Source organism: Acinetobacter sp. FY731, assembly GCF_059515905.1.
In genome coordinates this window covers 1-57,671 of sequence record NZ_JCAKNB010000010.1, presented here as the reverse complement: position 1 = coordinate 57,671, position 57,671 = coordinate 1, and the positions used below count along the sequence as shown (strand labels likewise).

General features: G+C 37.3%; 53 protein-coding genes (1 of these 53 running past the window's edge). 24 read left to right on the top strand and 29 right to left on the bottom strand.

All coding sequences use genetic code 11. The annotated features are described in order from the left end of the window. The 5 genes from thiC to gluQRS all read left to right on the top strand — a co-directional run. Nucleotides 1-564, top strand: partial view of a phosphomethylpyrimidine synthase ThiC gene (gene thiC, locus AC5YC8_RS11945; RefSeq protein ID WP_496164683.1) — the 3' portion only. 1,332 nt of this gene lie to the left of the window's left edge; the window shows 564 of its 1,896 coding nt (coding positions 1,333-1,896); its start codon lies beyond the left edge, outside the window; it ends in the stop codon at nucleotides 562-564. A gap of 78 nt (nucleotides 565-642) precedes the next feature. Continuing rightward, nucleotides 643-1,263: an NUDIX domain-containing protein gene (locus AC5YC8_RS11940; RefSeq protein WP_496118083.1), complete on the top strand. Its 621-nt coding sequence runs from the start codon at nucleotides 643-645 to the stop codon at nucleotides 1,261-1,263. A 5-nt stretch (nucleotides 1,264-1,268) separates the two neighbouring features. After that, nucleotides 1,269-2,081: a 3',5'-cyclic-AMP phosphodiesterase gene (cpdA, locus tag AC5YC8_RS11935; protein ID WP_496164682.1), complete on the top strand. Its 813-nt coding sequence runs from the start codon at nucleotides 1,269-1,271 to the stop codon at nucleotides 2,079-2,081. A 216-nt stretch (nucleotides 2,082-2,297) separates the two neighbouring features. Further along, entirely contained in the window at nucleotides 2,298-2,825 is a 528-nt protein-coding gene (gene dksA, locus AC5YC8_RS11930; RefSeq protein WP_496118087.1) for an RNA polymerase-binding protein DksA, read from the top strand. A 2-nt stretch (nucleotides 2,826-2,827) separates the two neighbouring features. Then, a complete protein-coding gene (gene gluQRS, locus AC5YC8_RS11925) occupies nucleotides 2,828-3,775 on the top strand; it encodes a tRNA glutamyl-Q(34) synthetase GluQRS (protein ID WP_496164681.1) in 948 nt (315 codons plus the stop codon). A 53-nt stretch (nucleotides 3,776-3,828) separates the two neighbouring features. Here gluQRS and ftsW read toward each other — a convergent pair whose 3' ends face one another. The 5 genes from ftsW to AC5YC8_RS11900 all read right to left on the bottom strand — a co-directional run bounded on the left by ftsW (nucleotide 3,829) and on the right by AC5YC8_RS11900 (nucleotide 8,950). Then, the gene (gene ftsW, locus AC5YC8_RS11920) at nucleotides 3,829-5,025 is read right to left on the bottom strand and encodes a putative lipid II flippase FtsW (protein ID WP_496164680.1); all 1,197 of its coding nucleotides are present in this window, start codon (nucleotides 5,023-5,025) and stop codon (nucleotides 3,829-3,831) included. 19 nt (nucleotides 5,026-5,044) lie between these two features. Then, nucleotides 5,045-6,391 carry a UDP-N-acetylmuramoyl-L-alanine--D-glutamate ligase gene (murD, locus tag AC5YC8_RS11915; protein WP_496118092.1) on the bottom strand — a complete coding sequence of 449 codons (1,347 nt, stop codon included), beginning with the start codon at nucleotides 6,389-6,391 and terminating at the stop codon, nucleotides 5,045-5,047. Nucleotides 6,392-6,557: 166 nt separating this feature from the next. Then, nucleotides 6,558-6,809 carry a DUF6587 family protein gene (locus tag AC5YC8_RS11910; RefSeq protein ID WP_496164679.1) on the bottom strand — a complete coding sequence of 84 codons (252 nt, stop codon included), beginning with the start codon at nucleotides 6,807-6,809 and terminating at the stop codon, nucleotides 6,558-6,560. Between the two features lie 36 nt (nucleotides 6,810-6,845). Then, a complete protein-coding gene (feoB, locus tag AC5YC8_RS11905; RefSeq protein WP_496118094.1) occupies nucleotides 6,846-8,699 on the bottom strand; it encodes a ferrous iron transporter B in 1,854 nt (617 codons plus the stop codon). Next, nucleotides 8,696-8,950, bottom strand: coding sequence for a FeoA family protein (locus AC5YC8_RS11900; RefSeq protein WP_496118096.1), 255 nt, complete (start codon nucleotides 8,948-8,950; stop codon nucleotides 8,696-8,698). Before AC5YC8_RS11900 ends, feoB begins: the two co-directional genes overlap by 4 nt. 173 nt (nucleotides 8,951-9,123) lie before the next feature. Between AC5YC8_RS11900 and xerD the strand changes: the two genes are divergently transcribed. The 4 genes from xerD (at nucleotide 9,124) to thrC (ending at nucleotide 13,586) form a co-directional block, all read left to right on the top strand. Further along, complete coding sequence (xerD, locus tag AC5YC8_RS11895; RefSeq protein ID WP_496118097.1) at nucleotides 9,124-10,041, top strand: site-specific tyrosine recombinase XerD; 918 nt, start codon at nucleotides 9,124-9,126, stop codon at nucleotides 10,039-10,041. Between the two features lie 104 nt (nucleotides 10,042-10,145). After that, entirely contained in the window at nucleotides 10,146-10,961 is an 816-nt protein-coding gene (locus AC5YC8_RS11890) for a DsbC family protein (protein WP_496118099.1), read from the top strand. Between the two features lie 123 nt (nucleotides 10,962-11,084). Further along, nucleotides 11,085-12,389 (top strand): homoserine dehydrogenase, encoded by a 1,305-nt coding sequence (locus AC5YC8_RS11885; protein ID WP_496164677.1) that lies wholly within the window; start codon nucleotides 11,085-11,087, stop codon nucleotides 12,387-12,389. A gap of 57 nt (nucleotides 12,390-12,446) precedes the next feature. Further along, nucleotides 12,447-13,586 (top strand): threonine synthase, encoded by a 1,140-nt coding sequence (thrC, locus tag AC5YC8_RS11880; protein WP_496118103.1) that lies wholly within the window; start codon nucleotides 12,447-12,449, stop codon nucleotides 13,584-13,586. 95 nt (nucleotides 13,587-13,681) lie between these two features. Here the strand turns inward: thrC and AC5YC8_RS11875 are convergent, their stop codons facing one another. After that, a complete protein-coding gene (locus AC5YC8_RS11875; protein WP_496164676.1) occupies nucleotides 13,682-14,737 on the bottom strand; it encodes a serine hydrolase in 1,056 nt (351 codons plus the stop codon). Between the two features lie 218 nt (nucleotides 14,738-14,955). On the opposite strand from AC5YC8_RS11875, the gene gacA reads away from it, so the two are divergent. The 3 genes from gacA (at nucleotide 14,956) to AC5YC8_RS11860 (ending at nucleotide 18,611) form a co-directional block, all read left to right on the top strand. Next, nucleotides 14,956-15,591, top strand: coding sequence for a response regulator transcription factor GacA (gene gacA / locus AC5YC8_RS11870; protein WP_171501186.1), 636 nt, complete (start codon nucleotides 14,956-14,958; stop codon nucleotides 15,589-15,591). A gap of 23 nt (nucleotides 15,592-15,614) precedes the next feature. Next, nucleotides 15,615-17,183 carry a two-component system sensor histidine kinase NtrB gene (locus AC5YC8_RS11865; RefSeq protein ID WP_496164675.1) on the top strand — a complete coding sequence of 523 codons (1,569 nt, stop codon included), beginning with the start codon at nucleotides 15,615-15,617 and terminating at the stop codon, nucleotides 17,181-17,183. Nucleotides 17,184-17,255: 72 nt separating this feature from the next. After that, nucleotides 17,256-18,611: a sigma-54-dependent transcriptional regulator gene (locus AC5YC8_RS11860; RefSeq protein ID WP_496164695.1), complete on the top strand. Its 1,356-nt coding sequence runs from the start codon at nucleotides 17,256-17,258 to the stop codon at nucleotides 18,609-18,611. On the opposite strand, the gene AC5YC8_RS11855 is transcribed toward AC5YC8_RS11860, so the two are convergent. The 4 genes from AC5YC8_RS11855 to lptF all read right to left on the bottom strand — a co-directional run bounded on the left by AC5YC8_RS11855 (nucleotide 18,612) and on the right by lptF (nucleotide 23,651). Further along, nucleotides 18,612-19,784: a S41 family peptidase gene (locus AC5YC8_RS11855; RefSeq protein ID WP_496164674.1), complete on the bottom strand. Its 1,173-nt coding sequence runs from the start codon at nucleotides 19,782-19,784 to the stop codon at nucleotides 18,612-18,614. 21 nt (nucleotides 19,785-19,805) lie between these two features. After that, nucleotides 19,806-21,353 (bottom strand): 2,3-bisphosphoglycerate-independent phosphoglycerate mutase, encoded by a 1,548-nt coding sequence (gene gpmI, locus AC5YC8_RS11850; RefSeq protein ID WP_496164673.1) that lies wholly within the window; start codon nucleotides 21,351-21,353, stop codon nucleotides 19,806-19,808. Nucleotides 21,354-21,477: 124 nt separating this feature from the next. Next, entirely contained in the window at nucleotides 21,478-22,548 is a 1,071-nt protein-coding gene (gene lptG, locus AC5YC8_RS11845) for an LPS export ABC transporter permease LptG (protein ID WP_496118108.1), read from the bottom strand. A gap of 2 nt (nucleotides 22,549-22,550) precedes the next feature. Further along, nucleotides 22,551-23,651, bottom strand: a complete 1,101-nt coding sequence (gene lptF, locus AC5YC8_RS11840) for an LPS export ABC transporter permease LptF (RefSeq protein ID WP_496164672.1) — start codon at nucleotides 23,649-23,651, stop codon at nucleotides 22,551-22,553. 149 nt (nucleotides 23,652-23,800) lie between these two features. Here lptF and AC5YC8_RS11835 point away from each other — a divergent pair, with 149 nt between their 5' ends. The 3 genes from AC5YC8_RS11835 to blhA are packed head-to-tail and all read left to right on the top strand — an operon-like array spanning nucleotide 23,801 to nucleotide 26,276. Further along, nucleotides 23,801-25,249 carry a leucyl aminopeptidase gene (locus AC5YC8_RS11835; RefSeq protein ID WP_496118111.1) on the top strand — a complete coding sequence of 483 codons (1,449 nt, stop codon included), beginning with the start codon at nucleotides 23,801-23,803 and terminating at the stop codon, nucleotides 25,247-25,249. Continuing rightward, complete coding sequence (locus AC5YC8_RS11830) at nucleotides 25,242-25,649, top strand: DNA polymerase III subunit chi (RefSeq protein ID WP_496164670.1); 408 nt, start codon at nucleotides 25,242-25,244, stop codon at nucleotides 25,647-25,649. Before AC5YC8_RS11835 ends, AC5YC8_RS11830 begins: the two co-directional genes overlap by 8 nt. Nucleotides 25,650-25,670: 21 nt before the next feature. Next, complete coding sequence (gene blhA / locus AC5YC8_RS11825; RefSeq protein WP_496118113.1) at nucleotides 25,671-26,276, top strand: cell division protein BlhA; 606 nt, start codon at nucleotides 25,671-25,673, stop codon at nucleotides 26,274-26,276. Nucleotides 26,277-26,362: 86 nt separating this feature from the next. Here blhA and AC5YC8_RS11820 read toward each other — a convergent pair whose 3' ends face one another. From AC5YC8_RS11820 to glnK, 7 genes are all read right to left on the bottom strand, one after another. After that, entirely contained in the window at nucleotides 26,363-26,908 is a 546-nt protein-coding gene (locus AC5YC8_RS11820; protein WP_496118115.1) for a VTT domain-containing protein, read from the bottom strand. 109 nt (nucleotides 26,909-27,017) lie between these two features. Further along, entirely contained in the window at nucleotides 27,018-27,677 is a 660-nt protein-coding gene (locus AC5YC8_RS11815; RefSeq protein WP_496164668.1) for a riboflavin synthase, read from the bottom strand. 25 nt (nucleotides 27,678-27,702) lie between these two features. Next, complete coding sequence (locus AC5YC8_RS11810) at nucleotides 27,703-28,995, bottom strand: DNA adenine methylase (RefSeq protein WP_496118119.1); 1,293 nt, start codon at nucleotides 28,993-28,995, stop codon at nucleotides 27,703-27,705. Then, the gene (ribD, locus tag AC5YC8_RS11805) at nucleotides 28,992-30,095 is read right to left on the bottom strand and encodes a bifunctional diaminohydroxyphosphoribosylaminopyrimidine deaminase/5-amino-6-(5-phosphoribosylamino)uracil reductase RibD (protein WP_496164666.1); all 1,104 of its coding nucleotides are present in this window, start codon (nucleotides 30,093-30,095) and stop codon (nucleotides 28,992-28,994) included. Before ribD ends, AC5YC8_RS11810 begins: the two co-directional genes overlap by 4 nt. A 20-nt stretch (nucleotides 30,096-30,115) precedes the next feature. Then, complete coding sequence (nrdR, locus tag AC5YC8_RS11800; RefSeq protein WP_496118123.1) at nucleotides 30,116-30,580, bottom strand: transcriptional regulator NrdR; 465 nt, start codon at nucleotides 30,578-30,580, stop codon at nucleotides 30,116-30,118. Between the two features lie 136 nt (nucleotides 30,581-30,716). Further along, nucleotides 30,717-32,138 (bottom strand): ammonium transporter, encoded by a 1,422-nt coding sequence (locus AC5YC8_RS11795; RefSeq protein WP_496164664.1) that lies wholly within the window; start codon nucleotides 32,136-32,138, stop codon nucleotides 30,717-30,719. A gap of 64 nt (nucleotides 32,139-32,202) precedes the next feature. Next, nucleotides 32,203-32,541, bottom strand: a complete 339-nt coding sequence (gene glnK, locus AC5YC8_RS11790; RefSeq protein WP_086174160.1) for a P-II family nitrogen regulator — start codon at nucleotides 32,539-32,541, stop codon at nucleotides 32,203-32,205. A 275-nt stretch (nucleotides 32,542-32,816) separates the two neighbouring features. Between glnK and AC5YC8_RS11785 the strand changes: the two genes are divergently transcribed. Together AC5YC8_RS11785 and AC5YC8_RS11780 are read left to right on the top strand one after the other, a co-directional pair. Further along, nucleotides 32,817-33,041 carry an accessory factor UbiK family protein gene (locus AC5YC8_RS11785; RefSeq protein WP_496118127.1) on the top strand — a complete coding sequence of 75 codons (225 nt, stop codon included), beginning with the start codon at nucleotides 32,817-32,819 and terminating at the stop codon, nucleotides 33,039-33,041. 70 nt (nucleotides 33,042-33,111) lie between these two features. After that, nucleotides 33,112-34,599, top strand: a complete 1,488-nt coding sequence (locus AC5YC8_RS11780) for a YifB family Mg chelatase-like AAA ATPase (protein ID WP_496164663.1) — start codon at nucleotides 33,112-33,114, stop codon at nucleotides 34,597-34,599. Between the two features lie 47 nt (nucleotides 34,600-34,646). Here AC5YC8_RS11780 and AC5YC8_RS11775 read toward each other — a convergent pair whose 3' ends face one another. Next, nucleotides 34,647-35,465 (bottom strand): TorF family putative porin, encoded by an 819-nt coding sequence (locus AC5YC8_RS11775; protein WP_496164662.1) that lies wholly within the window; start codon nucleotides 35,463-35,465, stop codon nucleotides 34,647-34,649. Nucleotides 35,466-36,045: 580 nt separating this feature from the next. Here AC5YC8_RS11775 and AC5YC8_RS11770 point away from each other — a divergent pair. Beyond that, the gene (locus AC5YC8_RS11770) at nucleotides 36,046-37,377 is read left to right on the top strand and encodes an OprD family outer membrane porin (RefSeq protein WP_496164661.1); all 1,332 of its coding nucleotides are present in this window, start codon (nucleotides 36,046-36,048) and stop codon (nucleotides 37,375-37,377) included. A 94-nt stretch (nucleotides 37,378-37,471) separates the two neighbouring features. Here AC5YC8_RS11770 and ppa read toward each other — a convergent pair whose 3' ends face one another. Together ppa and AC5YC8_RS11760 are read right to left on the bottom strand one after the other, a co-directional pair. Continuing rightward, nucleotides 37,472-38,008, bottom strand: a complete 537-nt coding sequence (gene ppa / locus AC5YC8_RS11765; RefSeq protein ID WP_496118153.1) for an inorganic diphosphatase — start codon at nucleotides 38,006-38,008, stop codon at nucleotides 37,472-37,474. Between the two features lie 122 nt (nucleotides 38,009-38,130). Further along, nucleotides 38,131-38,532 (bottom strand): MAPEG family protein, encoded by a 402-nt coding sequence (locus AC5YC8_RS11760; RefSeq protein ID WP_496164660.1) that lies wholly within the window; start codon nucleotides 38,530-38,532, stop codon nucleotides 38,131-38,133. Between the two features lie 111 nt (nucleotides 38,533-38,643). Between AC5YC8_RS11760 and AC5YC8_RS11755 the strand changes: the two genes are divergently transcribed. Beyond that, nucleotides 38,644-39,024: a hypothetical protein gene (locus AC5YC8_RS11755; RefSeq protein WP_496118157.1), complete on the top strand. Its 381-nt coding sequence runs from the start codon at nucleotides 38,644-38,646 to the stop codon at nucleotides 39,022-39,024. Between the two features lie 38 nt (nucleotides 39,025-39,062). Here the strand turns inward: AC5YC8_RS11755 and AC5YC8_RS11750 are convergent, their stop codons facing one another. From AC5YC8_RS11750 to AC5YC8_RS11725, 6 genes are all read right to left on the bottom strand, one after another. Beyond that, entirely contained in the window at nucleotides 39,063-40,739 is a 1,677-nt protein-coding gene (locus tag AC5YC8_RS11750) for an AMP-binding protein (protein ID WP_496164659.1), read from the bottom strand. Nucleotides 40,740-40,884: 145 nt separating this feature from the next. After that, nucleotides 40,885-43,104, bottom strand: coding sequence for a DNA topoisomerase IV subunit A (parC, locus tag AC5YC8_RS11745; protein ID WP_496164658.1), 2,220 nt, complete (start codon nucleotides 43,102-43,104; stop codon nucleotides 40,885-40,887). A 163-nt stretch (nucleotides 43,105-43,267) separates the two neighbouring features. Continuing rightward, complete coding sequence (gene niaP, locus AC5YC8_RS11740; protein ID WP_496164657.1) at nucleotides 43,268-44,584, bottom strand: niacin transporter NiaP; 1,317 nt, start codon at nucleotides 44,582-44,584, stop codon at nucleotides 43,268-43,270. A gap of 139 nt (nucleotides 44,585-44,723) precedes the next feature. Then, on the bottom strand, nucleotides 44,724-45,368 hold the full coding sequence (locus AC5YC8_RS11735; protein WP_496164656.1) for a trimeric intracellular cation channel family protein: 645 nt from the start codon (nucleotides 45,366-45,368) through the stop codon (nucleotides 44,724-44,726). 60 nt (nucleotides 45,369-45,428) lie between these two features. Further along, nucleotides 45,429-45,896: a YchJ family protein gene (locus AC5YC8_RS11730; protein WP_496164655.1), complete on the bottom strand. Its 468-nt coding sequence runs from the start codon at nucleotides 45,894-45,896 to the stop codon at nucleotides 45,429-45,431. Nucleotides 45,897-45,995: 99 nt separating this feature from the next. Continuing rightward, nucleotides 45,996-47,570 (bottom strand): TerC family protein, encoded by a 1,575-nt coding sequence (locus AC5YC8_RS11725; RefSeq protein WP_496164654.1) that lies wholly within the window; start codon nucleotides 47,568-47,570, stop codon nucleotides 45,996-45,998. A gap of 315 nt (nucleotides 47,571-47,885) precedes the next feature. On the opposite strand from AC5YC8_RS11725, the gene AC5YC8_RS11720 reads away from it, so the two are divergent. After that, complete coding sequence (locus AC5YC8_RS11720) at nucleotides 47,886-48,503, top strand: LOG family protein (protein WP_496164653.1); 618 nt, start codon at nucleotides 47,886-47,888, stop codon at nucleotides 48,501-48,503. A 57-nt stretch (nucleotides 48,504-48,560) separates the two neighbouring features. On the opposite strand, the gene AC5YC8_RS11715 is transcribed toward AC5YC8_RS11720, so the two are convergent. Continuing rightward, a complete protein-coding gene (locus AC5YC8_RS11715) occupies nucleotides 48,561-49,535 on the bottom strand; it encodes a hypothetical protein (protein WP_496118171.1) in 975 nt (324 codons plus the stop codon). A gap of 259 nt (nucleotides 49,536-49,794) precedes the next feature. Between AC5YC8_RS11715 and mdtD the strand changes: the two genes are divergently transcribed. The 4 genes from mdtD (at nucleotide 49,795) to AC5YC8_RS11695 (ending at nucleotide 54,135) form a co-directional block, all read left to right on the top strand. Beyond that, nucleotides 49,795-51,186, top strand: a complete 1,392-nt coding sequence (mdtD, locus tag AC5YC8_RS11710; RefSeq protein WP_496164652.1) for a multidrug transporter subunit MdtD — start codon at nucleotides 49,795-49,797, stop codon at nucleotides 51,184-51,186. 77 nt (nucleotides 51,187-51,263) lie between these two features. Continuing rightward, on the top strand, nucleotides 51,264-52,040 hold the full coding sequence (locus tag AC5YC8_RS11705) for a glycoside hydrolase family 25 protein (RefSeq protein ID WP_496164651.1): 777 nt from the start codon (nucleotides 51,264-51,266) through the stop codon (nucleotides 52,038-52,040). Nucleotides 52,041-52,136: 96 nt separating this feature from the next. Next, complete coding sequence (gene dinB, locus AC5YC8_RS11700; protein WP_496164650.1) at nucleotides 52,137-53,207, top strand: DNA polymerase IV; 1,071 nt, start codon at nucleotides 52,137-52,139, stop codon at nucleotides 53,205-53,207. 574 nt (nucleotides 53,208-53,781) lie between these two features. After that, nucleotides 53,782-54,135, top strand: coding sequence for a RidA family protein (locus AC5YC8_RS11695; RefSeq protein ID WP_496118179.1), 354 nt, complete (start codon nucleotides 53,782-53,784; stop codon nucleotides 54,133-54,135). A gap of 41 nt (nucleotides 54,136-54,176) precedes the next feature. Here AC5YC8_RS11695 and AC5YC8_RS11690 read toward each other — a convergent pair whose 3' ends face one another. Together AC5YC8_RS11690 and AC5YC8_RS11685 are read right to left on the bottom strand one after the other, a co-directional pair. Then, complete coding sequence (locus AC5YC8_RS11690) at nucleotides 54,177-54,716, bottom strand: DUF2726 domain-containing protein (RefSeq protein WP_496164649.1); 540 nt, start codon at nucleotides 54,714-54,716, stop codon at nucleotides 54,177-54,179. A 291-nt stretch (nucleotides 54,717-55,007) separates the two neighbouring features. Continuing rightward, nucleotides 55,008-57,416, bottom strand: coding sequence for a YgiQ family radical SAM protein (locus AC5YC8_RS11685; RefSeq protein WP_496164648.1), 2,409 nt, complete (start codon nucleotides 57,414-57,416; stop codon nucleotides 55,008-55,010). Nucleotides 57,417-57,671 lie beyond the last annotated feature (255 nt).

Here is a 57,671-nt window from a genome sequence, read left to right as displayed (position 1 = left end):
GTTTGTAAAGAAGCACCTTTTTATACGCTTGGTCCATTAACAACAGATATCGCACCAGGCTATGATCACATTACCTCCGCGATTGGCGCTGCGATGATTGGTTGGTACGGTACAGCCATGCTTTGCTATGTCACACCCAAAGAACACTTAGGCTTACCAAACAAAAAAGATGTAAAAGATGGCATCATCACCTATAAAATTGCAGCACATGCAGCAGACCTTGCAAAAGGACACCCAGGATCTCAAGCACGTGATAATGCCCTTTCAAAAGCACGTTTTGAGTTCAGATGGGATGATCAGTTTAACTTAAGTTTAGATCCTGACACTGCTCGTAGTATGCACGATGAAACTATGCCCAAAGAAGCGCATAAATCTGCTCACTTTTGTTCGATGTGCGGACCTAAATTTTGCTCAATGAAAATTACACAAAATGTGAGAGAGTATGCTCAAAATCAAAATGCTGAGATTAATTCCGAGCAAAACAATCAAGAAATTGAAATAGGTCTCCAAGCTATGAGTGACGCGTATTTGGAACAAGGACAAAAGTTGTACCATAAAGTCTAAATGAGCAAAAAATAGTTTGTATTCATATTGTTTTCAGTTAGGATAAAATAAGATTTCATTTATCCTAATGAATAAATTATGAATATTATTAAACAAGCAACTTATGGAATTAACGATTATAAAATTCAGAAACGTGAATATATATTTCGAGGTTTTATCCAAGTTGAAAAAGTGAGTTTATCTCATCAATTGTTTAATAAAACTTCATATACACCGACTATTCAGCGTGAACTCATTCATCGCCCTGAAGCAGCAGGTGTTCTACTTTATGATGATGAACAGCAAAAATTTGCTTTAATTGAACAGTTTCGAGTAGGTGCTATGGATGATGAACACTCTCCATGGCAACTTGAAATTATTGCAGGTGTACTCGATGGTGATGAATCACCTGAAAATTGCATTCGCAGAGAATCTCTAGAAGAATCAGGATGTGAAGTAGATGCCTTAGAACATCTCTTCACGTTCTACCCATCTGCTGGGGCTTGTTCAGAGCTTTTTCACTTATATAGTGCAAAAGTAAAATTACCAAAAGAAGGGGGCATTTTTGGTATGCCAGATGAGGGAGAAAATATCCAACTTCATCTAATCTCCTACCATGACTTAAACACATTTTTAACGAATGGACGTTTAAGAAATGCACCCGTTATTATGGCTTTACAATGGTTAAAACAATACATTAAAACAAAACAAAATGTCTAAAGGGGATGGGCATGGCTTTAACAGAAAATAATAATCAAAAAGATTTAACAGTCATACAAATCTCAGATACGCATCTGATGAATAAAGAACACCTAGAATTTTTACAAATGAACCCATTTGTGACTTTTCATGCCGTTATTGATGATATTCAACAAAAATATCCAAATGTAAATTCTATATTCCATACTGGCGACTTAGCTCAAGTCCCAGTTTCTGAAACTTACGATACTTATGTCAATTTCATGGGGCACACAGGAATTCCATTTTATCAAATTCCCGGAAATCACGATAAAGCCGAGTTGTTCCCTTTTCACCTCAATCAGAATCAAGCTCATGCCATTCAACTAGGTGTATGGACATTTATTTTACTTAATAGTGCCGTAAAAAATCAGATTCATGGCTGGATTGATGATGAACAACTACAGCAACTTGATCAACTGCTTATAGAACATAAAAATCAACATATTATTATTACCTGCCATCATCATCCTTTAGAAATGGATTCTCGTTGGATTGATAACCACAAACTCAAAAATAGCGAAAGTTTTACTGAAATATTCAAAAAGCACTTAAATATTAAAATGGTGCTTTTTGGACATGTCCATCAAGAATCACTTAACCTTTGGAATAATATCCATTTTTATTCTACACCCTCAACTTGCGTGCAATTCAAACCTAAGAGTGAACAGTTTGCATTAGATGACACAGCGCCCGGATATCGTGTACTACATTTAAAAGAAGATGGTACTTTTAGTACAAAAGTACACCGAGTTGAAGCATTCAAACCTAAAATAAATTTAAAAATTTCAGGCTATTAACTTTTAATTTTGTAGCGAATGCTTTATTTTATTGCCTGCAAAAGAAGGAATGAGGGGTCAAATCCAAAACATCAAAGACTATCAAAATACATAAAAAGTCTATATGATGACGACCCCCAAAGAACGTTTATCTATGTGGGGAGTGTGGAAACAGACACTTGCATATCACCATATTTTTTGCGTATTGATATACGTATATGATGAGGAATGCCTTACATGGCGAATGACAATCAAAATCAAGTCTTGGACGAGCAAACAAATATTGTAGAAGAAAAATCTGCAAAAAAAGTGCGTAAACCAAAGTCAAAAGCATCAGAAAGCGGTCCAGCTGCTAGCTTATTTGGTATTGAGCCTTATCAGCCTAAAAAAAATGAAGAGTACATGTCTGAAGGACAGCTTGAACACTTCCGCAAAATTCTTTTAGCGTGGAAAGAAGAATTGATGTCTGAAGTAGATCGTACTTTGAATACAATGCAGGATGAAAATACTGCACTTCCAGACGTAAATGACCGTGCTACTCAAGAAGAAGAGTTTGCGATTGAACTACGTACACGCGACCGTGAACGTAAACTCATCCGTAAAATCGAGCAATCTATTGAAGCCATTAAAAACGATGACTATGGTTTCTGTGAAACTTGTGGTATCGAAATTGGTTTGCGTCGTTTAGAAGCACGTCCAACTGCAACACTTTGTATTGACTGCAAAACTTTAGCAGAGATCAAAGAGAAGCAAAATAACGGTTAATTGTGACTGTTGAGAATTCTTCAGCCGAGCTCAGCTCCCTTGCGGAGCATGCTCCTCTTGCGCAAGAACGAAACAATGTTTCGCTAAATCGCTACTCAGGTCGGTTCGCGCCATCGCCAACCGGCCCTTTGCATTTTGGATCTTTAATAACGGCAGTTGCAAGTTACTGCGATGCCAAAGCCAATAAAGGTCTTTGGCATGTTCGTATTGAAGATACAGACATCCCTCGTATTTATCCTGGAAGTGAAGCACATATTCTTCGTGCAATAGATGCTTTTGAATTTAAGCCCGATTCAGACATCATTTTTCAAAAAGATCGTTTAGATATTTATGAAGATGTCATTCAACAGCTACATCAAGAAAACAGCGTCTATGCCTGTCAATGCACGCGAAAAATGCTTGGTTCTAATCATATTTATGCAGGAACCTGTCGAGATCTCGCTCTTCCCTTTCATCACCAAGCCATTCGTGTGAAAGTATCCAATACTGATATTTGCTTTCAAGATCATCTTCAAGGACAACATTGCTCAAATTTAGAAAAAGACCTTGGTGATTTTGTTTTAAAACGTCGTGATGGAATTATTAACTATCAATTGGCTGTTGTAGTAGACGATTATTTACAAGGAATGACGCATGTCGTTCGAGGTGCAGACTTACTTGATAATACTGAACGACAAATTTGGTTGGGTGACTTGTTAAACTACCCACGTCTGGAATATATCCATTTGCCACTTGCTATGAATGATTCTGGACAGAAGCTATCTAAACAAAATATGGCTCAAGCCCTTGATTTAACAAAACCATCTGAATTGCTTCAACAAGCACTACATGCACTCAAGCAACCTGCCGTTGAATTAGACCAACCTCACAGAATGTTGCAACAAGCCATTGCTCAATGGAGTTTAGAACGTATTCCGCATTGTACGCAATTAGACGGTATTTACATCTAAATAGAGCCATAAAAAACCGAGCATCAATGCTCGGTTTTTAAATTTATTTTTTATTAAAAACTTGATTCTTCGCGACTTGCATTTTTATCATGTGTGGTTGATTCAATTTTCAAAATCAAACTAATCATTACTGCACACATAATTAACGATGAACCGCCATAGCTAATAAATGGTAGTGTTAAACCTTTAGTTGGCAACATCCCCATATTCATACCTGCATTTACAAGTATCTGCATAAGGAAAATAATACTAATACCATATGCCAAATAACCTGCTCTTAAATACTGGTTTTTTAAGGCACGGTGTCCAATTAAAATACAGCAAACTAGCATGATAAATGAAAGTGTGAGAACTGTTGAAATACCTAAAAAGCCAAACTCCTCACCCAAAATTGCAAGCATAAAGTCTGTATGTGCTTCAGGTAAATAAGACATTTTTTGAATACTATGTCCTAAGCCAACACCTGACCACTCTCCTCGTCCAAATGCCATAAGTGCATTAGAAAGCTGATAACCCGCTCCTAAAGGATCACTCCAAGGATTAGAAAATGACATTAAGCGAGCTAAACGGTAAGGCTCAAACAACACAAGAAAAACAAATGCAGCAATAATGGCACCAAAGGCAATCGCAAACTGAATCAATGGTGCACCTGCCAAAAAGAAAACGCCTAGCATGGTTAAAGCAATAACAACCGTTGCCCCTAGATCAGGCTCCGCCATGACCAAACCAACCGTCGCAGCCATAATAATACCAAGACGAATAAGCCCTTTAATATTATTACGTACCTCTTCTGCACGCCTTACCACATAATCTGCAGTAAAGATTGCCATCATCAGCTTAGCAACTTCAGATGCCTGTAAAGTAAAGCCTGCGACACGTATCCATCGTTTTGAACCATTTACTTCTGTACCAACAACTAAAACGGCAGTCAGTAAAACAATGGTAATAATCCACAAAAAAAACGTGTTGTTAAACCATAAATTGAGTGGAAATCTATATGCAACTAATGCTGCTATAGATGCTACAAAAATAGAAATACTATGTCTTGTCACATAATGGAATGGGGTTTCATGCATGCGGTCTGCATAAGGCATAGATGCTGAAGCCACCATAACAGTTCCAAAGCAAAGTAAAGCCAATACACAAAAAATCAATACATTACGAACATTAACTTCAGCAGGCAACTTAGGTGCCCACTGATCATATATTTGATTTATTTTATTGATAGTTGTCTGAGCAAACCCAGCCATATCAGTCTTCCTATTATTCTTAGTTTAGTTCGTTGACTAGTTCTACAAACTGATGTCCGCGTTGCGGATAGCCCGTAAACATATCAAAACTTGCACATGCAGGTGAAAGTAAAACAACATCATTGGCTTGCGTATTTTGCTGACATAATTCAACACTTTCTTTAAATGTTGTGGCATGTAAAAGTGTTGTTGTACCTGTAATTGCTTTTTCAATGATCGCAGCATCTTCACCAATCAATACTGCAACCTTAGCATATTTACTTAAAGAATCACGTAATGCAGTAAAGTCCTGCCCTTTACCTTGCCCACCTAAAATAATCGCAACCTTTCCGCCTTTTGCTTCAATTGCAGCACCTAAGCCATCAATTGCAGCTAAAGTCGCACCAATATTCGTCCCTTTAGAATCATTATAATAACGAACACCATGTACTTCTCTAACAAATTCACAGCGATGCTCTAAGCCCTTAAATGTCTTTAATGTTTCAAGCATTGTGTCCAAAGGCAAACCAATTGCTTCGCCCAACGCTAAACATGCCAAAGCATTTGCTACGTTATGTGTACCTTGAATATACATATCTGAGCTTTTTAATAATCGCTCACGACCACGTGCCAACCAAATTGTGCCATCCGTATCTTTCAAAACGCCAAATTGATTCATATCTGGTGCATTTAGACCAAAACTTTGCATTGGGGTTACATCTGGAACCAATGGACGAGTTAATGAATCATCACGGTTATAAACAACTTTTTTAACACCTTGGAAAATACGATGCTTCGCTGTGTGATAACCAAACATATCACCATGACGATCTAAATGATCTTCACTCATATTTAGAACCACAGCGACATCAGCATTTAAATTTGATGTTGCTTCAAGCTGAAAGCTAGAAAGCTCTAGAATATAAAGCTCAGGATCATCATTGGTTAAATCGAGTGCTGGACGTCCTAAATTACCACCTACTGCAACTTTTTTACCTGCTGCTTGCGCCATAATACCCATTAAAGTCGTAACGGTACTTTTTGCATTCGAGCCTGTAATTGCCACAATCGGCTTATCTGTCGCACGGCGTAAAATCTGAATTTCACTTACAACAGGAATACCTTTATTTAGGACTTGCTGAATTTGTTCAATTTTCGGATCTAATCCGGGACTAATAACAACTTCTTCAGCAGATAACAAAAGTTCTAAATCGAGTTGACCAAAACTTGTTTGAATTTCAGCGGGAATTTGATCATGTCCAGGAGGATTTTCACGTGAATCTGTCACCGCAACACGATAACCATGTTTATGCAAAAAATTAACGGCTGCCACACCTGAAATACCTAACCCAGCAACGACCTTTAAACCACCACGCTGTATCAACATTTTTGCACCATAGTTTGGATATATTTTAGAACTGCTGAAATGTTAGCACTTTGATGTTTTATTTGCTTTTTCTGTTTTAACTTTCTTTTCATTTTTTTGTGTCAGTGCGTAAAAAAGCCATCTGTTTAGATGGCTTTTTATAATCAAATCAATATAACTATATTCATTACTTCCACTTTACTGCTTGAACTTCAGTTTTTTGTGCTTTTGGCTCTTCAGATGCCGAGCAGCCACAGCCACCACCGCAACCTGTAGCCATAGCTGGTTTCAACCATTTTGCTAAAGTTGTCCATCCTTTTGCATCGCATATATTTGAAAGTGACATAAAGACTGAAGTTGATGTTTTAGGAAAAACTTTCTTAAAAACAACAATCGCACTCCAAATGACCAATACTGCAACAATTAGAATTTCAATCATTTCAATCTCCTTTCACTTCATTAAGGTTAAATGAACTTAGCCCAAATAATGTGAAGCAATTTGATAAGTGAAGAATGACATCATGTATGCCAATCCGAATAAATATAGCGTCATAACGCTGACTGTTTTCCACGAACCTGTCTCACGTTTCACTGTTGCTAGTGTCGCTAAACAATGCGGTGCATAAATAAACCAAACCAGCAAAGACAAACCTGTTGCTACAGACCAGCCTAAATCTCCACCACTAATTAATGTCGTTAAGCTCTGAGAAACTGCATCTTCATCTACTGCAGATAAGGCATATACCGTACCCAAAGCAGCCACAACAACTTCACGTGCAGCCATTGCAGGAATTAAAGCAATACAGATCTGCCAGTTAAAACCTAATGGTGCAAAAATCGGCTGAATTAAATGCCCCAACATACCCGCAAATGAGTAGTCAATATCTGGCATTGTTGCGCCTTCAGGCGGTTGTGGGAATGTGCACAAGAACCAAAGTAAAATAGAAAGCGCAAAGATGATACCACCCACACGTTTCAAGAAAATTTTGGCACGGTCTAATAAACCAATCCAAACACTCTTTAAATCTGGAAAACGGTAACTTGGTAATTCCATGAGTAAAGCATGTTGTGACTTATCTTTTTGGAAGAACTTAAGTACAGTTGCAACCACAAGAGCACTCACAATACCCGCCATATACAGACCAAATAGCACTAGACCTTGTAAGTTAAACAAGCCCCATACTTGATATTCAGGTATAAATGCAGCAATTAACAAAGCATATACAGGTAAACGAGCCGAACATGTCATGAGTGGTGCAACAAAAATCGTAGTTAAACGATCTCGTGGATCACTAATACTACGTGTTGCCATAATGCCCGGAATGGCGCAAGCAAAACTCGAAAGCAATGGAATAAATGCACGACCACTTAATCCTGCTTTGTACATCAATTTATCAAGTAGGAATGCAGCACGTGGTAAATAACCCGACTCTTCCAAAACAAGAATAAAAAAGAACAGAATTAAAATTTGTGGCAAGAACACCACAACACCACCAGCACCCGCAATAATGCCATCAACAATTAAGCTGTTAAGCAATGGTTGCGAGATAAACCCACCAACAAACTCACCCAACCAGCCAAAAAAGCCTTCAATACCATCCATAAATGGTGCAGCCCAAGCAAAAACGGCTTGGAATACAACAAACATCATCACGGCTAAAGTAATTAAACCAAGAACAGGATGTAAGAAAATTTTATCTAAGAAATCTGAACGCTTATCTTCGTGATCTACAAAATGAACTACATCATTTAAAATCGTTGCAACTTTTGAGTGGTTATCACCTGTTAAACCGCTTAATTCGGTATGTGGAGCAACATATTTCCCCTGATCCAGTGCATTCATCAGGTTCTCAATACCTGTATTACGAATAGCAACTGTTTCAACAACAGGCACACCTAAACGCTCAGCAAGCTTTTGCGTATTAATTTGCATACCACGACGGCGTGCTTCATCCATCATGTTTAAAACAACTAAAATTGGGCGACCCAATTCAATCATTTCTAACACTAAGCCCAAATGCAGACGTAAATTTGTTGCATCCACAACACATAAAAATGCGTCTTGATTGCCTTCTTCTGCAATTTTGCCTTGAACTACATCACGAGTAATGGCTTCATCTGGACTGGTTGCTTCTAAGCTATATGCACCTGGCAAATCGAGCACACGCACAGGCTTACCAGAAGGCAAAGTGAATTGACCTACTTTACGCTCAACAGTTACGCCTGCGTAGTTCGCCACTTTCTGGCGTGTACCTGTTAAATGGTTAAATAGCGAGGTTTTACCACAGTTTGGATTACCTACGAGGGCAATACGTAATGCATCACTCATGCAGATACTCCTTCGATTTCAATTTTTTCGGCTTCAACTTTACGCAAAGCAAAACGTGTAAATCCAATTTGAATTAAAATTGGATCACCACCAAAAATACCTTTGGTAATAACCTCTACAGTTGTACCCGGAATAAAACCTAATGTTTCCAAACGGCTCGCCACAAGATCTTGTGAGCTTTCATCAACCAAAGCACGATGTACTTTATGAATGACAGCTGTTTGTTTAACTTTCAACTCAGATAAACGCACGCATCTAACCCTAAATATTTTTGAACAGTATACAAGCAAATGAGAATAATTCACAAATCAGATTCGATTCCAATTCTCATCTATTTTCCACCATCGACAGTTTGATATAATTAAATTACAGTAAGAAAAATCAATAATTTTATCGATTTGAAATACTTAAAGTTGATTCCTTTATGTTAAACAAAAAGCCACGTATTCCCACTGCTGTCAGCATTCCTGAAGAATTTAGTTTTTTACAAGGCTTTAAAGATTATCTTATTGCTCAAACTGTGAGCCCTCATACTCGTAATGCCTACTTGTCTGATCTTATTCAAGCAAGTGAGTTACATAAATCTGCCATGCCAACTTGGACGAGTGATGATATTTCTGACATTCTTTTAGAATTAACCAAGCAAGGAAAAAGCCCTCGGTCTATTGCTCGAACACTTTCCGCATTACGCTCTTTCTTTAAATTTTTAAGAGAGCAAAAACTCCGTAACGATAATCCTGTTGCTACACATAAAACCCCTAAATTGGGTCGAGCCCTACCAAAAGATTTATCTGAACAAGATGTTGAAGCACTTATTCAAGCACCAGATACCAATACAGCACTAGGTTTACGTGACAGAGCTATGTTTGAGGTTTTATATGCGTGTGGCTTACGCGTATCTGAACTCATTAATTTACGTTTGGAACTCATTAATTTAAAACAAGGTTATGTACGTATTGTCGGTAAAGGAAATAAAGAACGGCTTGTTCCATTAGGACAAGTTGCTTCAGATTGGATTGAACAGTATTTGAATGCTGCCCGCCCTGCACTCTATAAAAGTTCAACAGATTATTTATTTTTAACACAGCATGGCGGCATTATGAGTCGACAAAATTTCTGGTATGCCATTAAGCGTTATGCTCTACAAGCAGGAATTTCCACCGAACTTTCTCCGCATACGCTTAGACATGCATTTGCAACACATTTACTCAATCATGGTGCAGATTTACGGGTGGTACAAATGCTTCTTGGACATAGTGATTTATCGACAACTCAAATTTATACCCATGTGGCTCAAGTCCGTATGCAGCAACTACATGCTCAGCATCATCCACGTGCTTAGATACATAAAGACTTCATTTTTTAGACCAAGAAGTTTTATCTAAAGTTCAGAATTTTGTTATTCTATTTGTCTATTTTATATCTACAAAGAAGAAAGGGTTACCTATGACTTTTACCCGCTCTAAACTTTTTATCGCATCTGCTATTGCAACAACAATGGCTTTAAGCGCATGTTCAAATGCAAATAACGATGAAAATAAGCAAGCTCCATTAACTGCGAGTACGCCTGCTACGGGTGAGGCTTCTAATCTTTCTGAAAGAAATGCTCAACAACGTTTAATTACAACATTAGGCGAACATTTCAAAAAAGTAGGTATTCCTGCAAAAGTTTTAGATGTCAAAGTAACTGAAGTGCCAAACTTATATTGGGTTAGCTTAGAAGGTATGCCTGCTGTTTATGCAACCAGCGATGGTAAATATATTATTCAAGGTGACATTGTACGTTTGGGTGATACGCAATTACACAACGTGAGTGACAATCTGCAAGCAGAAGCAAATAAAAAATTGCTTTCTAAACTCAATACCAAAGATTTAATTGTTTATAAAGCAAAAGGTAAAACGAAGCATGTAGTTTATGTCTTTACAGATGTAAGCTGCCCGTATTGCCATAAACTACACGAACACATGAGCGAAATTAATGCCAAAGGTATTGAAGTACGCTATATCGCATGGCCACGTGGCGAACAGTTTATGCCTGCTATGGAAAGCGTATGGTGTAGTTCAGATCGTCAAGCTGCTTTTGACCAAGCAATTGCCAATGAACAACTTGCTCCTGCAACATGTAAAAACCCTGTTCAAGAACAATATAAATTGGGCTTAAATATGGGCGTAAATGGTACACCTGCAATTTATAATGCAGATGGTGTTTACCTTGGTGGTTACCTTACTCCAGAAGAGCTAGATACCCGCTTAAATAACTAATATTTATATATTAACTTACTGTTTTTTATGGGTAGAGATAAAGTTATTTTTACCCTAGAGTCCTAGCGTTTTTTTAGCTATGATCTAGACTCGCTTATAAACGATTAAATTTTGGAGTGTGACGTGAAACCAGTTCGTCTGGCAATCCTCGGTCTAGGGACCGTAGGTGGTGGTGCCCTTAAACTCTTACAAGAAAATGCTGCTGAAATTAGACGTCGCACAGATCGTGAAATTCAAATTACCCATGTAGGTACTCGTCGTCCACGTCCAGATTTAAACCTTGCTGACTCAGTCAAGCAAAGTTCAGATTTAATGGATATCGTACGCCAGCCCGATGTTGATGTTGTTGTTGAAGTAATGGGTGGTATTCATCCTGCTTACGAACTCATCATGGAAGCAATGAAACACGGTAAACATGTTGTTACTGCGAACAAAGCTTTGCTTGCAGAACACGGTACTGCCCTATTTAAAGCTGCCGATGAATATAAAGTTCAAATTGCATATGAAGCAGCTGTTGCGGGTGGTATCCCAATTATTAAAGTCATCCGTGAAGGCTTAGCTGCAAACCGTATTGACTGGCTTGCAGGTATCATTAATGGTACAGGCAACTTCATTCTTTCAGAAATGCGCGAAAAAGGTCGTACTTTTGATGACGTGCTTAAAGAAGCTCAAGAACTTGGCTATGCAGAAGCAGATCCAACTTTTGATGTTGAAGGTATTGATGCTGCACACAAGCTAACACTCCTTGCTTCAATTGCATTTGGTATTCCATTGCAATTTGACAAAGTATTTACTGAAGGCATTAGCAAAATTACAGCACAAGATGTGAAATATGCCGAAGACCTAGGCTTCCGCATCAAACACCTTGGTATTGCTCGTCGTGCCGAATCAGGTATTGAACTACGTGTTCACCCTACACTTATTCCTGAAGATCAACTCATTGCCAATGTAAATGGCGTGAAAAATGCAGTTTTGGTTCAAGCCAATGCCGTTGGTCCTACACTGTATTATGGTGCGGGTGCGGGTGCGGGTCCAACAGCTTCAGCTGTGGTTGCCGATGTTGTTGATATCGTACGTGACATCTCTTATACAGAAGATGGTGCAGGCACAATTCCACAACTTGCTTTTGAAAATCTGACCGACTTACCTATTTTAAGTCGTGAAGAAATGACAACAGGTTATTACATCCGCATCAACGCAGAAGACCAAACTGGTGTTCTGGCTGACGTTACGAGCATTTTAAGCCGTAACGGAATTAGCATAGATGCAATCATGCAGCAACCTCGCTTAAAAGATCTTATTCCTATCGTGATTTTGACAGATCCTGTTAAAGAATCGAAAATGGATGAAGCTCTTCAACAAATTCAAGCATTACCAGTGATTCGTGGCGAAATTGTACGAATTCGTTTAGAATCGCTTGATAATTAATCGGGTCAAGGGGATATCTTCCCCTTGCCAAGCTCTACACACAATTGGAACATCATCATGTCGAATGCCAATCGTTATACTGGTTTAGTTGACCGCTATCGCGACCGTTTACCAGTGTCTGCAACTACCCCTGCCGTATCACTAGGCGAAGGTAATACCCCACTGATTAAGCTTGCAAATATTCCGCGCATTATTGGCAAAAATGTTGAAATTTATGTGAAGTACGAGGGCTTAAACCCGACTGGTTCATTTAAAGACCGTGGTATGACCATGGCTGTTACAAAAGCAGCTGAGGAAGGCTCTAAAGCAATTATCTGTGCATCTACAGGTAATACTTCTGCTGCGGCTGCTGCATATGCTGCTCGTGCAGGTATGAAAGCGTTCGTTTTAATCCCTGAAGGCAAAATTGCAATGGGTAAAATGGCGCAAGCGATGATGTATGGTGCAATCACTATGCAAATTCGTGGCAACTTTGATGACGGCATGCGCCTTGTTAAAGAAATTGCAGATAAAGCACCTGTAACAATCGTAAACTCAATCAACCCTTACCGCTTGCAAGGTCAAAAGACCATTGCTTACGAAATTGTTGATGAATTAGGTCGTGCACCTGACTACCACTGCCTACCTGTAGGTAACGCGGGTAACATCACTGCACACTGGATGGGTTATACAGAAGCTGTTGCAAACCAACCTGCTGGCGAGTTTGAACAAGTTGTTTACGATCCTGCTACAGATGCATTCACAGGCCCAAAACCTGCTGGCTTACCAATTATGGCAGGCTACCAAGCTTCTGGCGCAGCACCTTTCTTACGTGGTGCTCCTGTTGAAAATCCAGAAACAATTGCAACTGCAATTCGTATTGGTAATCCACAAAGCTGGAACCATGCTAAAGCTGTAGTACGTGATTCAAAAGGTTGGTTTGATGAACTAACTGATGCTGAAATTTTAGAAGCTCAACGCTTACTTTCTATGTATGAAGGCGTGTTTGTTGAACCTGCTTCTGCTGCGTCTGTTGGCGGTGCAATCCGTGATATTAAAGCGGGCAAAATTGCTGAAGGTTCAGTGATTGTTTGTACTGTTACAGGTAACGGTCTAAAAGATCCTGACACGGCTATTAAGCAATGTTCTGATGCTGTAATGCTTTCAATTGATGCAACTTTAGAACAAGTTCGTGATTCAATTTTATCTAATATGTAACTTACATTTAGATCAAAATAAAAAAGCCCTGCAAATGCAGGGCTTTTTTATATAAGTCATTTAAGTGTTGAGTCAACTTAAATGACTTTATTAAATTAAACGCGTTTTGGTAACTGACTTGTCCAATTCATTAAACGAATAGCATCGTCATTACGTGCTTGTGTATTGTTTGCACCTAAAATCACAACAACGGCAGGACGGTTATTTAACGTCGTATGCATAACTACACAACGACCCGCTTCATTAATATATCCAGTTTTTGAAATATTAATATTCCAACCACCGTTACGAACCAAAGCATTCGTATTATTCGATTTTAGTACACGGTAACCCAAGTTAAAATCATATGTTGGTGTTGTTGAAAACTGACGAATAACACTATATTGCGATGCAGCAGAAACCAAAATACCTAAATCACGTGCTGAAGCAACATTACGTGGGTCTAAACCGCTTGATTCTACATAATGTGTAGATGTCATACCCAAACTACGTGCCTTCGCATTCATCGCAGCATAGAACGCATTACGACCACCTGGATAAGTACGTGCTAAAGCTGCCGCAGCAGGATTTTCAGACTTCATTAAAGCAAATAATAAAACCTCAGCACGGTTCATCTTATCGCCAACACGTAAAGTAGAACTTGAATTTTTACCGCCCGCACCTGCAAAATCAATTTGCTGTAACGTAATCTGTTCAGACATATTTAAACGAGCATCTGCTGTTACTACAGCAGTCATTAACTTAGTAATAGATGCAATAGGAAGAGCCGTATTGGCATTTTTTCCAAATAACACTTCACCTGTTTGAGCATCCATAACTAAAGCAGCACGTGCATTTACTGAAGGTTGATTTGAATAACTTGATGTATCTAAAATTTGAACTGTTTTAGGTGCAGACTGTACGGCGGAGCCACTTCGAACAGTTGTTGTCACATTTACTGAACCTTTAGGTGATGGTTCACTAAATGATGTTGATGTAGTAGATACATCTTCATTTAACAACAAATTGGCTTCTTCAGATGACCAACTAATATTTGCCTGCCCCGAATTCCCTGAAGAATTCATCACAATTTCAGCAAATCCTGTTGAACTCAAACAAAGAAGTAATGATGCTCCCAAAGCACTCATTAACACTTTTTTAGTATTTTTCACGAATATTTACTCAACTTATGGAGGTAATATACATTTGCTTATTACCTCAAATATACCTTACATTTAGCACAAAAGAATGAGCAATATATCGCCCATTTATAATTGCACCGATGTTTTCAATTAATATTGATAATAGGATTGCTAATTTTGTCATTTCATTGCAAGCTTATTTTGCGATATGTAACAAAAAAGATGAATAAATTAGAGGGAGATTGCTGGTGATCACAGTTTTAGTAGTAGATGATCATGAGTTGGTACGCACTGGCATTTGTAGAATGCTAGAAGACCATGCTGAAATTGATGTCATTGGCCAAGCTGAATCTGGTGAAGAAGCAATTAATCTCATCCGTCAAAATGCACCAAATGTCGTCCTACTCGATGTCAATATGCCTGGTATTGGTGGTGTTGAAACAACACGTCGCTTATTACAATCATCACCCGATACAAAAGTCATTGCAGTCAGTGGCTTAGCAGAAGAACCTTATCCATCTTTATTATTAAAAGCAGGCGCTAAAGGTTACATTACTAAAGGTGCTCCCGTTACAGAAATGGTACGTGCAATCAATAAAGTAATGCAAGGTGGTAAGTACTTTAGTGCAGATATTGCAGAGCAGTTGGCAAGTTCGTATTTATCGGATACACAACAATCTCCATTTGACAGCTTGTCTGAACGAGAAATGCAAGTTGCCATGATGGTTGTAAATTGCATTAGCACTCAAGAAATTGCCGATAAACTTTTCGTAAGTGTAAAAACAGTTAACACTTACCGTTACCGTATTTTTGAAAAATTAAGTATTGATAGTGATGTAAAACTTACACATTTAGCAATGCGCTATGGGTTAATTAAACCTTAAATGGGGTAAAAACTGACAACAATATGTATTCTAATTACAGCAATTCTGAGCTTAATAGATACCGTTTAGGGCTATGGTATGGAATATATCGCCTTACCATTGCTCTTTGCTTATTTTTTGTATTCTTTATTACCTATCAAAACTTACAGCATGACTATGGTCACCCTTTACTTTATTTAGTATCTATTTGTATTTATATATTTTTTAGTTTTGTTCAACTACTAGTTTATAAGTTTTCTTCATCTCATTTTGCTCGACAAATTACATTATTTTTTGCATTAGATGTTTTACTTTTTAGTGCTCTCACTTTTGCCTCAGATGGCCCAAGTCTTCACATTAGCCTATTATTTGTAATTGCTATTTTTGTAGCATCTCTACTTTTAGAGGCAAAAAAAGCACTACTGATCACTCTAGTTGCTGTTATTAGTGTGGTTTATCAGCAATTTTTAAGCGGTTTTTTTTCCTTTAAATCGCTTAATAATTTTAGTATTAGCGCACTTCTCGCAATTTTATTTATTGTTGTTTACATTATTGGGCAGCTCACGATTCGACGCTTCCAAATACTTGAAAATTGGAGCTTTACCCAATCTTTAGAAATTAATAAGCTACAAAATATTAATCGATATATTCTTGAGCAAATTGAAACGGGCTATCTAGTTTTAGACGAAAACTGCCACATTGTATTGAGTAATCCTGCTGCAAGAGAATTATTAGGAATCAGTCCACTTTATGCCATAGAACCTTTTCCACTCTACAAAGCACAATCAGACTTATTTGAAATTTTAAAATTCGATCAGCTTAAAGATGGCGAAAAATTTGAATTTGAATCTCAACAAAGTAACTTTCATATTCATATTCAAGTTCAAAAATTAATTGTTCCGCACCAAACATTAACGCTTCTTGTACTACAAGATGCGAAACGAATTAATCAACATGCACAGCAACTTAAACTTGCCTCTCTGGGGCAACTTTCTGCCAGTATTGCACATGAAATTCGAAACCCTCTTGCCACTATTGTTCAAGCAAATAATTTGTTTCAAGGTAGTGATGATATTCAGCAACTTCAATTAAGCCAAATGATTACCAAACAAGCTCAGCGAATAGATAAAATTATTCATGACACGTTAAGTATGGTTAAAAATAATGAAACACACTCATCACTCATCAATTTAAACTTATTTATACCTGCATTCATTCAAGACAACTTGCCTGATATTGCAGACAAAATTCAAATAGATATAGAGCCATCTTCGATTATTAATTTTGATGAATCACAAATTCAACAGGTACTGATTAATCTGATTCGAAATGCAATTCGACACAACGCAAAAGATAAAAGTCATATAAAGTTAAATATTTATAGCTACCTTCTTTTTATAAGAATAGATGTCATAGACTTTGGTGAAGGCGTTGCTCACAAAAACATTCGCTCTATATTTCAACCATTTTTTAGTACCGAAATCACGGGAACTGGGTTAGGATTATATTTATCACATAGTTTCTGCGAAGCAAACCAAGCCAAACTCAGCTATGTAGAACAACAATCTGGGGCATGCTTTAGAATCGAATGCCCTCGTATAGAAATAAATTAACATTGGGGGAAAGTTTTGGATTTAGCACCACTTATCTTACTTGTAGATGATGAGGAAGATTTATGTACACTTATGTCTATGACATTATCACGCATGGGCATGAATACACATGTTGCCCATCAGGTAAGTGAAGCAAAAACATTACTTTCTAAAAATAATTATGATGCTTGCTTAACCGATTTTAATTTGCCCGATGGCAATGGCGTAGAGCTTGTAGATCATATTTCAAAAAACTATCCTCACATCCCTATTGCTGTACTCACCGCTTATGGAAATATGGATATCGCGATTTCTGCGCTCAAAGCAGGTGCTTTCGACTTCGTTAATAAACCAATTAAACAACAGCACCTACAACAATTATTAGACAAAGCATTAAACAAACCAATCACATCTATTCAGAGTAATAATGAAAACTTACTTGAAAACAAGATGTTGATTGGTCAATCTGCCCCGATTCAGCAATTACGCACAACCATTAAAAAAATTGCTCGTTCTCAAGCACCCGTTTTTATTACAGGCGAGTCAGGCACTGGTAAAGAAGTTGTTGCAAACTTAGTACATCGTCTAAGCAATAGAAATGAAGGACCATTTATTGCCATAAATTGTGGTGCTATTCCTTCAGACTTAATGGAGAGTGAGCTCTTTGGTCATAAAAAAGGAAGCTTTACTGGCGCAACACAAGATAAACAAGGTTTGATTCAATCGGCACATGGCGGTAGTTTATTCTTAGATGAAATTGCCGAACTTCCTCTAAACATGCAAGTAAAACTACTCCGAGCTGTGCAAGAAAAACGGATTCGTCCTGTAGGTTCAGATATTGAAATTGATGTGGATTTTCGTGTGATTAGTGCAAGCCATCAAGACTTAGATAGTATGGTTCAGCAAGGACGTTTTCGCCAAGATTTATTCTTTCGCATCCATGTGATGGACTTAATTTTACCTCCTCTTAGAGCACGTGGTAATGATATCTTATTATTAGCAGAGAATTTCATTCAGCGTGTGTCACAAGAATGGCGTATTCCCCCTAAATATCTCTCCGATAAAGCAAAAATTTTTCTACTCGAACAATATTATCCTGGCAATGTACGTGAATTAAGAAATATTATTGAACGTGCAATGACTTTAAGTGATGAACAGTGTATCGATCTACAGCACTTACAAAGCACACCCCTAAAGCAATTTTCAGTACAAGTTGAAAAAAATATTCAACCTATTGAAAAACAGCCATATTCAGGTTTAGGCTCGAATAAGCTCCCCGTTGAAGGCTTAGAAAACTATTTAGCCAATATTGAAAAAGAAATTTTATTAAATGCCTTAGATTTAACGCATTGGAATAGAACACTTGCGGCAAAAAAACTAGGTATGACATTTAGATCTTTGCGGTATCGCTTGAAAAAATTTGGGCTAGATACAGACGAAGAATCTTAATTATTTATGACGAATTAATAATTCCGAAACATGCTCTACATAAGCATCTTCTTTCATATCAGGCTGTAGCACATATTTTTGATTGGGTTGTATACCAACGCCCTCAATCATTGCACCTTTAGGCGTGTAATAGTGAGAAACCGTCATTTGTAATGCGGCACCGTTCGACAGGGCAAAAAGTTTCTGGACTACGCCTTTACCATAGCTTGTATCACCAATAACCCATGCACGACCATGATCTTTCAGCGCTGCAGTAAACACCTCTGCAGCAGAAGCTGAGCGGTTATTAATTAAAATACCCACTTTTAATTTAAGAAACTCGGAACTCGGTAACGCCTGAAATTGTTGATCTCCCTCAGAGCGACTTTTAGTTGAAACAATCACCCCCTGATTTAGAAATAAATCAGCACTTTCAACAGCAGCTGATAACAACCCACCAGGGTTGTTTCTTAAATCAATCAAAATACCTTTTAAACGAGGTGACGTATATTGTTCAATTAAGTGCTTCATTTCATTCGCAGTATCTTGCTGAAATACCTTAACTTTAATAACAAGAATTTGATTATTTAATAAATGAGCTTGAACATCAGTTTCTATTTTTTTATTTCTAACGATTGTAATAGGTGGACTTTTTTCTGTCAGTTGAATATCGATGGTAGAACCAACAGCACCTGACAACAAATTACTCACTTGATCATTATTTAATTTTTTTAGCTCTTGATTGTCAATTTTAAAAACAATCAGTCCATTTTTCAGACCTTGTTTAGCAGAATCCGCTTCTGGTTTTAAACCCTGAATAATCCACTGATGTAATTGATGATCAAAAACCACATCAAAATCTACAGATGCAAATTCGCCCTCTGTATATTGTAAAAGCTGCTTATAGTCTTCAGGAGATAAGTAACGTGAATAACGATCTAGACCTGAAACAAGTCCTTTAACTGCCTGCTGAAATAAATCTTCATCATTTTTTTCAGCCACATAGTTATCTTTTACTATGCCGTATATTTGAACAAAATTCTGTATCGCCTCTACAGGCACTTCTTCATATTGTTGTTCTTCATCTAAGCTTAAAACATCAGGCTGCTGAAGCTTTGTTTTTGCCCAAGCAGGAGAAAGGCTCAAACACATGAAGCATGTTGTTAATAAAGCAACAAGAGTGCGTTGAGCCATTCATTCACCTTTATTTATTGTTTATGGTGCTAATGTAATTAGATTACGACCTTTCATTTCTTCAGGTACTGGAATCTGCATTAAGCTTAATAGTGTTGGTGCAACATCTGCTAACACCCCACCTTCTGCAATTATTGCTTGTGTAGGTCCAACATAGATAAATGGCACAAGTTCTGTCGTATGTTGAGTGTGAACCTGACCACTTACGTAATCTTGCATTTGCTCAACATTACCATGATCTGCTGTCACAATCATATGACCTTTTTGTGCCATAACTGCTTCATACACTCGACCTAAGCAAGTATCTACTGCTTCAACGGCTTTCACAGCTGCGTTAAATTTACCAGTATGACCAACCATGTCACCATTTGCAAAGTTCACAACCAATAAATCAAACTCACCTGAATTAATTGCAGCAACAAGTTCATCTGTTACTTCATACGCACTCATTTCAGGTTTTAAGTCATACGTTGCAACATTAGGGGATGGAATAAGAATACGTTTTTCACCAACATATTCATCTTCACGACCACCACTAAAGAAGAATGTCACATGTGCATATTTTTCAGTTTCAGCAATACGTAATTGCGTTTTACCTAAATCTGACAAGTATTCGCCAAGCGAATTTTTGAGTGCTTCAGGCATATATGCAACTGGTGCATCAATTGTTGCTTGATAGCGTGTAAGCATGACAAATTTAGATAAATTTGGCACAACTTTACGTTCAAAACCTGCAAAATCTTTTTCAACAAATGCTTTTGTTATTTCACGTGCACGGTCAGCACGGAAGTTCATGAATACAACGCTATCGCCATCTTGAATTTTAGCAATATCGCCAATGCGTGTTGCTTTAACAAACTCATCAGTTTCTTCTGCTGCATAAGCCAACTCTAAGCCTTCTGTAGCAGTTGTAACAGTACGAGCCGCTTCGCCTTCTGTAAGTAAACGATATGCTTGTTCTACACGATCCCAACGGTTATCTCGATCCATTGCAAAATAACGACCAATCATCGTCACAATACGACCTTGACCAGGGTATTGAGCAAATACAGCTTCTAATTTTTCAAGCGACGGCTGAGCACTTTTTGGTGGTGTATCACGACCATCTAAGAATGCGTGTAAATAAACTGTTGCACCGCGTTTTAATGCAAGTTCAACCATTGCAACAATATGGTCTTCATGTGAATGTACGCCACCTTCAGACAATAAGCCCAAAATATGCACTGCACCATTTGCAGCTTTGGCTTTTTCTACAGCATCTACAAGTACTTCATGCTCGAAGAAAGCACCTGTACGAATATCTTTTGTAATACGAGTAAAGTCTTGGTACAACACACGACCTGCACCCAAGTTCATGTGACCCACTTCTGAGTTACCCATTTGTCCATCAGGAAGACCAACATCTTCTCCTGAACCAGAAATCAAACCATGCGGATGCTTTTCCTGCATTGCAGTCAAATTTGGGCGTTTTGCTGCTAAGAAGGCATTATCTTCAACCTCTACACGGTGTCCCACGCCATCCATAATGACTAAAACGTGAGGAATTTTGCCAGCAGTTGCAACCGTCATGATATACACTCTTTTCTGTTTACAAATTAATCAATACATTTTACCGAAATTTCGATAAAGACTCTATGTTCTATCGATGGTTTAAGCCACTGATGAACATTGTTTTCTTCAATTCAATACATTTTTATCTTGCACGGTGAAGCAAGTAGCCACCAGCAGCAAAAATAAGAAGAATTGGTAAAAATACAAACCATGCTGGAGAAGGTGAATACACTAAACTTGCATACCCTAAAAAGTCTTGCAGATAGTAAAAACCTAAGCCTGTGAACATCGCAATGACCAAGCGAAAACCCATAGATTGTTGACGCAATGGACCAAAAATAAATGAACATGCAATAACAACTAAAGCAATAAGTGCAAATGGAGATGCTACCTTTTGCCAAAATGCCAACTGATATGTTTTAGGAACTTGACTATATTCATGCATATAACTGATAAAACTTACCAACTGACTTGGAGATAGTTTTTCAGGATCAATCGTTACCATGTGTACATACTTAGGCTGTAATGCCATAGAAAGAGGTTGCTGATCTACTTTTTCTAAAACAGCATTACCATTGGGTAATACATCAGTTCTATCTACGTTTTCTAATGTCCATGTACCATCTTTAACAAAATTACCTTGTTCAGCATTAATCACACCGCGCATATTGTAATTTTTATCTAAATCGATCACTTGGATATTTTTTAACTGTCCAGATGAATTTGCATAATCAATATAAATAAAACGTTGCCCTTCACGAGTCCAATATCCACTTACAGAGCCCAGTTCTGCAACACTTCGGTGCCCTTTCACACTCTGTGCTTTTTCATTGGTATATGGAGTTACCCACTCGCTTAAAGCAAAAGATAAAACCACCAAAATTAAAGCAGAGCGAATAACCCAGCCAACAATACGCCACAGGCTAATTCCTGAAGCACGCATAATAATAAGTTCACTATTTGATGCCAAAGCACCTAAACCTAATACAGCGCCAATTAAGGCAGAGATCGGTAGAATCTCATATAAATATCTTGGAGCACCCCAAAGTACATATTTCAAGGCATCCAAAGCACCATAACCATCTTTCAACGAGCTCAATTCACCTAAATAGGAAAAAAGAACCTGTAAACCTGCTAATACAAATGTTGTTCCTAACATTGCTAGTGCAGTTGTTTTGGTCACATGTTTTGCAACAATTCGGCGTGCGAACATTATTAAGACCCCACTCGTTGAATTCTTTGCTTAATTTTGGGTGCAAGATTAGGCCTTCTTAAGAACAATACCCCAACACCACCATAAACAAGTAATGCTACAGGATAAGCCCATGCGCCTAATTCTTCTTTACTAACACGAGTCTTAATAGCCATTAGAACCACAATTAAACTCGCAAAAATTAACAATGCAGGAAATAATTTTAAATAACGACCTTGGCGAGGACTCACCTCTGATAGAGCTAAAGCCAAAATTAATGCAACAAACATGGCAAATGGTACAAATACACGCCACCACAGCTCACTTGAAACAACAGCATCTTCTCTATTCTGCCAAAGTTTAGATGTTGGTAAAGCCTCAACCTCAGTACTTTCAAACTTCGCTTCTTTATTATTTTCTAAGCGTAAACGATAAGTCTGAAACTCAATCTGCGTATATTTAGGACTATTTGGGAAAATTTCGTAACGACGACCTTCAGTCAAATCAACCACATTGGCACTATCATTTGGCATTTCAATTCGTGTTGCTTCTTTTGCCAGAATCACAACATCAGGGCGCCCTTCTCTATCTGCTTTTTGATAGAAGAAAATATCTTTTAGATTTCTCCTATCTTCAGACAAATCACCTGCATAAATGGTATACGCACCTGAAGATACAAATTCTTTTGGACGAACCAAGTCAAACCCTGTTCTTACCGCTTGTGCAGAAGTCAACTCTTCAAACTGACGTAATCCCCATGGTGCTGCCCATAACATTAAAAATGATTGTACTGCCAAAAAGACAACCGTCATGGGTACTAATAATCGACCTAAACGATTTCGGCTCACCCCACTACTATTGAATACCGCCATTTCATGGTCGACATATAAACGACCAAAAACCAACATTAAACCAATGAAAAAACCCAAGGGTAAAATAAGGGTTAAAAACTCAGGTAAACGATAACCCACAATGCTAAATAAGATGCTTACATCTAAACGACCTTGCGCAGCAACACCAAAATATTTGATCAAACGACCACCCATCATGATCAAGGTCAATAAAGAGACCACCACTAATGATGTCGATACAACTTGCTTGACCAGATAACGCCGAATAATCAAATTAATTCTTCCAAAAAGCTGGGTAAAAAAACCTACACTAGTTTACCCTAATGTTAAAAATATAGAACTATACTCATGTTGCACATTGAAACTCTATTCATCAAAATGTTTCAATGGAACTAAACCTTACAAAGGCATGAAAATCGCATATGAAACTCAGTATTAACCAGTCATTCCAAGAGAATGCATCGAACCAATCTTTGTTGATATTAGTTGATTCAGAACAAGTTCAACATGCTACCAATACCTATCAAATCAATAACTTAAATACAATTATTGAATCAACACAATTTAAATCAGCTTTAGGTGAAACTTTAGCGTTAATTGGGCAAGTATCTGATTGCACTCACAGCGTATTTATTGGTATTGGCAAAGCAACCGAACTTAAAGCTGCGAAATTATCAAAAATTGCTCAAACAATTATCAAGTCTTCACAAAAAAAATTCAAACAAATTAGTGTTGATATTTCTGCACTTCCACAAGACTTACATTATTTATTCGCACTTAGCCTGACACAAGCGGCTTACTCTTTTGATGAATATAAATCTAAAAAGAATGACTTTATTCTTGAACAAATCAATCTAATTGCAAAAAACAGCCCATTAAATCAGCAACAATTATCATTAATTGAAGCAATTCAATCTGGGCAAAATTTAGCACGTAACCTAGGCAACCGCCCTGGCAACATTTGCTTCCCAGAATATTTAGCTGAACAAGCACAAGCTTTAGCTGCAGAATATCCGAATTTATTAAAAGTAACTGTATTAGATGAGCAACAAATGGCTGATCTAGGTATGGGTGCTTTCCTTGCAGTAAGTAAAGGCTCAGATCGTCCAGGTCGTATTATTACACTTGAATACCAAGGTAATCGTAAAGAAGCACCTGTCGTGCTAGTGGGTAAGGGTGTGACATTTGATACAGGTGGTATTTCACTTAAACCAGGCTTAGGCATGGATGAAATGAAATATGATATGTGTGGCTCTGCATCTGTATTAGGTACCATTCGTGCACTTTGCGAATCTCAGCTTCCTATTCATGTTGTTGGTGCAATTGCTGCTGCTGAAAACATGCCTTCAGGTCATGCAACTCGCCCTGGTGACATCGTAACAACAATGAGCGGTCAAACTGTTGAAATTTTAAACACAGATGCCGAAGGTCGTTTAGTTCTTTGCGATACATTGACATACATCAAGCGTTTCAACCCTGCTCTTGTGATTGATATTGCAACACTAACAGGTGCATGTGTAGTTGCATTAGGCTCAGTATTAACAGGTCTATTTACACCAGATGATGAACTTGCCGCAGAAATTGATACAGCAGGTCAACATTCATTTGACCGTGTATGGCGCATGCCAGTCATTGAAGACTATCAAGAGCAACTTGATTCTCCATTTGCCGATATTGCAAACATTGGTGGTCCTAAAGCAGGTTCTGTAACAGCTGCTTGTTTCTTAGAGCGTTTTACACGTGACTACCGTTGGGCACATTTAGATGTTGCCGGTACAGCTTGGACCTCTGGTGCAAACAAAGGCGCTACAGGTCGTCCTGTTCCACTATTAATGCAATTCTTAGCAAATCGCGCTCAATCGAATGGCTAAAATTAGCTTTTATCTTTTTGAAAAAAGTCCTGAACGGCGAGTCGAAAGTACTTGCCGTTTATGTCGTAAGATTTTAAAAAAATCTGAAAAAATCTGGTTGCTGTGTGAAAACTTAGAGTTACAACAGCAACTTGATGACCGTTTATGGAGCTTTGATGCAACCAGCTTTATTCCGCATGGAGTTGATAATGCAAATGCACCTATTTGTATTTCAGCAAAGCTTCCAGAACAGTCAGATTGGATCATTTTTAATTTTAATGACCAAGCACTTGAACAATTTGAGAAATTTAGTCACATTATTGAGATTATTGAAAATAGTGATTCGGCAAAACAACTCGGTCGTGAAAAGTTTAAACAGTATCGCCGTTTTGGCATAGAACCAAAAACGTATAAACTCTAAGCTATACAATAAAGGAGAAAGATGGTGGCATTAAATGTCGGACAAGATTTTAAACAGCGTTGGTTAGAAGCACCTGAAGCTGTGCGTCAAGCATATCTTGATGACCTCCATCGTATCTTCGATATTCTAAAACCTGAAGTTCAATTACAAGCTTGGATTGAACGAGACAAACAAGAACAGCAAAAATCTTTGCAAAAAATTGATGTTGCTTATGCAGAATTAAAAGCACAGTTGATTGAAGAAGCTCGCATTCGACATCAACAAGCTTTAGAAAAGAAACTGGAAGATAAACGTGCTGAAGAAGCAGAGTTTGCTAAACAATTGCAATTAGATGAAGAGCGAAAATTTGCAGAACAAGCAAAAGAGCTTCAACTCATGCGTCAAGATCTAGTACAAGAAACTCAAAGCTACACCAATCGTTATGAAAAAAATCCTAAGAATATTGCAGATAATTTATCTGTAAAAGATAGTGAAATGCTGTCTGAGCTCGACAGTGTTCGTATTCGTTTAGAGTTAGAAGCGGAGAGTTTAATTGAGCAAGCTGTTACAGCTTTTCGTGCAAAATTGCATGCAGCAACTCAAGAAGAAATTGAATATATATTGAAAAGTTCGAAATTTTCGGACTAATTACTTTAATTTTACGTACATTCAAATCTAAAGTATTTCAAATCATATACTTTAGATTTTTTGTTTTTAGAGCCAAATGCTTAAAATTAAAAGAACCCAACCACAGCATGTAAAGTATGACCTAAGCCATAGCCAATACCAAGTAACAATCCAATCCAAAGCATACCGCCAATCACATTATATGCTGTAAAGGATGCAAAATTCATGTTTGTCGCACCTGCTGCAAATGGTGCAAATGAACGAACAAATGGTACAAAGCGTGCAACTAAAATCGTTTTCCCGCCATGTTTAGTGAAATAATGATTGGTTTTAACTAAGTATTCAGGTTTAAAGTAGCGTGTGTGTTTGTTGAAATATTTAATGCCTAAAATGCTACCCGTATAATAATTAACGGTATACCCTAAAGTACTTGCCGTAAATAACGTGATTGCCATGTAATGTAGATGAATTACATCAGTTGACGAGCACAAAGCACCTATAGCAATCAGCAAGCTATCACCTGGAAGGAAAAACATGAATACTGAACCGGTCTCTGCAAAAATGACTAAAAATAAAATTGCATAGATCCACACGCCATAGTTTTCTAATAACACAGGCAACCATTGTTCAAGGTTCAGTAAAAAATCGAACATTTACACCTTTCCAAAATTTAAACTACTTCTATTTAAACACTAAAATCGACTAAAAAATAAAAAACAGTCTAATTTTTCAACTAGACTGCCTGTTTTTTACTCTTATAGCTTATTTCAAAAAGCCATTTTCAGCAAGGAAGTCCATGCTAAGTTTTGATTGTGGTTTTGTTTCAGCAGCCTTATCGCCTAACAATAAACGCTCAATATAACGTGCCAATACATCTACTTCTAAATTAACTTTAGCTCCCACTTGCCAAGTACCAATATTGGTTCTTTCTGCAGTATGAGGAATTAAGTTAAGACTCATGACATTACCACGTAAGTGGTTGATAGTAAGACTAATACCATCAACAGTCACCGAGCCTTTTTCTGCCAAATAACGTGCAATTTCAGCAGGTGCTGTCACTTCAAAATACAATGAACGTGCATCTGATTTAACCACTGTAATTTCACCAACAACGTCGACATGTCCACTTACAATATGTCCACCAAATCGTGTAGTAGGAAGCATCGCTTTTTCAACATTTACACGCTGACCAACTTTCCATTGACCTAAAGTTGTACGATTTAAACTTTCACGCGACACATCAGCAGCATACCAATTGTTTCCCCAATCAGTCACTGTTAGGCAAATACCATTGGTTGCAATTGAATCACCTAAATGTACATCTGACATATCGAGGTCTGTTTGAATACGTAAACGGACATCTCCGCCTATGCTTTGTAAACTTTCAACTTTTCCAACGCTTTCAATAATGCCTGTGAACATAGGTTTTCTCAAATTTTATAGACTTTTACCATAATGCCAATTGTGTGCTAACACCTGTCGTGTCTACACCGCCTAACTCTGCAAAATGATGCAATTGACCAAGTAACTGACGAATTGGTGGTCCAGATTTACCATGCGTATCTGTAATCACAATAAACTCAAGTACACGTGCTCTTTCCGACTGACGCTGTTTACTCACGCGGTAACGAGGTACATCTTGCGTTAGCAGCGTTACACGACCACGCTTCAAATTCGCTTGCAATAAATCTGTCGCACTAATATTACCATCGGTAGAATAGCTCGTTAGAATATATCGTGCATTAATCGTTGCCAATAACTTTTCATAGGCTTCTTGAGCATGCTTAGAAGAGTTGTACGGGCTTGGTCTTTCTTTACGCCAAGCACGGTCAATACCACTCTTAAAACCTTTAGTATCTGGGGTTGGTAAATCGACCTGATCCCATAAAGTTAAAGCATTTAAAACGTGATAATTACTGCTATAAGCATGTTGATTATATGGTGGATCTAAATAAGCAACATCAACTTCAAAACCACTCATTTGATTTGCTAAATGCTGTGCATCTACACACCACATTTCAGCAGCAGGTTTTTTCGCATCACCAATTTCACAAAAGCGACTTGGCGTTAACCAAAGTAACGACTCAATACGTTCCAAAGCCGTTTGTGTTTTACCACCCCATCCATGATGGAAGCTTTTAAATACACCCGATGTATTGCTCACAAAACTCGCTGAATACAATAAAGGAGCAAGTAATGCTGACATTTCAACATCATCAATCGCACCTTGCGCTTGCCATGTCGCAATTTGCTGACGAATAGCATCTATACGCATACCATTACGGCGTTTGAAGAATAAACGATCTTTTGCAGGATCATAAATTTCATCATTGCGAGGACATAAATTGTGTGTAACCCAACCTTTCACTTCAGGTAAACGGTTCAAGTAATCAATGGCTTTTTGATAGCCACCCAACTCTTTAAATGCAGGCGCTTCCGTGCAAGATAAAATTGCACTATTTAAAGCGTGGCTATACGGTTCCCAATCATTAGCAATGACACGATAACCATTTTGACGTGCCAAACGTGAAACCACACCTGAGCCTGCAAAAAAGTCTGCAAAAATAGGCGCACGACCATCTTTTCGATTTAAAGTTCCCGTACTCTCAAGCGCTTCTAAAATCAGATGTAATAAACGGCGTTTGTTTCCTAAATAAGGAACCAATTGATGGAAAAGGTATTCATCGGTAGTACGCGCCGCATGACGACGCTTGTGGTAAACCGTAGACTCTGGATTCATACTGTCTCTTGAGAGGGAATAAGCGTCAAACGAACGTCATTCCCTACTTGGGTAACATCTATAAGTTTAAAACGAAGTTGCTCTACCATACGATTAAATTCCGCATTAAACATTGCACGAGCAGTTTGCCCTAAAAAAGTAGGTGCAACATAACTCAATAATTCATCAACTAACTGCTCTGTTAAAAATGCAGTTGATAGCGTTGCACCTGCTTCAACCAATACATCATAAACTTGATATTGCTGTGCTAAAGTTCGTAATAATTCATTTAAGGGCTGAATTTGTAATTGAACCACGCCTAAATTTTCTAGCTCTTTACGATATGGTCCCATAACCATCACCGTTTTTGGTTGCTCTAAAATTTTAGCAGTTAATGGCAAGCGTCCTTGTCGATCTAAAATAATACGTAAAGGTTGAACAACTGTAGAAATATCTTCTACATTATCTAACTGTCTTACATTCAACTGGCAATCATCGGCTAAAACCGTTTCAATTCCTGTGACTACAGCACCTGAAATTGCACGCCAATGCTGTACATCTTGTCGAGCTTCACTACCTGTAATCCATTTAGATTCACCAGATGCCATTGCTATTCGACCATCTAAACTTGATGCGACTTTTAAACGAACATAAGGCATACCTGTTGCCATTGTTTTTAAAAATCCCAAATTAAGCTGATGTGCTTCTGCTTCACAAATGCCTGTTTCAACTTCAATGCTAGCATCTTTTAAAATTTGCACTCCTTTACCTGCCACCAACGGATTAGGATCAGGACATGCAATAACAACTTTCGTTACACCAGCTTCGACCAAACCTTTTGCACATGGCGGTGTACGACCATAATGTGCACATGGCTCTAAAGTCACATAAGCCGTTGCACCTTTGGCCTGTTCGCCCGCTTCTCGCATTGCGAACACTTCGGCATGTGGTTGCCCTGCTTTAGGATGAAAACCTTCCCCAACCAATTGACCATCTTTAACAATGACACAGCCAACATTGGGATTGGGTTTTGTTGAATATTGCCCAAGTTTTGCAAGTGCTATAGCACGTTGCATCCACACCTGATCTTGGTGTTTTGGATTTTGAATGGGCTCGAACATGGTGTACTAAATCTCTAAACTTAATCTTGAAGATCGCGATGTTGCATTTGCTCAATTTGACGACGAAATGCTTCTACATCTTGAAAGTCTTGGTAAACAGATGCAAAACGCACATAAGCAACATGATCTAGAGCAAATAATGATTGCATGACAATTTCGCCAATGGTGCGAGATTTAACATCTCGTTCACCTAGTCTACGAATTTGTAAGTGAATATCACTTAATACGGTTTCGATTTGCTCTTGAGTTACAGGACGTTTTTGTAAAGCATGCATAAGTGAACGACGCATTTTTGCTTCATCAAATGGTTCACTTTTCCCATCCGATTTAATAACACGTGGCATTACAACTTCATAGGTTTCAAATGTTGTAAAACGCTCGCCACAACTAATACATTCACGACGTCTACGAATTTGACAGCCTTCAGCTGCTAACCGTGAATCGATTACTCTACTATCTTCAGCGTTGCAAAAAGGACAATGCATAGCGGTTTTATTAAACAAATTTGAATGAGTTTAGAGTGTAGCAAAAATAATAGTATTTGTAGAGTATTGTTCTAGATATGGAAATAAAACAGCCCTTTCGGGCTGTTTTATACTATATATTGATAATGATTTTTTATTATTCGATGCGTTCGCCATGTTGACTTAAATCTAGACCCATGCGCTCATCATCAGATTCAACTCGGATACCAATCACTAAATCTATCACTTTAAGAATAATGAAAGTTACCACGCCAGAATAAGCAATTGTTGCTAGTACACCTTCGGTTTGCACCCATAATTGAGCAAGCATATCTTTTGGAGCACCATCACCCATGATGAATTCACTTGCAAATACTGCTGTTAATAGCGCACCTACAATACCACCTACACCATGAAGACCGAATGCATCTAAGGAATCATCTGCTTTAAGTATGCGTTTTAGTGCTGTAATACCCCAGAAGCACACTACGCCACCAATAAGACCCATGATTAAACCACCGCTTACAGTCACAAAACCTGCTGCTGGTGTAATCACAACCAAACCAGCTACCGCACCAGAAGCACCACCAAGTACAGATGCTTTACCACGTACTAGTTTTTCAACCAATAACCAAGAAAGTGCTGCTGCAGATGCTGCAATTTGAGTAACGATAAGTGCATAACCTGCTGAACCATTTGCACCTAAGGCAGAACCACCGTTGAAGCCAAACCAACCTACCCAAACTAAGCTAGCACCAACAACTGTTAATGTTAAGTTATGCGGTGCCATAGATTCACGACCTAAGCCCATGCGCTTACCTAACATATATGCTGCAACTAAACCTGCGACACCTGAGTTGATATGAACAACCGTACCACCAGCAAAGTCGAGTGCACCATCGCTACCTAACCAACCACCACCCCATACCCAGTGAGTAATAGGTGCATATACAACAACAACCCAAATTGCAATGAAAGCAACAAAGGCACCAAATTTCATACGCTCTGCAATTGAACCACTAATAATGGCTACAGTAATAATTGCAAAGGTCATTTGGAAAATAACAAAAAGAATTTCTGGAATTGTGCCTGAAAGCGCCTCTGTTGTAATACCTGATAACATGAACTTATCAAGGTTACCAATAAAGAGGTTTCCTTCACTGAATGCGAGTGTATAACCAATAACAACCCAAACCACACTCACCACAGCTGCAGCAACAAAGCTATGTGCCATAGTACTTAATACGTTCTTTTTACGTACCATACCACCATAGAATAATGCTAAACCTGGAATTGTCATTAAAAGAACAAGTGCAGTTGATACTAAAATCCAAGCTGTATCACCAGTATCTAATGTTGGTTCTTCTTCTGGAATCGCACCTTCTGCTTCTAAAGCAGGTGCTTCTAATGATTCTACAGATGCAACATCTGCTAATTTATTATCTGCATCACTGATAACTTCTGCTACAACGACTTCCTCAACAACAGGAACAGACGCTGGAGAAGCATCTTCAGCCCATGCAACAGATCCACCTAAAAGCGCGCCTGATAAACTCAGCGCAAATAGCATTTTTTTCATTCGTATCCCCCAACCTAGTCTTTTTTTGAGTTATTAGGTACTCAGCAAACTTCGTGCCAAACTCTTAAACGGCATCAGCACCTGTTTCACCTGTACGAATACGGATGACTTGCTCTAAATTAGTTACGAAAATTTTACCGTCACCAATTTTCCCTGTACTTGCAACGCGAGTAATAGATTCAATCACTGAATCAACCATTTCATCACTAATTGCAATTTCAATTTTTACTTTAGGTAAAAAATCAACGACATATTCAGCGCCACGATACAATTCGGTATGACCTTTTTGACGACCAAAACCTTTGACTTCAGTTACAGTGATCCCTTGAACACCAATATCTGACAATGCTTCACGCACGTCATCAAGTTTAAAGGGTTTTACAATTGCAGTTACTAGCTTCATGTTTGTTTTCCTTCGGCTTGTTTCACCAGTAAGGTTTTATGTTCAAATTTCATGCCAAAATTTTTAAGGTCGGGGGAAAATAAAAATTTAAGCATGTTTTATCGTTTTTACATTCTATACCTATAATCATTTTTATACGCTAGTAAATCCGTATTTTTCCTAGAAGAATTACGATGTTCATCATTGAATAAAACCATCTTGTACCGAAATGCTATGGTCTAGATTTAAGTCATGTTATACACTGCTGATACAACTCTCCTTCTTAGAGAAAACAAATGATAGAAACGCTATTACAAGCAATTTTGGAACAGATTGATCTACCGAAAAAAGATATCGAACACAATTTACGTGCACTATTAAATGAAGCTGTAACAAAAATGGATTTAGTTTCACAAGATGAAATTGAACGTCAAAAAACAGCACTAAATAATGCCAACATTCGTTTGGAAGAACTTCTAAAACATGTCGAAACTCTAGAAAATCAATTAAAGAATAAATAATAAGCACCAAGTTTGTGCATAAAAACATCAAAATATATAAAAAATAACGCACTACAATGGATCATAATAAATGTCGTTTGCAAAAATTTATACTCGGGGGCTACTTGGCCTCCATTCCCCTTCTATTGAGGTAGAAGTCCATATCAGCCAAGGTCTTCCTTCACTGACCATTGTTGGCTTACCTGAAGCAGCAGTAAGAGAAAGTAAAGACCGTGTTCGTTCTGCAATTATTAATAGCGGTTTTCAATTTCCAACAAAGCGTTTAACAATTAATCTAGCACCAGCAGACTTACCTAAAGATGGTTCTCGTTTAGACCTCCCTATTGCTTTAGGGATTTTAATTGCATCTGGACAATTATCTGAGCAAAGTACAAATGATTTTGAATTTATCGGAGAACTTGCTTTAGATGGGCAACTTAGACCGATTACAGGTACCCTTAGTATTGCGATTGCTTGTCAGCAAGCCAATCACAAGCTCATTTTACCTACACAAAATGCACAAGAAGCTTCTCAACTTCCTAATTTTGAAGCTTTTGCAGCAGATCATTTAAAACAAGTTTGTGATCATTTAAATCACTCACACGCTTTAACAGCATTTGAAAATAAGCAACATATCCAAACCAATAAATCTAAATACGATTTATCTGATATTAAAGGTCAATTACGACCAAGACGTGCTTTAGAGATTGCGGCAGCTGGTGGCCATTCATTACTATTCAAAGGCCCACCGGGAACTGGAAAAACCTTATTGGCTTCGCGCTTAGCAAGTATTTTACCGCCATTAAACACCCAAGAAAGCCTAGAAGTCGCAAGTATTTATTCTGTTGCAAATACTGCACATGATTTTGGTCAACGCCCTTTTCGAGCGCCTCACCATACGGCATCTGCGGTTGCACTTGTGGGTGGCGGTTCACATCCTAAACCAGGTGAAATTACACTATCTCATTTAGGTGTTTTATTTTTAGATGAATTACCTGAATTTGACCGAAAAGTTTTAGAGGTTTTAAGACAACCTTTAGAAGCAAAAGAAATTGTCATTTCTAGAGCATCTAGACAAATCACATTTCCAGCAAACTTCCAATTAATAACAGCAATGAATCCCTGCCCATGTGGCTATGCATTTAACCAAGATGTTCGTTGCCAATGTTCAGCAGAGACAATTAAACGATATCAAAATAGAATTTCAGGGCCCTTATTAGACCGTATTGACTTACATATTGATGTACCACCTCTTCAAGCATCTGAATTACAAGATACCAAACCTGTTGAAAATTCAGATACAGTTCGCCTTCGCGTAATTGCAGCTTATAACTTTCAGATCGAAAGGCAAAATTGCCTCAATATGGCGCTTAGTCCACAACAATTAGAACAATATGCAAGTTTAGATACTCAGGCACTTAACATTATAGAAATTGCTCAACAACGACTAAATTTATCTGCTCGTGCCTATCATCGGGTTTTACGTGTTGCACGCACCATTGCAGACTTAGCACAAAGTGAGCATATCCAAAGTAACCATTTAACAGAAGCACTGTCTTATAGAAATACTCAGGCATAAAAAAGCCCGCTTTTTGCGGGCTTTTTTCTTTACTTGAAACCTAAAACTTAGAAAGATTTAGTTAAAGTAAATACTGCACCTGTTTCATTAAGGCGCTTCTCGGCTTTAGATTTACCTTTTTTACTAATATCAGTACCAATTGCTGCTAGCTCTGCAGAAAAACCATCGATAGATTTAAAGTCATACGTTACGCCAACTTTCCAATCTGTATAGTGGTTTTTGCCGTTAAAATATTTTTCTTCAGAATTATTACTTACAGTCGTATAGCCTACATTCGCATTCGCACCAAAACCTGTTTCACCAAATGGTACCGCATAACCTAATGAGAAATACCATGCATTATCACTACCACCCCAAAATTTATTCGTATAATTGATTGTAGTATTTAGACCATCACCCTTCATAATTAAATCAGATACACCTGCTTTAGCATAATACTCTGCAAATGCTAAATCTTTATTTGCACTTGGGTAGCCGTAATACCACACCCCTACATCAACCCATGGAGTAAATGCAACATTATCAAATGTGTAGCTATAACCAATATATGGATCTAATTCTAAATGTGCTGTATTAAACACATCCTCATCATTTACATCCTTTCCAATTACTTCTTGTGTAGCCAACTTAACATTTGACCCCCAAACACCAGCATATAAGCCACTCTCATGTGTTAGTTGTAAACCAACTTGTACAGCGGGATCATTTTCCGTTTGTGTCATACCGCGGAAACGATAATCTGTTGTAATCGCTGCTGAACCACTAAACTCTAAACCTAATGGCAATTTTGAACTTTCATCTGCAAATGTAGCACCAGATGCAGTTGCAACGAAAGCTAGACTTAATGCTTTTAAAGTGAATTTCATTATGTATCCCCTGATATCATTAGAACGATTCTTTTTTGATTAATTTAAAAACTCACAAAGAAGTTAGCAATTGCTGTGCCAATTTAAAAAAAAGAAAACAACATCAAGGAAAATTGCTACAAATAAAGAGATCACAATATAAATGACGTTGATTCACACGACATAAGTAGCTAAAGCGCTATAGGAAAAATTTAATTGCCAGCAGCATCCTCACCATAAAAACGCATTAAAAGTAAACAAATTTATATTAAAGTATTTACATTTTTATGAATTTGCACAAAAATAAGCCACACATAAGTTAAGATAAAATAACAATATTTAGACAAGATCTCCTTTTCTATATATTTTTTTTATGATCTTAGTTTATTTTTTTATACCCAAAGTGCCTATAAGTCATATATATTATGGCAAGTTAACTGCATTCTTAATCAAATTAAATGCATGTTTCTATAGGCAAATATATAAACCTCATTGGAAGAGTGTTTAACCTTAATTAATTAGGATTAATTATAAGCATCTTTTAAATGTGATTTATATCCATCACCCATTCACTATTATTTTGTATAGAGGCTCTCTCCCAATGCAAAAAACACAAAAATTATTACTTGCTACTTTAATTCAAGCAGCACTTGTTTCAACAGCTTTTGCCAGCGAACAAAGCGAATCTAAAGGTCTTATTGAAGATGCTGAAGGTTCTGTTTTATTCCGTACTGGTTTTATCGATCGCGATAAAAAAAGTGGTGCAGAAGATAATAGATCAGCAGCTCAAACAGCGATCGTAAAACTAGAAACAGGTTTCACACAAGGTACTGTAGGTATTGGTGCAGGTGTTATTGGTGACTGGTCATTTAAATTAGGTAGAAATGATCACTCTGGCAACAACATGATTCCACGTGATGCTAATGGCAATCCTCACGACCAATGGACTCGTGGCGGTGGTTTCGTAAAAGCTCGTGTTTCAAACACTACTGTAACTTATGGTACACAAGTTTTAGATATTCCTGTTTTTGCAAGTAATACAGCACGTTTAGTTCCTGAATACTTCACTGGTACATTAATTTCTAGCAATGAAATTAAAGATTTAAATGTAATCGCTGGTAAATTCACTAAAAACCAAATGTCAGATCAAATCTCTACAGATGGTAATGATTTAAAAAGTGCTTATGTTTGGGGTGCTAAATATAAATTTAATGATGCATTCACTGCTTCATATTACGGCTTAGATAATAAAGATCGCCTAGACCGTCATTATATTAATACAAACTACAAACAAGCATTAGCAAACGATAGCTCACTTACTTATGATTTCAGTGGTTACTATACAAAGTTTGATAAACAAGATAATGCTAATTTATATTCATATATTGGCTCTGCCGACAACTCATATAATAATAAAATTTGGGCACTATCAGCAACTTATGCAACAGGCCCACACAGTGTAATGCTTGCATATCAACAAAATGATGGCAATGTTGGTTATGATTATGGTGACCATGCATCTGGTTTCCAAAGTATTTATCTACCAAACTCATACCTTTCTGACTTCAATGGTCTTAAAGAAAAATCTGCACAGATTCAATATAATCTAGACTTCAGTCAATTTGGTGTACCTGGCTTAGCATGGACTTCTGCATTTGTATATGGTTGGAACATTCATGCCAATACACCTTCTTATGCAACACCTGGTGATAAGAACACGCCTGTTGTCAGTCGTGAACTAACTACTAGTAATGCTAAAGAACGTGAATTCTTTAACCAAGTGAAATATACTGTTCAGTCTGGTTTTGCTAAAGATGCAAGCCTACGTTTACGTTATTCACACTATCGTGCAGATACTGCTTATGAAAATATGTATATGCCTGACACTAACGAATGGCGTATCTTCCTTGATATTCCTGTGAAATTATTCTAATTCACAAGATATTCAAGTAAATAAAAAAACCTGCACAATGTGCAGGTTTTTTATGGCTAAATTTTTAAAATAAAAAACTTAAACCATCAAACAATTACTTATTTGCTTCTTCATAAGCAGCAATTGAGCTTAGAACTTCTTGTTTTGCAACTTCAGAACCTTCCCAACCACTTAATTTAACCCACTTACCTGCTTCTAAATCTTTGTAATGAGCAAAGAAGTGTTCAACTTGTTTGATCAATAATTCAGGAAGGTCTGTATATTCTTGAACATCTTTGTAAATTGGAGTTAGTTTATCATGTGGAACTGCGATTAATTTCGCATCTACACCACCGTCATCTTCCATATTCAATTTACCTACAGGACGGCAACGAATTACAGAACCTGGCTCAACTGGATGTGGAGTCACAACTAATACGTCTAGCGGATCACCATCCAAAGATAATGTATTTGGAACATAACCATAGTTTGCTGGGTAGAACATTGCTGTACCCATGAAACGGTCTACGAATAATGCATCAGAATCTTTATCAATTTCGTATTTAATTGGTGCTGCATTTGCAGGAATTTCAATAATTACATAGATGTCATTTGGTGCATCTTTACCCGCAGGGATATTGCTGTAGCTCATAGCATTACTCTTTAACAAGTTAAATCTTTTTTAATCAAGAACGATTATAACCGTTTTCTCAATTAAATTTTCCGTCGATTATACATCTGCTCTGGAAAAATACATATTTTCAGCTCTGCTATTCATCCAGTAATGCGAATGACCAATAAAAGCAATGCAATAGGACAAAGTAATGCAAGTACCCAAAAAATAGAGCGTAGAGTTGCCCAATTAATTAAATAACAGATACCATAAAATACTCTAAAAATAATATAAGCAATACCAAAAGTCATTATGACTACTTGTGGCACAACCATATATTCTGCCAATAAAATAGCTGCGATAAATAATGGTAAAGTTTCATAACTATTTTGTTGTACTGCATTAGCGCGTGCAGCCAAACCAGTCGTTTTTGCTAAAAATACTCTAGGCTCTTGATTATCTTGCGCTTTAAAACCACCAACTTTTTTAGCAATGATTGCAAAAACATAGGGTAAAAGACATGCAATCAAAATTAGATAAACAATTCCACTTATACTTTGCATGAAGGCAATTCTCATGGAGATTTTATTGTCATATCATAGCATGGCATTTCATGGAAAATTTTCGTTTAATGTCATGTTTTATCAATTTTAATTGTTTTAAGGATCCACTTTATGGTGAAGCCAGATCAAGAAGAAATGTTTAATGTCCTTGAAATGCAACGTGAGAATCAACTTAAAGTAGATCGTGCTTTTAAAATTGTGATTCCAGTTGTTGCATTTTTACTATGTGTTATTTGCGCCAACTTTAATATTTGGTCTACTGTTTTTACATTCGTAATTTTATGGATTTCATTTTACGCAGTTTCTGTTAAGCGTATGTCACTCGGTTTATGGGTTGCAATTCTATGTGTATATTGCCTCATTGATAACGTGCTGAGTTATGGTGCATTTAAAAATCCAAGTTTCTTACGCCAATTTGGCACCATGTTTATTTTTCTTGGCATCTTTGGTGTAGGTCGCCCCTATATCGATAGATGGTTTTTAAAGAAATAAAAAAAAGCGCCATAAGGCGCTTTTTTTTATTTCATGACTTATGCAGGCTTACGTAAATCTTTACGTAAAATTTTACCTACGTTCGATTTTGGTAATTCATCCATGAATTCAACATAACGTGGGCGCTTATAGCCTGTTAAGTTTTCTTTCGCAAATGCTAAAATTTCTTCAGTTGTTAAAGATTGATCTTTTTTCACAACGAATAATTTTGGAATTTCACCTGATTTTTCATCTGGCACACCAATAACTGCAACTTCCAACACTTTTGGATGCTGAGCAACAACTTCTTCAATTTCTGAAGGATATACATTAAAGCCAGAGACTAAAATCATATCTTTTTTACGGTCAACAATTTTAACGAAACCTTGTGGATTCATTACACCAATGTCACCCGTACGGAAGAAACCATTCGTCATGACTTTTTCAGTTTCATCAGGACGGTTCCAATAGCCCCTCATAACTTGTGGACCACGAATTGAAATTTCACCTTGTTCACCAAGAGGAACTTCATTGCCATCATCATCTAAAATAGCAACTTCAGTAAGTGGTAATGGAATACCAATTGAACCACTAAATTCCATAGATGCAGGTGGATTTGCTGTTGCTACAGGTGAGGTTTCAGATAAACCATAACCTTCGATAATATTTGTACCTGTTACTTTTTTCCACGCTTCAGCAGTCGATGGCAATACAGCCATACCACCACCCATCGCCATCTTCATTTTACTGTGGTCAAGTTGCTTAAATTCTTCGTTATTTACAAGTGCATTAAACAATGTATTTACCGCAGGGAAGAATGTTGGTTGATACTTACGAAGCTCTTTAATGACCGCAGGTAGATCACGCGGGTTTGGAATAAGTACGTTTGCTTGACCTTTGTACATACCATAAAGCGCACATACCATAAATGCAAAAATGTGATACAGCGGTAAAGCACAGAAGATACGATCATCTGGTTGACCATCTTGCTTACCAAATTTACTTTGGAAAATACCATCACACTGCAACATATTCGCAACCAAGTTGCGATGTGTTAACTCTGCACCTTTAGATACACCTGTAGTACCGCCTGTGTATTGAAGTACTGCAGTATCACTTAAAGTAAGATTCGGGCGTTTGTAGTTGCTTGCACTTACTTTAGACATTGCTGCATTAAAGCGTACATGACCCGGAATATCCCATGCAGGAACTTGTTTACGAACAGAGCGTAAAACAAAGTTTACAATGGTACCTTTCAGCGTACCAAGCAAGTCACCCACAGATGCAACAACCACATGTTTAACTGGAGTCTTACCTAATATCTTTTGATATACAGCTGCAAAGTTCTCAATAATTACTAAAGCTTCTGAACCAGAGTCATTTAATTGATGCTCTAATTCACGCGAAGTATAAAGTGGATTCACATTTACAAGTACTAAACCTGCACGGAAAACACCTAAAGCCACGATAGGATATTGAAGAACGTTAGGCATCATTACAGCAACACGTGCACCTTTAGCCAATCCTAAACTTTGTAAATATGTCGCAAATTTACGACTTTCTTCGTCTAATTGACCAAAAGTTAGAACTTTATCCATGAAGATAAAGGCATCACGTGCGGCAAACTTTTGAAAGTTGCGCTCAAAAACATCATTTAGAGATGTATTTTCTGCTGGAAGTTCAACAGTCTCTGGAATGCCTGTTTTTTGGTATTCACTAAACCAAATTTTTTCCATAACGTTCAATACTCCTACCTATAATCCTTAATTTTTAAACTGTTTCTTTTCAGTACAAGCTCATTATTTAACTTTTTGTGCTTTGTACTGCATCCATTTTGAACACTTTGCATATATAACGTATTTTGTTGAATAGATGCTAGCATTATCTTTGAATGAACAGTTTATTTGCTTTTTGATAACCTCTAGGTAAAAGTTGCCCTTTAGTTCCCCTTTTACCCACATATTTTTGAAGGTCATCACCTTTTAGTTTTAGTTGCTGCTGTCCTGCAAGCAATTGAATTATTTCATTTAAATTAAGAGTTGTCATGGATAAAATTTGATCTTTTGCATCAAGTTGTATCAATTTATTACCCTTACCTTTATTTAATGAAGGTAATTCTTCTAAATCTATTACCAATAACCGACCCGCAGAGCTTAATACAGCTAGATGCGTAGCACCGTCAATCGTTTGTAAATCAAGTGCGGATGCATCTTCAGGTAAACTTAAGAAAGCCTTACCTGCTTTGGCACTCGTATCTAATTGCTTCGCTTGCGTTTTGAAACCATAACCTTTGTTACTTGCAACAATAAGTTCTGCATCATCATCTGCAATAAAGACTTGTTTAAAACCAATGCCACTTGCTGGTGCAAGTTTTGAACTTAATGGTTCACCCATACCTCGTGCAGATGGCAACCTATTAATAGCAAGTGCATAACTGCGCCCTGCTTCATCAAGCACATAAACACGTTGGTTTGATTTACCTTGCGCATGACTTAAATATTTATCACTCGCGCGATAATTTAAGTTTTCAACATCAACATCGTGACCTTTTGCACAGCGAATCCAACCTGCTTCTGAAAGTACAACAGTCACAGGATCTGCAGGCAACATATCTTGTTCATTAATAGCTTCTGCATCTGCACGCTGAACAATTGGCGAACGGCGATCATCACCATATTTTTTTGCGTCTTCTTTAAGCTCTTCAATAATTAAAGCTTTTAAAGATTCAGGATTTTCTAATTGTTCACGAATAATTGCTGCACGAGCTTCTAACTCTTCTTGCTCACGGCGCATTTCCATTTCTTCAAGTTTTGCCAAATGACGTAACTTGAGTTCTAAAATAGCTTCTGCCTGAACTTCATCAATATTAAAACGTAGCATCAACACAGGTTTGGGTTGATCTTCTTCGCGAATAATTTGAATCACTTCATCAATATTCAAATAGGCAATAATCAAACCACCTAAAATATGTAGGCGCTTTTCAATTTTATTTAAATGATATTGCAGGCGACGTGTGACCGTTTGTTTACGAATTTCGATCCATTCAAGCAAAATTTTACGAATAGATTTAACTTGTGGACGACCATTTGCACCAATCATATTCATATTGACGCGATAGCTCGATTCTAAATCTGTTGTTGCAAATAGGTGGCTCATCACCGCTTCTGCATCAATTCGATTTGAACGTAAAACAATAACCAAACGTGTTGGATTTTTATGGTCAGATTCGTCACGTAAATCTGCAACTAAAGGTAATTTCTTCGCTTGCATCTGATCTGCAATTTGCGAAATAACTTTAGAACCTGAAACTTGATACGGTAAATCCGTAATCACAATTTCATTTTTTTCAACTTTATAAACCGCACGTACTCTGTAACTACCACGCCCTGTTGTTTGAACTTTTAAAAGCTCTTCTGGAGACGTAATAATTTCTGCATTGGTCGGTAAATCTGGTGCAGGAATATATTCTGCAATTTTAGAATCGGTTAGGTTAGGGTTGCGAATAAGCGCAATTGTACCTTTTACCACTTCGCGTAAGTTATGTGGCGGAATATCTGTCGCCATTCCTACCGCAATACCAGTCGTACCATTTAATAAGATATTAGGTACACGTGCAGGTAAATTTACAGGCTCTTTCATTGAACCGTCAAAGTTATCCTGCCAATCACATGTGCCTTGACCCAATTCAGACAACAGCACTTCACTATATTGCGAAAGTTTTGCTTCTGTATAACGCATTGCTGCAAATGACTTAGGATCATCTGGTGAACCCCAGTTACCTTGTCCTTCGATAAAAGGATAGCGATAACTAAAAGGCTGTGCCATTAAGACCATTGCTTCGTAGCAAGCAGAATCACCATGAGGATGATATTTACCTAATACATCACCCACAGTACGTGCAGATTTTTTAGGCTTGCCACTATGTTTTAAACCCAATTCGCTCATTGCATAAACAATACGGCGCTGTACAGGTTTTAAACCATCACTAATATGCGGCAATGCACGATCCATGATCACGTACATGGCGTAATTTAAATAAGCTTGTTCTGTAAATTCTGCTACGGAACGGTTTTCTGTCGCATGATGCGCAAGGCTTGTCATAACAACTTGTTATCCTAAATCGTTTTTGTCTGTTTAAGTTCTTATGCTATGTCGCAGGTGTCTTCTATACAAGGGTATGAAGTATCACTCTGCGACAATTTATGTCTTATGTCGTAAAAGTATCCATTTTATTCCAAATGATCAACTAAAAAATAACCAATCACTAACGAATAGAATCTAAAGACTTTCCTTTTGTTTCTTCACCTAGTACTAAAATGACACATGCAACCGCAAGTAAAACAGCAGTAAACATCATAAATACATAGCTAAAACCGTTATTCATCACCATCATATGGGTGACTACTAACGGTGCCACAATTCCGCCCATTCGCCCAATTGCAGATGCCCAACCCGATCCAAAAGCACGAATATTCGTTGGATATTGTTCTGGTGTATATGTATAAAGTACGCCCCATGCGCCCAAGTTAAAGAATGACATTAGGCAGCCCCAAATTACAATTTGCTCAACACTGTCAGATTGTCCAAAGAAATAGGCAGACACAGCACACATGCCAATAAAGCCCGCCAATGTTACTTTACGACCTAATTTTTCAACCAACCATGCAGCAGCAATATAACCTGGAAGTTGTGCCAAAATCATGACAAGAACATATTCAAAGGATTGAACAATGGTGTAGCCTTCTTTCACCAATAAACTTGGCAACCACGTAAAAATACCGTAGTAAGAATATACAATACCAAACCAAATCAACCACAACATTAAAGTACGGCGAGCAAAAGTCCCTGACCATAATTGTGTAAATGATACATTTTGCTTTTCTGATACAGGTTTAACTTCTATTTTTTCGATCACTTCCACACCACATTGGCGTTCAAAACTTTGAACCAATGCATGCGCTTCATCAATACGACCACGGTTAATTAAGTACGGAATAGATTCAGGAACTTTTTTCCAAATAACAATGGCATATAAAGCAGGAAGTCCACCAATTAAAAATGCAGCATGCCAATCAAATTTTGGAATAACAAAATAAGCAACTAATGCAGCACATAGCCAACCTAATCCCCAAAAACTTTCAAGTAATACAATAAAGCGACCACGCACATGTGCTGGAATATATTCACTCACTAAGGTAACAGCAACAGGAAGTTGACCACCCAAACCCAAGCCAACAATAAAGCGAAATACCAGTAACCACGTTAAATTTGGTGCAAAAGCACAAGCCGCGGTTGCAATACTGTAAATGACTAAAGTAATGGCAAATACGGTTTTACGTCCCCATTTATCTGCCAAGCCACCTGAAAATACTGCGCCAATTGCCATTCCCACAAAACCAATGGAAACCACCCAACCTTTTTCAGCAGGTGTCATTGACCAATCTTCAGCCATTTTTGCCAAAATAAACGAAATGAGACCTGTGTCCATTGCATCGAACATCCACCCCAGTCCGATTACCCATAGCAGGGTATAATGAAATTTACCTATAGGTAAACGTTGTACTCGTGAGACTAAATCCATAACAATATCTCTGACATGGTGAAAGGTTGCGTACTGCTTTCCCAACAGGATTTTATGCTTTTACTATTAATATTTTTATAAACCACATTCAAAAAAGTAACTGTTTTTTATGCAGTTACTTATAAACTACTAAATAGTATTAAGACTCATCTTTCGATGAAGCAGATTGCTCATCATCATCTTTATAAATAAATTTCGGCATTTCTAAACCGAAATAAATCGCAATTAAACGAAGTGTAAAACCAAATATCAATGTTGCAATAACAGTTAATTCAAGTGATAAGCCAATTTCTACGCAAATCCAATAGCAAATGACCGATACCAAAGAAATACTTGCATACAATTCGCGACGGAAAACAAGTGGTACATCATTACACAAAATATCACGCAAAATACCACCAGAAACCCCTGTGAGTACTCCTGCAACAGCACTTACAACAAAGCCATGCCCCATCTGCAAAGCAATTTGACAGCCAATAATGGTAAAACCAATTAAGCCTAAAGCATCTAAAATTAAGAAAATGGTGCGTAATTGACTCATCCATTTAGCAATTACTATTGTGACAAAGGCTGCACAACAAGTTAATACTAAATATTCAGGATGTTTCACCCACGTTAAAGGGTAATGTCCAAGTAGAACATCTCGAACAGAACCGCCACCTAAAGCAGTCACACAGGCAATGAGCATTACGCCAAACCAATCCATACTACGCCGACCAGCAGACAAAGCACCTGTCATTGCTTCAGCAGTAATTGCGATAATATAAATAATGGTTAACAACATCGCCCTGATTCCGTGTAGGGTAATAATTGTGCGCTATTCTAAGGCATATCTCAGATAAAATTACATAAATTGCGCACAACATTGTTTAAATTTTTTATTTGAACCACAAATACATGGCTGTTTCATCGTAATTTTTTGATCTGTTGTCGGATCCAAAAAATACCATGCGCTTTTTTGTTGCACAAAATGTGAAATTTCATGATGAATCTGCTCTTTCTCTCCATCATGATAATGCGCTTTAAACTCAACTTGTGCATGATGTTTATCTAATTTTTCATTGGCATTTATAACTTCTAATTTTAGCCATTGATTCGCTTTGCTCCAGTCTGTAATTGCCTGAATATCTAGAGCTTGTTGTTGTCCAATTGCTGTAGTTTGGACAATATAATCAATTTTCTGTTTTGCAAATGCACTAAATCTTGAACGCATAAGTTGAGCTGCTGTTTCAGCTTTCAATTGACCTAAATGCAGTGGCTCACAACAGCTTTGATATTCACCTTCACCACAAGGACATGCGCTTAATGACATTCAATTTTCCATAAAAATAGCCCGAAATATCGGGCTATTTTAACGGAATTGAAAATAGATTTTAACGATTTAAATCTATTTTCAATATTCACACATCTTTCAGGACGTCTTGTCTTTATGGGTGATGTGTACTTTTTCAATTTTCTGACCTTCCATCGTCACAATTTCAAAAACATAACCATCAATTTCAATGTTTTCTCCATTTTCAGGCAAATGACCTAAATGGAATAAGATATAACCTGAAAGCGTGGAATATTGCTCAGACTCATCGACTAAATCGCGTCCTAAAAGTAAGGATACATGACGAATATCGGTTGAACCTTCTAGCATTAATGAACCATCCGCCAGACTTTCAGCTGTTGTATCAAGCTCATCTTCATCTGGGAACTCACCCGCAATTGCCTCAAGCACATCAATAGGTGTTGCGACCCCTTCAATTGAACCATATTCATTAAGAATGAGTGCCATTTGTAATGGAGCTTGACGCAATTGTTCCATCACCATTAAAACTTGTGCATTTTCATGAACAATCACAGGCTCACGCAAATGAGCTTCAAAATTCAAAGCACCTGTTTCAATGTATTCATTCATCACTTTATGGGTCAGCACCACACCTGCAATATTATCAAGCTCACCATGTGCCACAATTAAACGTGAATGCGTAGTACTTAATAATTGCTCTCGAATAGATTGTTCATCTTCATCTAAATCAATCCATTCAAGCTCAGGTCGAGGCGTCATTACAGACTTCACAGGGCGTTCAGATAAACCGAGCACCCCTTGAACCATCACACTGTGATAAACACCATTTTCTTCATCAAAAACTTCATCTGCGAAAGCACGTGTTGCCAAAACATCTTCCACATTATTATCTTGTGACTCTGCCCCACTTTTAGCACCTAACATACGCATCACAGCAGATGCTGTTCGATAGCGTAAATCCGTTGTCGTTACCATTTTTTCTTGGTTATGACGCATGGTTTGATTCAAGAACTCAATAAGAACAGAGAAGCCAATTGCAGCGTATAAATAGCCTTTAGGAATATGATAACCAAAGCCTTCTACTAACAATGAGAAACCAATCATCATTAAGAAACAAAGACATAGAATAACAACAGTCGGATGTTTGTTCACAAAATCCATAAGCGGTTTCGATGCCCAAAGCATAATACCAACAGCAATGACCACTGCAATCATCATTACAGAAAGGTCTTTCACCATCCCCACAGCCGTAATCACACTATCTAGTGAGAAAACAGCATCTAGCACAACAATTTGAATGATAACCATCCAAAATGTAGCGTGAACTAGATTTTCCTCTTTGTGTATTGGCTTACTTTCAAGACGCTCTCGTAGCTCCATGGTGCCTTTAAATAAAAGGAATACACCACCAAACAGCAAAATAAGATCTCGCCCAGAAAATGGATGATTGAAAATATGAAATAAAGGATTTGTAAGCGTTACCACCCAAGCAATAGATGCAAGCAAAATTAAGCGCATACCAAGTGCTAATAGCAACCCAACAATACGTGCTTTATTACGTTGCTCTGGAGGTAGTTTTTCCGCCAAAATTGCAATAAATACTAGGTTATCTATACCTAATACAATTTCTAAAATAACAAGTGTGAGTAATCCCACCCATGCAGATGGATCAGACATCCATTCAAAGATCATACGTTCTTCTCCTGAATACCATCTCTATTAGATTGAGATTTAAAGAATTGCACATCCACTAGAAATAAAGAATTTGCAAAATTAAAGGAACTAATTGCGTTGGAAACCCAACTTCCACTACCCATGTCGGTTCTATTGTTGTGAAACACATTTTTAGTATAGAAAAGATTCTAATTAGAATCATCTTTTTTTATACAAACTTTGTTTTCATTTTATAACTAAATGATGCACAAGAAAGTTTCTTTTACTTACTTGTCACATTTTATCTCTATGCTAAATTAAAAATATAGCCGATGATAGGATGATGACAACAAAATGAACCATGCATTAACTATGATTGAATATAAGAACCCATCTCATAAAACCACTCAACCACTCGTTGCACTTTATTGTGGTTCTCGTTCTGGTAACAATCCAATTTATAAGGAAAAAGCAATTGCACTTGCAAAAGGTCTAGCTGAGCATAATCTTGGCTTAGTTTATGGCGGTGCAAGCATTGGTTTAATGGGTCAAGTTGCAGATACTGTGATTGAACACGGCGGTGAAGCAGTTGGTGTTATTCCCGAGTTTATGTTGGATTATGAAATTGCTCACAATACGTTAACTGAATTACATATTGTACGAACAATGCATGAACGCAAAGCCATGATGGCAGAGCGTGCTTGTGCTTTTGTTGCACTGCCTGGCGGTTTAGGAACATTCGAAGAAATTTTAGAAATTGCAACTTGGGCACAGTTAAATCAGCATCAAAAACCAATGATGCTTTATAACGTAAATGGATTTTATGATTCCTTGATTGCTCAACTTGATCATGCTGTTCAAGAAGGTTTTTTACCACCGCAACACAGAGCAAAACTCATTGTGTGTAATTCTTCAAAACAAATTTTTAATGCGTTAAGCAATTTAGATTGCCCTAAATCTTTTGTGGTCTAAACCAATATTAATACAATAAAAAAGCGAGCACTTAGCTCGCTTTTTTATTTTACAGACTTAACTTGCTAAACCTGTAACAAATTCATAAAACCAAGGCAAAGTCGTTGCTAAAATCACACTCATCGCTAAACCAAACATCAACTTCATTGCATCTTTACTTACATTACGTGAAGTACGACGTTTACCTACCGCTTGAATTAACATTGATATTGCAAACTCACGACCTGCAAGCAAACCTAAGAACACCCAAGTGGTACTCATTGGAATGTTACTCCACTCTTTAAATACTAAGAGAATAAGAGCGTAGATAAAGTCAACAATAGTTGCTGCTCGAACATCTGTTACATCTGTTTTAGTATCAACAATTTTCTGAATTGCCCCGCCACGCTTGTATAAAATCACACCAAGCAGCACAACAAAAACAACAATTGCAAAGATTAGAAAATCAAATGGAACCTGACGTGGTACATATACAAAAATGTTCGCCAAGTCTTGAATGAGCCATTGGCTCCATAAAAAACCAGTCGATAACCACTGCAATACAATCCATTTTGTGGAGTGTTCTTGATCTTTGGTTTTGTTAAAGTACACCGTTGTTTTACTAGCAACGAAACGATAAATCAGTAATGCTGTAATAAAAGCAACAGCATACCCCATCATCGATTTCACCATCATTGCCCCCAAACTTGCAGGGGAAAATATAGTTAAAACCAAGAATGTGGTACTTACAGGAATACCATATTTCGTCAGTAAAATAAGCAAAATTGGCGGCACAATATACAACCAAGTAATTCCCCCTTCAGGGAATGGAATGGTTTCTAAACGCCCATAAGATGCATCGCCAACGCCTGAAGCCCACCAGCCATAGCTGAGAACTACTGCTAAAATTACGCTAATATAAATCCACAACACCCACCAAGGACGATGTGAATTGGAAGAGATAAATGTACCTAAAGTTTGTGGTACGTCATTTCCGACAATGGAATAGGCTGCTAAACAGAAGCCAATGACCATTAAGATTTCAATTGTCATAACAAGAAATGCGAGATCATAAATATATTGCCATCTTATGTCGCTTTTATGACAATTTCATGAATATCCAACAAAATGATGACAAAAAATATATTCATATATGTTAAGAGTAAGTGAAAGAAAAACATAAAAGGTGGGTCTTGAAATTGAGATGTGCTCCCCTTTTATCTTTCAACAATATTCTTAGGTTTCAATAAGAAGATACCCTGCATTCTATTTCCAATTACATTAAACTTAGAAAAAACATTGATATAAATTTATGAGTCAAACACCTGTTCATACAGCCTTACAGCCTGAATTTCGCTTGTTAGTCTTACTTGTATCTATTGGTTTTTTTATGCAAGGACTAGACACAACAATTGTAAATACAGCACTTCCTGCTATGGCTCGCAGCTTAGGCGAAGATCCTTTACAAATGCACAGTATTGTTGTGGCTTATGTATTGTCTGTTGCAGCATGTATTCCTTTGAGTGGATGGCTCGCAGATCGCTTTGGTGTTCGAAATACCTATTTTTTAGCGATTATTATTTTTACCCTCGCATCTTTAGGTTGTGGTTATTCAGAAAGCATCAATGAACTTTTAATCTATCGCGTTATTCAAGGTATTGGCGGAGCATTACTTCTACCTATTGGGCGCTTGGCTATGCTCAAGGTGATTCCACGTACTCAATTTCTTGCAGCAATGAGTCTAATGAGCCTTGCAGGTTTAATTGGACCACTCATTGGACCTACTCTTGGCGGTTGGATTGTAGAAGTCACCACATGGCATTGGATTTTTCTGATTAATATTCCAATGGGAGTACTTGGCGTTCTCATTACCTTTAAAGCCATGCCCAATATCACCGAGCCAACAGTACCTACTTTTGATTTCATCGGTATTATGTTGCTGGTATTTGCAATGGTTGGCTTATCTTTAGGTATTGAAAATTTTGCTAATCCTCAACATTCGATTTGGTGGAGTATTGGCTTAATTATTATAGGAATTTTGGCTTCTTTATTTTATGCATTTCATTCGCATACACATAAAAATGCATTATTCCGCAGTAAACTATTTAAAAATCGTATTTATGCTGTTGGCATAGTAGGCAATTTCTTTGCTCGCTTAGGTGGTAATGCATTACCTTTTTTACTCCCACTTATGTTGCAAGTCGCTTTTGGTTTTGAACCATTTGTTACAGGGTTACTAATGATTCCAACCGTTATAGGCTCATTAGCATCAAAACCCATTATTCGTCCTATTATTCAAAAATTTGGTTATCGCCAAGTTCTACTCGTCAACACACTATTAGTTGGCGCATGTATTGCGAGTTTCGCCCTAACATCTGCAGATACACCTATTTGGTTGCGTGCAATTCACTTCTTTATTTTTGGCGTACTTAACTCATTACAATTTGTATCTATGAACACGCTCACTCTCAAAGATTTACCGCAACAAGATGCAAGTAGTGGTAATAGTTTTTTGTCAATGATTATGATGGTTTCAATGAGTATAGGTGTGGCGCTTGCAGGTACATTAGTCAATGTTTTTACAGCTTATTTAGGTTCAGAAAACACCACAACAGCTTTTCACATTACCTTACTTATTCTAGGCTCTATCAACATCATCACTGCAGCAATTTTCTGGCAAATTCCTAAAAATACGCCTGTGTAAATTGTTTGTATCAAGAGCGTAGTTTGTTATTTAAGAACAGCGTATCATAAGCTTAAATACTACTTTTTATATTTATAATGAGTGCACGAAAAAAGAAGATTCATCATAAAGCAGCATATCGCTCCCTCTTGGGTATAGGGGGATTTTGTCTTGTTCTTATAATCTATTTAAGCTTTTTTCAACAGCGCTCTGCATCTGCTACAGAATATCCTATAAAAGGATTTGATGTTTCACATCACCAAGGTGATATTCAATGGAAAAAAATATCACCTAAAACGTATAAATTTGTTTATTTAAAAGCAACTGAAGGCGGTGATTTTAAAGATCGAAAATTCCAAGACAATTGGCTCAAAGCACGAGAACAAGGCTTTCTAGTTGGGGCATATCATTTTTATAGAATTTGCCGTGATGGACAAATTCAAGCTCAAAACTTTATAGAAACAGTACCCAATAAAGAGAATGCCTTACCGCCTGTTATTGATTTGGAATATGACAGCAATTGCATCAACACATTTACCAAAGAGCAGTTATTACAAGAAATTCAGATCATGCATGATCAGATTTATCAACATTACGGTAAACAACCTATTTTTTATATTTCTAAAAGCTTCTATAACATTGTACTTGCAGGTGAATTCAAGAATACTCCTCTTTGGGTACGTGAATATCAAGGTAAGCCAGATTTAAAAGACAATCCTAAATGGCTCATGTGGCAATATACCAATCAAGGAAAAATTACGGGTATTCCTACTGTTGTTGATATGAATGTCTTTAATGGCAATGAAAAAGAATGGCATGAATTTCTAGAAAAAAATAAAGTTGAACAGCCGTTAAATACCCCCAATAACAAGTGAGTCAGACAGTTTGTGTCGTTATGCCCTAAAGCGTGTCTTTCAACAAACCCATTGAACATGTAATACTGAACATAAAGCAAACAATCCTTTGAGTGCATGCGAAAAATCATACACATCGACATGGATGCATTTTATGCATCTGTTGAATTACGAGATCAACCTGAATTAAAACACTTACCCGTGGTGATTTCATCACACCATCCACGTGCGGTAATTGCGGCTGCATCTTATCCTGCTCGTACTTTTGGGTTACGTTCTGCAATGTCGATGACACAAGCAAAAAAGAAATGCCCTCAAGTTATAGTAATTGAACCTAATTTTAATAAATATCGTGAAGTTTCAGCTCAAATTCATCAAATTTTTCAAAAATATACATCAATTATTGAACCCTTATCTTTAGATGAAGCTTATTTGGATGTTACTGAAAATTTGCAAAATATTAGCAGCGCAACCGAAGTTGCGATGCGGATTCGTGAAGACATTTTTCAAGTCACAGGACTTACAGCATCTGCAGGTGTTGCACCAAATAAATTCTTGGCAAAAATTGCATCTGACTGGAATAAACCCAACGGAATTTACGTAATAAAACCATCTCAAGTTCAGAGCTTTATTCAGCACCTAGAACTTAAAAAGATTCCCGGTGTAGGTAAAGTCACTCAAGAAAAATTAAAATTTTTAAATTTAGAAACCTTGGGCGACTTACAAAACACTGAGGAAGCTTTTTTAACACATCACTTTGGAAAATACGGGAAACAACTTTTTCTATATGCAAAAGGCATTGATGAAAGACCTGTCCAAACAGAACGAGAGCGTCAATCTATTTCTAAGGAAACCACGTTCGATCAAGACTTTAATTTAGAACAATGTCTTCCCTACTGGCCTAAACTGATTGATCAAGTTTGGGAGATATTAGAAAAGAAAAACTTAGCTGCTCGTGGGGTTTCAGCAAAGCTAAAATTAAAAAATTTCCAAGTCATTCAACATAGTAAAAGTTTCAAACTGCCTCTAAATAGTAAAAATGAAATGAAACAAATTTTAGAAAATTTACTCTCTGAAATGCATATTCCTCAAGATTATCAATTTAGATTAGTCGGTATTGGCGTATATCAACTTCAAGAGAAAAAGCCTCAGCCTCAACTTTCTCTTTGGGATGATTTATCTATCTAATTTGATTCTTTTTTAATCAAAAGAATAAAAATAAAGCAAATTAGGCTTCACATTCAATATTTTTAGAGTAATCTACTTCTGCGATGCATTATCCATGTATGCGCTGAGATGCTGAAAATCACCTTTACTTTCAGCATTTGTCCTGTGATTGGCGAGACGATCAAATCCGAACATTACAGGGCATCTCTGATGTCATCCCATGGAAATTCTTTGTGCATATCTAATATAAACTATTCAAATTTATCTTTTCACAACTCAATTTTCTACGTACAAAATACATCGATTAGTATTATTGCTGTTGGGTTTACTGCTTTTATCACTACATCACTCGTTATTTTAAACCCTTTTTCATGGCATTCTGTTGCTCTCCACTCAGCTACAGATGGTCTGTTAACAGCAATTTTGCAGTGTTAATACTAGAAAATTAAGCTCAAAATATTTTATTCATAAAAACAAATCTCCTCGTATTTTCTTTTTTATTTTTAATTATACAGATACAGAGTTCATACTCAGCCTATTGGCGTTTTTTTGGTATCATCCTCACATACATTCTATATTTTAAAACGGTAATCTTATGGCTGTAGAACGCTTACATATTCAAAAGCGCTTTTCTGAAATTGCTATTTCTGGAAACTTGATTCATTTAGCAGGTCAATTGGCATCAGATTTAACACTCGACATCAAAGGTCAAACACAACAAACCTTAGATTATATTGACCAATTTCTTGCAGATGCTGGAACAGATAAAAGTCATATCCTATCTGTCATGATTTTTGTTAAAGACATTGCCGTAAACTATGCACCAATGAATGAAGTCTGGGATGCTTGGGTTGCAGACATTGATGCTCTACCTCGTACTTGTGTAGAAGCAAATATGAACAAACCAGAAATTTTAGTTGAAATGACTGTTGTTGCTGTTAAACCGTAATTCAACTTTCATATAAAAAGCATGCCTTTTGCATGCTTTTTTTAATTCATTAATTTTAGTTGTGATGAAGGCTTTTCTGAATAAAACTCATATTTCTTTAACGATGCAATATCTTGCTCATAAATTTCAAAACTGTCTAAAAAGTTAAATTTATCTTTCAATTGCTGAAGTGTTGGTAAACCATAAAAATGCAAAACACGGTATCCAGCTAACTTTAAAATTTCGTCTTGATACATAGTATTTTTATGCTTTTTAGTTGCGGCATAGTCTTCCACTGCAATAATAGCAACCACTTCATTTTGCTGCCCTAAAATAACAAAATCCGCCATCATATTTCTATATTTTGAACGAGTATGATGAAATTTCGTTGTTAATAATGAATCGAAAGAAACATGTACCAAAATAGTATGCTTCGGTAAAGTTTTCTTTAGACGAGTAAAAACAAGCTGTTCATTGGCACTAAAAATTGCACGTTGTTTCAGTGCACTATCATGAGGCTTTACACGTGACCTTAAATTCTTAAACGCTAAAAAAACAATTAAGGCTAAAAGCAAAGCCCCCATTAAAAAATAAACCACCATTACTGAATCCCTTATTTTTTATTTTTGATGCATACTTTGCACATCGATATCATTTAATAAATTTATTTCATTTTGATTAATTAAAAAATCACATTAAAATTACTATAATTAACTGATCAAATTTCCTTACTGATCATTTAAATCAAAACAGCCAATATCTGATAATCAACTTCTCATAATGTAGCTTAAAACTTATTTTTAGATCAACTTTTATCCAATATTTCCTATAAATTTCCGATGAAATAAGCATAAATAAAAAAGGACTCTTTTGAGTCCTTTTTTATTTATTTACTACGCTTTTGATTTAGGCTTAGATTTTCCTTTTGGCTTCGGACCACCAAAAGGCTTTTTCGCATCACCCGTTTCACGCGGAGGTAAACCTGTATGTTGCGTTAGAATCTGACCACGTTCAGGACGTTTTTTGGTATTGGAAGGACGTGATTGTGCAGCTTTACCACGATTACCTTGTTCACCCGTACGTTTTGCAGAATCACCTGCAACAGTCGAATTTTTCTTACGTGCAGATTGATATTGACCTTCTGTTCCCGCAGGTTGATACGTCGGAATCAAATGCTGTTTAGAGTTACCAATTAAGTCCTGACGCCCCATTTCTTTTAAGGCTTCACGAAGCATAGGCCAGTTATTAGGATCATGATAACGCAAGAATGCTTTATGTAAACGACGACGCTTTTCACCTTTCACAATATCCACTTGTTCGGTATAACGTGCCACTTTTGCAAGCGGGTTTTTACCTGTGTAATACATCGTGGTTGCTGTTGCCATTGGTGAAGGATAGAAGGTTTGTACCTGATCGGCACGGAAACCATTCTTCTTCAACCAAATTGCAAGATTCATCATGTCGTAATCTGTCGTACCCGGATGCGCCGCAATAAAGTAAGGAATAAGGTATTGTTCTTTACCTGCTTCTTTACTGAAGCGATCAAACATTTGCTTGAAGCGGTCGTAAGTACCAATACCCGGCTTCATCATTTTATTGAGTGGACCTTTTTCAGTATGCTCAGGTGCAATCTTCAGGTAACCACCGACATGATGCGTGACTAATTCTTTGACATATTCAGGATTCAATACCGCTAAGTCATAGCGTAAACCTGAACCAATTAGAATCTTTTTAATGCCTTTTAACGAACGCGCTTTACGATATAACTGCGTTAACGGTGCATGATCGGTATGTAAGTTTTGACATACACCCGGGAATACACATGATGGTTTACGGCAGTTTTTCTCAATTTCAGGATCTTTACATGCTAAACGGTACATGTTGGCTGTAGGGCCACCTAAATCCGAGATAATGCCGGTAAAGCCCGGTGCAGTATCACGAATCTTTTCCACTTCACGTAAAATTGATTCTTCAGAACGGTTCTGAATAATTCGTCCTTCGTGTTCTGTGATTGAACAGAAAGTACAACCACCAAAACAACCACGCATGATGTTCACAGAGAACTTAATCATGTCAAAGGCAGGGAAACGTGCTTCACCGTACGATGGATGTGGCAGACGTGCATATGGCAAATCAAACACATAATCCATCTCTTCCGTAGTTAACGGAATTGGCGGTGCATTCAGCCAAACATCACGCTCACCATGTTTTTGTACCATGGCACGTGCATTACCTGGATTGGTTTCCAAATGCAAAATACGGTTAGCATGTGCATATAAAACAGGATCTTGCGCTACTTCTTCATAAGCAGGTAAACGAATCACCGCAAGTTCACGTGGCGGTAATTTATGTTTAATCGCTTTAGATGATGGCTGTAACTGTACAATCTGAGTGTTCTCATCCAAATGATCGCCTTCACGGACAATTGGATTCGCCACAGGCTCTTTTTGAAAACCTTGATATTGCGTCAGACTATCTTTGTCTTTTTCAATTTCACAGCCTTCTAAATCTTCGGTCATCACATACGGGTTGATAATCGGATCAACTCGACCCACGGTATCAACATCATTAGATGCAATTTCAACAAATTTCGCTTTAGATGCACGATTATGTTTATTAACAATAAATGCTGTACCACGCACATCTGTAATATCTGTAATTTTTTCGCCACGTGCTAAACGGTGCATAATTTCAGTGATTGAACGCTCACCGTTACCATACATCAATAAATCGGCTTTTGAATCCATCAGCACCGAACGACGGACTTTGTCTGACCAATAATCATAATGCGCAATACGACGTAGCGATGCTTCAATACCACCTAATAAGACTGGTACATCTGGATAAGCTTCACGTACACGTTGGCAATATACAGTTGCTGCACGGTCTGGGCGTTTATTCGGTACATTATCTGGAGAATAAGCATCATCTGAGCGGATTTTACGGTCAGCCGTATAACGGTTGATCATTGAATCCATATTACCTGCCGTAACACCCCAAGCAATATTTGGTTTACCCAATACGCGGAACGCATCCACATTGGTCCAATCTGGCTGTGCAATAATGCCGACACGGAAGCCTTGCGCTTCTAAAGTACGACCAATAATCCCTGAACAGAATGATGGGTGATCGATATACGCATCACCACATACTAAAATAAAGTCACAACTGTCCCAACCGAGTTGATCCATTTCTTCGCGTGACATCGGCAAAAATGGCGCAGGGTCAAAACATGACGCCCAATATTTGTCGTAATCAAACAACGCTGTGGGCGCTGTCTGCATGGTATAAGCAGTAGACATGGCTAGCAATTCTCGGCTGGCAGATGAGAGGAGATCTAAAATAGATCAAAGATGAAAGTCGATCATTTTACCATGAATTAAATTCAATATGTTTGATTAAAATTCAAACAAAATATTTCTATTCATTATTTTTTAATAAGCTTTCTATTATAAAATTATCTCTATTAATTAAATATAAATAAATAGACTATGAATTACATCACATTAAAGAAGCTTTAATGAATCATTTAAGTAATACTCATAAATATATACAAT

Coding starts and splice junctions, on each gene's coding strand:
- AC5YC8_RS11830 (WP_496164670.1), top strand. CDS start 25,242: ATGGCTAAAATTAGCTTTTATCTTTTTGAAAAAAGTCCTGAACGGCGA.
- AC5YC8_RS11780 (WP_496164663.1), top strand. CDS start 33,112: ATGTCGTTTGCAAAAATTTATACTCGGGGGCTACTTGGCCTCCATTCC.
- glnK (WP_086174160.1), bottom strand. CDS start 32,541: ATGAAGCTAGTAACTGCAATTGTAAAACCCTTTAAACTTGATGACGTG.
- thrC (WP_496118103.1), top strand. CDS start 12,447: ATGTCGAATGCCAATCGTTATACTGGTTTAGTTGACCGCTATCGCGAC.
- AC5YC8_RS11820 (WP_496118115.1), bottom strand. CDS start 26,908: ATGTTCGATTTTTTACTGAACCTTGAACAATGGTTGCCTGTGTTATTA.
- gpmI (WP_496164673.1), bottom strand. CDS start 21,353: ATGACGGTTGCAACTGCTGGCAAAATTCCTCACGTTTTAGTCATTATG.
- dksA (WP_496118087.1), top strand. CDS start 2,298: ATGGCGAATGACAATCAAAATCAAGTCTTGGACGAGCAAACAAATATT.
- AC5YC8_RS11890 (WP_496118099.1), top strand. CDS start 10,146: ATGACTTTTACCCGCTCTAAACTTTTTATCGCATCTGCTATTGCAACA.
- AC5YC8_RS11835 (WP_496118111.1), top strand. CDS start 23,801: ATGAAACTCAGTATTAACCAGTCATTCCAAGAGAATGCATCGAACCAA.
- blhA (WP_496118113.1), top strand. CDS start 25,671: ATGGTGGCATTAAATGTCGGACAAGATTTTAAACAGCGTTGGTTAGAA.
- ribD (WP_496164666.1), bottom strand. CDS start 30,095: ATGTTCGAGCCCATTCAAAATCCAAAACACCAAGATCAGGTGTGGATG.
- feoB (WP_496118094.1), bottom strand. CDS start 8,699: ATGAGTGATGCATTACGTATTGCCCTCGTAGGTAATCCAAACTGTGGT.
- murD (WP_496118092.1), bottom strand. CDS start 6,391: ATGTTGATACAGCGTGGTGGTTTAAAGGTCGTTGCTGGGTTAGGTATT.
- ftsW (WP_496164680.1), bottom strand. CDS start 5,025: ATGGCTGGGTTTGCTCAGACAACTATCAATAAAATAAATCAAATATAT.
- AC5YC8_RS11940 (WP_496118083.1), top strand. CDS start 643: ATGAATATTATTAAACAAGCAACTTATGGAATTAACGATTATAAAATT.
- dinB (WP_496164650.1), top strand. CDS start 52,137: ATGCGAAAAATCATACACATCGACATGGATGCATTTTATGCATCTGTT.
- AC5YC8_RS11770 (WP_496164661.1), top strand. CDS start 36,046: ATGCAAAAAACACAAAAATTATTACTTGCTACTTTAATTCAAGCAGCA.
- parC (WP_496164658.1), bottom strand. CDS start 43,104: ATGACAAGCCTTGCGCATCATGCGACAGAAAACCGTTCCGTAGCAGAA.
- AC5YC8_RS11690 (WP_496164649.1), bottom strand. CDS start 54,716: ATGGTGGTTTATTTTTTAATGGGGGCTTTGCTTTTAGCCTTAATTGTT.
- AC5YC8_RS11795 (WP_496164664.1), bottom strand. CDS start 32,138: ATGAAAAAAATGCTATTTGCGCTGAGTTTATCAGGCGCGCTTTTAGGT.
- mdtD (WP_496164652.1), top strand. CDS start 49,795: ATGAGTCAAACACCTGTTCATACAGCCTTACAGCCTGAATTTCGCTTG.
- ppa (WP_496118153.1), bottom strand. CDS start 38,008: ATGAGCTACAGCAATATCCCTGCGGGTAAAGATGCACCAAATGACATC.
- AC5YC8_RS11715 (WP_496118171.1), bottom strand. CDS start 49,535: ATGACAATTGAAATCTTAATGGTCATTGGCTTCTGTTTAGCAGCCTAT.
- cpdA (WP_496164682.1), top strand. CDS start 1,269: ATGGGCATGGCTTTAACAGAAAATAATAATCAAAAAGATTTAACAGTC.
- lptG (WP_496118108.1), bottom strand. CDS start 22,548: ATGTTCGCACGCCGAATTGTTGCAAAACATGTGACCAAAACAACTGCA.
- AC5YC8_RS11815 (WP_496164668.1), bottom strand. CDS start 27,677: ATGTTCACAGGCATTATTGAAAGCGTTGGAAAAGTTGAAAGTTTACAA.
- AC5YC8_RS11735 (WP_496164656.1), bottom strand. CDS start 45,368: ATGTTGTTAACCATTATTTATATTATCGCAATTACTGCTGAAGCAATG.
- AC5YC8_RS11810 (WP_496118119.1), bottom strand. CDS start 28,995: ATGAATCCAGAGTCTACGGTTTACCACAAGCGTCGTCATGCGGCGCGT.
- AC5YC8_RS11695 (WP_496118179.1), top strand. CDS start 53,782: ATGGCTGTAGAACGCTTACATATTCAAAAGCGCTTTTCTGAAATTGCT.
- xerD (WP_496118097.1), top strand. CDS start 9,124: ATGTTAAACAAAAAGCCACGTATTCCCACTGCTGTCAGCATTCCTGAA.
- nrdR (WP_496118123.1), bottom strand. CDS start 30,580: ATGCATTGTCCTTTTTGCAACGCTGAAGATAGTAGAGTAATCGATTCA.
- niaP (WP_496164657.1), bottom strand. CDS start 44,584: ATGGATTTAGTCTCACGAGTACAACGTTTACCTATAGGTAAATTTCAT.
- AC5YC8_RS11785 (WP_496118127.1), top strand. CDS start 32,817: ATGATAGAAACGCTATTACAAGCAATTTTGGAACAGATTGATCTACCG.
- AC5YC8_RS11730 (WP_496164655.1), bottom strand. CDS start 45,896: ATGTCATTAAGCGCATGTCCTTGTGGTGAAGGTGAATATCAAAGCTGT.
- AC5YC8_RS11750 (WP_496164659.1), bottom strand. CDS start 40,739: ATGGAAAAAATTTGGTTTAGTGAATACCAAAAAACAGGCATTCCAGAG.
- AC5YC8_RS11910 (WP_496164679.1), bottom strand. CDS start 6,809: ATGATTGAAATTCTAATTGTTGCAGTATTGGTCATTTGGAGTGCGATT.
- AC5YC8_RS11760 (WP_496164660.1), bottom strand. CDS start 38,532: ATGCAAAGTATAAGTGGAATTGTTTATCTAATTTTGATTGCATGTCTT.
- AC5YC8_RS11855 (WP_496164674.1), bottom strand. CDS start 19,784: ATGGCTCAACGCACTCTTGTTGCTTTATTAACAACATGCTTCATGTGT.
- AC5YC8_RS11685 (WP_496164648.1), bottom strand. CDS start 57,416: ATGTCTACTGCTTATACCATGCAGACAGCGCCCACAGCGTTGTTTGAT.
- AC5YC8_RS11725 (WP_496164654.1), bottom strand. CDS start 47,570: ATGATCTTTGAATGGATGTCTGATCCATCTGCATGGGTGGGATTACTC.
- AC5YC8_RS11720 (WP_496164653.1), top strand. CDS start 47,886: ATGAACCATGCATTAACTATGATTGAATATAAGAACCCATCTCATAAA.
- AC5YC8_RS11775 (WP_496164662.1), bottom strand. CDS start 35,465: ATGAAATTCACTTTAAAAGCATTAAGTCTAGCTTTCGTTGCAACTGCA.
- AC5YC8_RS11755 (WP_496118157.1), top strand. CDS start 38,644: ATGGTGAAGCCAGATCAAGAAGAAATGTTTAATGTCCTTGAAATGCAA.
- AC5YC8_RS11865 (WP_496164675.1), top strand. CDS start 15,615: ATGTATTCTAATTACAGCAATTCTGAGCTTAATAGATACCGTTTAGGG.
- AC5YC8_RS11705 (WP_496164651.1), top strand. CDS start 51,264: ATGAGTGCACGAAAAAAGAAGATTCATCATAAAGCAGCATATCGCTCC.
- AC5YC8_RS11860 (WP_496164695.1), top strand. CDS start 17,256: ATGTCTATGACATTATCACGCATGGGCATGAATACACATGTTGCCCAT.